Source organism: Roseofilum capinflatum BLCC-M114, from assembly GCF_030068505.1.
GTDB classification, from domain to species: Bacteria; Cyanobacteriota; Cyanobacteriia; order Cyanobacteriales; family Desertifilaceae; genus Roseofilum; species Roseofilum capinflatum.
This window is the reverse complement of sequence record NZ_JAQOSO010000011.1, coordinates 1-57,671: the sequence shown is the minus strand read 5'-3', so window position 1 is coordinate 57,671 and position 57,671 is coordinate 1. Positions and strand designations below refer to the sequence as shown.

Below are 57,671 nucleotides of genomic sequence, written 5' to 3'. Positions count from 1 at the left end.
TTTTGGCGAGGGTAATAGGCGTTCGATCTTGGTAGGACTGTATGAGATAGAGTCTAAACTAGAACAATTAGATCGAGAACGGCAGGATCTCAGATTGCAAGCTGATATCAGCGAAGAAGAACAACAACGAGTTCAACCAAGGCTGGAAGAGATCGAGCAAGAAATTCAACAGCTTGCAGAGGAATATAAGTTCCGCTTTGAAGACCTCAAAGCGCAAAGCCCTAAAATCGCAGATTTGCACCAAGTCACGATATCGAACTTACAGGAAATTCAAGCAAGCTTAGGTGCAGATACGACATTAGTTAATTATTTTGTGGGCATTCACCAGCTCTTTGCCGTGGTGGTGACTTCTACTGATTTGAAGGCGATCGCCATTCCTACCCCACTCAGGCAACTTGCTAAGACCATCAAGGCAATGAGTCAAGAGATGAAAAATAGTATATCGTCCCATCCGAAATTACTCCAAGACCTTGATGCAATTCTGATTGCTCCCCTACGACAACACTTGAAAACACCAAATATCGGCATTATTCCACACGGACTCCTACATTATGTACCCTTTGCCGCGCTTACAGATGGTCGTCGTTACCTCTGTGATGATTATGCGATTTTTATGCTCCCTAGTGCGAGTGTATTGCGATTGTTGCCTAAGCCTAGTGAGAAACAACGCACGGGTAAGCTACTCTTAATGGGCAATCCCACAATTGAAAATCGAAATTTATCTCGTTTAGAGGCATCAGAGGCGGAAGTAGAGGCGATCGCCGCCCAATGGAACAGCAACGCTTACACGGGCAAACAAGCGACAGAAACCCGCTTTTGGCAAGATGCACCAACGGCTGAAATTATTCACCTCGCAGCCCATGGTCAGTTTAATAGCCAACAACCCCTCTGGAGTACCATTCATTTAGCCCCATTTGTCGGCCAGGATGGAAATCTTCACGTCCACGAACTCTACAGACTCAACCTAGAAGCAGCGCGACTAGTTGTCCTCAGTGCTTGTGAAACCAAAGTCGAACAATTCTCCAACGAGCAAGAGGCTCAAACTGTGGGCGATGAAATCGTCGGACTCAATCGCAGCTTTCTCTTTGCGGGCGCACCGACGGTACTGGCAACACTTCGGGTTGTTGGGGACAGACTCACTAAAGAACTAATGCTTGTCTTCTACGATCGCCTCAAACAAGGAAACCCAAAAGCCCAAGCCCTGCGTCAAGCCATGCTGACACTGAAAGAGAAGAATGAACCTCCCTACAAATGGGGGATTTATATACTGACCGGAGATTGGCGAGAGTTATGATAAAGTTGGTATTCTTCTTCACTCGATACTATATATTTTAACCGGAGGTAACACCTAATGAAACGCTCGTTTATTGCTTTCGGACTATGCTTAACCACCCTGGGAGGATTTGAGCTTGGAGGCTTCACTGTAACCCCTATTGCTGTTGCTCAGACGGCTAGTGAAACAGCCTACCTTACCTCCGAAGCATCCCCGATCGACTGCTCGGACTTACCCGATGGCTTTAAAGAACTCAGACGAGAGTGGAGGAGAGAGTTAGAGTTTGACTTGGAGGGGGAGGGGATGAAAATCGCAGGGTTATTTACCTGTGAGCTGATACAACCCTTGGCGGGTCAAGTTGAGGTAGTTTTAGGTGGAGCGGTAATTGAACCGGATATGCGCGATGAAATTACTAGGGATGGGTCAGTGTTTTTAGAAGTCGCTGAGAATTGGTATGGAGTCGGTATAGAAAACCCGAAAGAACATACAGAATATATTGATGGAGTTGGCGATCGCGCAGTCCGAAGCGTTATGACCAGTCGAATTTTTACATTTCCGGTGACCGTGAATACGATCTTCTTTGAGCATAAAGAGCAAGTTTACTTCTTAGCTAATATGCATCTGTCCACAGCCAGGACTGACGTTGATGATATTGCTTTAGCCCAACAAATGGTAGAGCGGATTGATTCAGGTGTAGTCCAACTTGAGATCCCTGAACCTACCCCTCCTCATTCCCCTGTCACCTTCAACAATGCCCTAGTCAACCCATCCGATTTACCCAATGAATATAGCTCACTCAGAACTGATGTACTGGAAAAATTGCAGTCTTTCTTGAGTAACCTTGAAATCAAAGGACTGTTTGCCTATCAACTGATGGAACCGTTAAAAATGGATCTTTTGTTTGGCGGAACCATCATTAAACCCAATCTGCAAGAGTCGATGACCACCGATGTGTTCGACGTTCCCGATATGGTTGACAATATGTACGGACTCAAAATAAATAAAACGGGAGAAACACTAGAATTTCTCGATGGAGTAGGCAATCAGGCTGTCCGAAAGATGACTACACTAGAAGTTCTTCTCATGTCCATAGTAGTGGATGTGATTGTATTTGAATACGACGGTCAAATTTCTTTCTTAGTTAACACTTATATGAGTCGATTTCCAACTCAAATCAATACTGTTGCTCTCGCAAAACAAATGGTTGAGCGTCTTTGATCTTAGCCTATCGTACTGCCATTATTTTCTCTAGTACATCACTAAATTATACAAAGACTTGAAACCATTATGTCTTCAAGTCTTGATTTTCAATGCTTGCCAGCAGAGCGCTTTTCATGTCCGCGAAGCAGAAATTTAGAAGAGTGTACCTCATTACAGCGCGAAGCGCTGTATCATTTTCTTTGGTTTCAACTGTAGTGTGGGGATTAGAGGAGAAAAAGAGGTGAAATCAGAATGGTTCTGATTTCAGTCCCTCTTGCGTTTATGTCTTCGTGTCTCCACACTAACTAATTTAGTTTATTTAACAGTAAATGTCTTAAAAATTAAGATAAATTACGTTTTTTAAGATCGTTTTTTAGTCAAATTAATAATAGTATCAGATCGGAGCGCAAAAACTGACTCACTTTGACTCATTTTTGAGTGCCCTTTCCGCGATCGCCCCAATCGGTAAAGGGAGAATGTAAATTTATGTAACAATTTCGCCCAAAGCGCATAAAAATCGAGGTTAAAAACTGAGAACCCTATAGAGGGGTCATGCACTTCTCTAGTTGTTGCGATCGCAAAATAGGGTTATGGCAGATACACTCAAAGCTTCCAAAGCAGGACTAGACCTCGTTTACAGAGCCATTCGCCAAAAAGGATGGACAAAAACTCAAACCGCTCTCTGGTGGAATGATGCTCAAACCTCCCAAGCAACCTTACGCCGGTTTTGGCGCAGAATTCCCATCGATCGACAGGCCTTTCAACAGATTTGTCAGGTGGCAGGAGTGGACTGGGAGAGCGTAGCGGAAATTGACCCTTTGTCCGATTCACCAGAAGACGACAACAATCGAGACTTACTCAGGGAATTGAGCCTGATTGATTGCATTCTGATTCTACTGCTGCTGAGAACCTAACTCTGGCGATCGCGGCATACAATAGAATATCTGGATTAAAATATCTGGATTGGGTTCCTAGGAGGTTTTTCTCGTTGTGACAGATGCTTGTTCTCAAGATTCCGGCTCTGAAAACCGCCCTTCCCGTCCCGAACAATCAAAAAGATCGCCAAAATTTGGCGATCGCTTCAAAGCCTTGTCCTCCAAAGTTTCTCAGGCAATGGGCTTTGAATGGATGTACTTTCATCTCAATTACGCCGACTGTGTAGAACTCTATGCACCTGAACCCGTAGTTGCCGAGTATGTTAACGATCACCCCAGTTGGTTTACCCGATGCGCTCTCCCCATGAAAGCCATCCCCATCGGGGACAGTGGCTATGATTTACTTCTGGGGCGCTATGGGGCGCTTCAATTTGAAGTGGAAGTGAGAATAGGCCTCCAACTTATCCCCCGTGACGAAGCCGGAGTCTATCGCATCTCTAGCATTGATCTCCCTGACTATACTCCCCCAGGGTATGAAGTCAACTTTCATGGGCAATTTTACCTGGCTGAAGTTCCCTGCTGTCCGACTCCGGAATATCTCCAGGAACTGCAAAGTTATCTGATTCTTCCCTCACCCCTACCAGAAGTGATGACGCGCTGGGAATGGAGCCTAGACTTAACCGTAGGCGTGAAATTCCCCCACTTTATCCATCGCTTACCCCAATCTTTGATTCAAAGTACCAGCGATCGCCTCCTCCAGCAAATTGTCCGCGAAGTTTCCCGCCGTTTGGGTAAAAAAGTACAACAAGACTTTCATCAAACCCTGTCAATTAGGGAATAGGGAATGGGGAATGGGGAATGGGGAAAAGGCAAAAGGCAAAAGGCAAGCAAAAGGCAATCCTCCCCATCTTCCCCATCCTCCCCATCCTCCCCATCTCCCCTATTCCCCATTCCCAAACTACCCCAACCCTGCCATCCTCTGTCAAAATAGATTAAAACGCGACTATTGTTTGCTCTTCCGGCCATGGCCTACTGCTTAAACCCCAATTGTACTAAGCCCGAAAATCCACAGAATGCAGAGGTCTGTCAAACCTGTGGACAACCCCTAACTGAGCTACTTAGGGGACGATATCGGGTACTCAAACCTCTGGGACGGGGGGGAATGGGTCGTACCTATCTCGCCGTTGATGAAGACAAACTTCGCAGTTTCTGTGTCATCAAACAGTTTTCTCCCCAAATTCGAGCCACAGGGGAGCGACGAGAGAAATCGATGCAAAAGTCTACGGATTTGTTTTACCAAGAAGCCATGCGTTTGCATGAGTTAGGAGAACATCCGCAAATTCCCACCCTATTAGCCTATTTTGAACATCAGGAACAGTTGTATTTAGTACAACAGCTTATTCGCGGCCCCACTCTCTGGCAAGAATTAAAACATCAAGGGCCCTTCAGTGAAAAGCAAATTTGGAATTTACTGGAACAATTATTGCCAGTTCTGGAGTATATTCACGGTTATCATGTAGTGCATCGGGACATTAAACCCACCAATATTGTTCGCCGTAAACAAGACCAACAACTGGTATTAATTGATTTTGGCATTGCTAAACAATTAACGGCTACCGGCATGGCGAGGGTAGGGACAAAAATTGGCACAGAAGGCTATGCTCCCATGGAACAAATCCGTAGTGGTCGCGCTTATCCGGCCAGTGATTTGTATAGTTTAGGGGTGACTTGTATTCATTTGTTAACAGGGTTATCCCCGGATGAATTATTCGATCCGTTAACGGGGAATTGGTTATGGAGAGAGTGCTTAAAAGAACAAGGAACAGTAATTAGCGATCGCCTGGGACAAATTTTAGATAAACTGCTCAAAGATATTGTCAGCGATCGCTATCAGTCAGTCCAGGCCGTGATTGCCGATATGAAACCTGTGCCCAGTCCTCCGAGTGTGATCGTGCCCGAAGGGTATATGATTTGTCCGCCAGGGGTTCAAGATTGGCATTGTATCCATACCCTCAGTCACCATAATGGCAAAGTAGAAGCTTTAGCCATTCATCCCCAAGGTCATCTTTTAGTCAGCTCCAGTGAAGATAAAACCCTCTGTTTGTGGCGGATGAGCGGGCCAAAATTAGAAAAAGTCTCCCTATTGTCTACCTTAACCGGTCATGATGCCTCAGTCGGCTCCGTTGCCATTCATCCAGAAGGAGAATTATTAGTCAGTGGGAGTCACGACCGGAAAATTTTGTTTTGGCATTTACCCCCATCCCCTAATCGAGACCTGATGGAAACAGAACCGATTCTCGTTTTAAGCGATCATCGAGATTGGGTCAATGCTGTGGTGTTTAGTCCCAGTGGCAGTTTATTAGCCAGTGGCTCCAATGATAAAACGGTACGAGTGCGGCAGTTAGCGGTGACTCCGGATGGGGAATGGGAGCAATTACCCCTGTTAACCTTAACCGGTCATACTGATGCCGTAAATGCCTTGGCGTTTAGCGCTGATGGTCGCTGGTTAGCCAGTGGGGGAGAAGACCGAGTAGTGAAAGTTTGGGAGGTGGAAACCGGAAGCCTCCATTTGAGCTTACCTCGCCATGCCCAACGGATTAATGCTTTAGCGTTTAGTCCCCAGCAAGGGATTTTGGCCAGTGGCAGCGATGATGGTACAATTCGCGTCTGGGATGCTGTTAAAGGTCATCAAATCCGCACGTTAACTGAACATGGCGATTCCATTTTTGGTTTGGTGTTTAGTCCCGATGGTCAAACATTGTTTAGCAGTAGTCGCGATCGCACCATCAAAATTTGGGACTTACAGACCTGGAAAGCCGTATCCACCTTAGACGATCACTCCTGGTGGGTCAAGGCGATCGCCTTAAGCCAAGATGGCCAAACCTTAGTAACCGGTAGCGGTGATGCCACGATCAAGATTTGGCGATGGATTTGACACTCCCCGGTCTCAAAGCGAATTAACTATACTGGGGCAGCGCTTCGCACAACCCACCCAAATCAAAACCGCCCCAGGGTTTTTCTTCCCCAGGGCAGTTTGTGTGGATTTCAGATTGCTGAGATAGAGTGAATCCAAAATCCAAACCTGTTATCAGTCAGCTTTAGCGACTTCCAACACCTCATCCATAATCGTTCCGGACTGCTCCATCTTGCTGATATCCAAAATGGTCTTGAGAACAGAATCCGGATTCAAACTCATGGAATCAATGCCGAGTTCAACCAAGAAGCGGGCGAACTCTGGATAGTCACTGGGTGCTTGACCGCAAATACCAATCTTGCGATTGTGTTTCTTCGCAGCTTTGATGGCAATTTGTACCATCCGGCGAACCGCTTCATTGCGTTCGTCAAAGATGTGAGCAACCAACGAGGAGTCACGGTCTAATCCCAAAGTTAACTGGGTTAAGTCGTTAGAACCGATGGAGAAGCCATCAAAGACTTGGGCAAATTCGTCTGCATAGATGACGTTACTGGGCAATTCGCACATCACGTAAACTTGCAAACCATTTTCGCCGCGTTTCAAGCCATTGCTTTCCATTTCCGCCAATACTTTGCGACCTTCATCAGGGGTGCGGCAGAAGGGAATCATGGGAATGACGTTGGTTAAGCCCATTTCATCCCGAACCCGTTTCAGAGCTTTACACTCTAGGGCATAGGCTTCACGATAGTTGGGGTCGTAGTAGCGGGATGCACCACGCCAGCCAATCATCGGGTTTTCTTCCTTGGGTTCAAACTGACGACCGCCTAAGAGGTTGGCATATTCGTTACTCTTGAAGTCGGACATCCGTACAATCACTGGATTGGGATAGAAGGAAGCCGCAATCATGCTGATGCCATGGGCCAGTTTGTCTACGAAGAAGTCAGGTTTGTTGTCGTAGAGGGCGGTGAGTTTGGCGATTTCCCGTTTGGCTAACTCATCTTCGAGTTCGTTGAACTTCAGTAGGGCTAAGGGGTGAGCTTTAATGTGGTTGGCGATGATGAACTCTAAGCGAGCAAGTCCAACACCGTCACAGGGGATAGAGGATAAACCGAAGGCTTCATCAGGGTTGCCCACGTTCATCAAGATTTGGGTGCGAGTCTTGGGTAGGTTGTCGAGTTGGGTTTCGATGACTTCAAAGGGTACAAGACCTTTATAAACCCGTCCTTCTTCACCTTCGGCACAGGATACGGTGACCTCTTCACCAGTGGTGAGCAGTTGGGTGGCATCTCCACAACCAACGATCGCCGGAATACCCATTTCCCGTGCAATAATGGCTGCGTGACAAGTCCGACCGCCTTGGTTGGTGACAATGGCGCTGGCTCTCTTCATGATCGGTTCCCAGTCGGGGTCGGTCTTGTTGGTAACCAAGACTTCACCGGGTTGGAATTCGTCGATGCGGTGAACATCCATGATCACCCGTGCATTGCCTTGACCAATCATTTCACCTACGGCGCGACCGCGAACCTGGATGTCCGATGTGCCTTTGAGTTTGAAGTTCTTGAGGATACTACCGGATTTTTGAGATTGAACGGTTTCTGGACGGGCTTGAACGATGAACAGGTCGCCCGTGATGCCGTCTTTTGCCCATTCAATGTCCATGGGGGTGTAAGTGCCCCGAACTTCGGAGTAGTGGTCTTCAATAATACAAGCCCATTTAGCCAACTGAAGAATTTCGTCGTGGTTCAGGCAGTATTTGCCCCGCTCAGATTCGGGAACGGAAACGTTTTTGGTCAGTTTCGATCCGCCGAGGTCATAGACCATTTTCAGTTCTTTTGTACCCAGGCGTTTTTCCAGAATTGGACGGAAACCATCTTTGAGGGTGGGTTTGAAGACGAAGTATTCGTCCGGGTTGACGGCTCCTTGAACGACGTTTTCTCCTAAACCATAGGCGGCGGTAACCAGGGCTGCGTTTTTGAAGCCGGTTTCCGTGTCGATGGAGAACATAACGCCAGAGGAAGCGAGGTCAGAGCGCACCATTTTTTGTACGCCGACGGATAGAGCTACATCAAAGTGATCGAAGCCTTTGACGGTCCGATAGGAGATGGCGCGATCGGTGAAGATGGAAGCGAAGCACTTATGGCAAGCTTTGAGAACCGCATCTACACCATAGACGTTGAGGTAGGTTTCTTGTTGTCCGGCAAAACTGGCATCAGGCAAGTCTTCGGCAGTCGCGCTAGAGCGCACGGCTACGTCTGTGTCGTTGAGTTCTCCACTATCGCCTTTGCCGTACCACTCGCACATTCTTTCGTAGGCTTTGGCGATCGCCTGTTGCAGATCTTCTGGGAATGGGGTATCGAGAATCAGCGAGCGAGCTTTTTTACCCCGTTGCCGTAAGTTGGGCAGGTCTTCCACGTCCAGATCGGAGAACAATTCCCGCAGTTTGCTTTCTAAGCCTGCTGTTTTAATGAAGTAGCGATAAGCATGGGCAGTGGTGGCGAACCCATTGGGTACAATTACACCTTTGGGGTTCAATTGCTGGATCATTTCTCCTAGGGAAGCATTTTTTCCTCCGACTAGGGGGATATCGCTGATGCCAACTTGTTCAAACCAAAGAACGAACGCTTCATTTTTTTCCGCTTCACTGGTTATATTTCCTACGGCTAAGGTCTGAGTCATGGTTCAATACCCTCCATGGGTTTTCAATTGAATTCGATTTAGCCAGGCAGTACAGTACAGTCATACTTTTTAATGGAGTTTTGTTTCTGTATCCTGCCTTAGAGGTTAAGAGAGATTAAATTCTCTCTCGATTTGTATCAACTTCTGCAATTTTGGACTATCAACTAACAGTTATCGATCGCTTCAAACCTTGTTATATCAAGGCTTTGGCGTGAACCGTTGAGCAATTGCCCGTGATAGTGGCTTTGGATTCACTCTTCTTACAGGCTATTACTTTCTATTAAAATTACAAGATAGTTACGCCCTGAATCCTTACTTACCCAAAGGGAAAAAATAGGATGTGGTCAGGGATACAAACATCTTTAAATAAACATTAAGGTGAGTAATATTCGCGTATGAACTATCAACCTAACGCAGTAGAAGCAGATGTCTCTATCCCAGAGTCCCCCTGTTTTGTACCCAGTTGTCCCATTCAGTTTGTGCTGGACTTGATTAGTTCTAAATGGTCAGTGTTGATTTTGCGGGAACTGTTCCAAGGCGATCGCCGCACCCATGCTCTTCTGGATGCCTTACCCGGTATTAGCTCTAAAACTCTCACCCTGCGCTTGCGAGAACTGGAACAGCATGGGTTGATTAAGCGCACTGTCTACCCAGAAATTCCGCCCCATGTGGAATATGCCCTGACTGACAAAGGCCGAGAACTCAAACCGGTTTTACTGTCTCTGAAAGAATTGGGAGAGCGATGGTTAGAACAATCTTGTTCGTGCGATCGCATCAGTAACAGTTGATGAACCTCAGCGTTCAATTTCCCAAAGACTGCTGTGAGCGCTCACTCTTACAGCATTTTTTGGGTGTCAACATCAACTCAAAGCGGGAACTGAACCTGTACCCTGCTCCTTTCCCGATTGTCTAAAACCATAACTTCACGGTCGGAACCCACTCATGTACTGCTATACAATGGGATCTTGCCATGCCACCTAGAAGTGTTCTATGACCTCCGAAAAGCAACCTCTGACGATTAAGCAAATTGGGCTATTGTTCTTAACGGCGATCGCCCTGAGTCTAGTGACTCTCTTCTTGTACAACAGTTGGAGTCAACCCCAATTTCAAGGTCAGTTAGAACTCTATCAGACGAATCTACTGCTCAATGCCTCTACGTGGAAGGGTGAAACTCTAGATCCCCAAACCCAAGGAGTCTTACGCCAAACCCTGATCGGGGAGGAACCCATATCAACGGCGATCGCCCAATATGAAGACGCTCGCCAAGATAGCCAAAATACACTCCAGAAAACGGATCGGCAACTCACCGAGCTAACCCAGCAACCGATCGCCAATCCCACTCAACAGCAAACCCTACAACGGGCGATCGCCACAACCGAAGAGTCTTTAGAGAAAATCGATCTCAATTTAGGTCTGCTAAAAACCCAGGTAGATCGAGTTCCAGAAGCATTGCAACTGTGGCAAAAACTCGCCGACGATCCCCAATCAGCAAAGGGAGACACGGCGGAAGTTTTAATCCGGTTATGGCAAGATCCGCCCCAAAGTCTCCCAGATGCTCAATTAAGGCTAGAGCGGGAGTTATCGGGATGGTTCCGCTATCAGGGATTAACTCGACTCTATCAAGTCCAGGGTGAGGAATTAGCCTTAAAAGAGTTAGAGACTCAGCAACAGGCGATCGCCTTCCAAGCAATCCGCAAACTTCTAATTGTGGCTGGGGTGCAGTCAGTCGGCATATTCCTAGGAACCGCCTTATTAGCTTTCGTTGCCGTGCAATGGCTCATTCAACGCAAAGACTCTTGGTTATCCCAAAACCATATCGTTACTGAAGTGCCTTGGAATTGGGAAACCATTTTATTAGTCATCGTGGCAGGATTTTTCTTCATTGGCCAACTGATTTCCCCAGTTATTTTCCGAGAATTCTTAAGTCTGTTGTCCTTCACCCGTGGCAGTGGAGTTCGTGCCGATGCCGTAATTATTTTAATGTCCTATTTAATCAGTAGTGCCGGAGCATTAGGAGTATTATACTTAGCAGTTAACCCCTTTCGACCCCTACCGCAAAACTGGTTTAAATTTGAAATCCAACCATCAGGTATTGCTTGGGGAATAGGCGGGTTTCTGGTAGCCATTCCAGTCGTCTTACTGGTGTCATTAATTAATCAAACCCTATGGCAAGGACAAGGAGGAAGCAATCCCATTTTACCCCTAGCCCTACAAGGCAATGATTGGGTAGCGATCGCCTGTTTTGCCTTTACCGCTTCCGTTGCTGCACCCGTCTTTGAAGAAATTATGTTTCGCGGCTTCCTCCTCCCCTCCCTCACCCGCTATATTCCCGTGTGGTTGGCGATAACCGCGAGTGGATTAGTTTTTGCGATCGCCCACCTGAGTCTATCAGAAGTCATTCCCCTCACCACCTTGGGCATTATCATGGGAATCGTCTATACTCGTTCCGGTAACTTACTCGCCCCCATTCTCCTCCATAGCTTATGGAATGGAAACACCCTATTAAGTTTATTTCTCCTAGGAAGTAGTCTCTCTTAACCCATTACCCATTACCCTTCTACCGCGCAAAGCACCATATCGCCATGTCTCCTGAACTCATGCAAACCACCCTAAACGGTTACTTCACACAAATGAGTGCCATGAACCCCCAAGGGTGGGCCCAACTCTTTACCCCCGATGCCACAATTGCCGATCCCGTAGGCAAACCTCCAGTTATCGCCCATGAAAAAGCCACCGCTTTTTTCCAATTTTTAGCCCAATTTTATGACCGCCTAGAAATCACTCCCGAAACCCCATTTATTTCCGGTACAGGCGCAGCAGTCAAATGGCACATGAACGTTATTGCTAAAAACGGAAAAACCGCCCAAGCGGAAGGAATTAGCGTCTTTGAATTGAATGAAGCCGGTAAAATAACAGCCTTAGCCTCCTATTGGGATGAACCCGGACTCATTGCCCAACTCAAAGGCAGTTAAGTCGCTGCCACAAACTTGACATGCCCTCTCCCCATATCATGTCTGATTAAACCGTTTATAATTGCTCACCCTCGTAGGGTGGGCAAGAAAAGAGGGATATTTTGATTGATTACCTGGACTTGATATGAGGAGCGATCGCCGCACTACAATGAACAGAAGCGACACAGCCGAAGTGCGAAGGAGGACAATATGACTCAAAGCAGCGAAAAAATAATATTACCGCCTCCTTTCCCCGACCATACGCAACTGCCAGAGGAGGATGGTACTTTTGTGAAGAACTTTCAGGAGCATCCCCAGAGTATTCTACTCACAGACTCTCTGGGGCCGATTCTAGAGCAACGTCATCCCGATGGGCAATATGCGATCGGGCAAGATAGCGGTATTTATTGGCGAGAAACCGACCCACCCCAAGATGGAGCCGAAGCGCCAGACTGGTTTTATGTCCCCAATGTCCCCCCAGATCTTGACGGACAATATCGCCGTTCTTACGTGATCTGGCGAGAATTAATTGCCCCCTTAATTGCCATAGAATTGGCCAGTGGCAATGGGAACGAAGAGAGAGATACAACCGCTTTATCTCAACAGAATTTAGACGAAGGAAAACGACCGGGAAAATTTTGGGTGTATGAGAATATTATCCGCATTCCCTATTATGGGATTTATGTCATTCAAACGGGAGAATTAGAATTCTATAACCTAATAGGTGGCTCTTATCAACGGATGAGTCCCAATGAGCGAGGACATTATCCCATTGAGCGATTGGGCGTAGAGTTAGGTTTATGGCAAGGAAACTATCAGAATCAGCACCAACTTTGGTTGAGATGGTGGGATAGTGAAGGAAATTTATTGCTCACTGGATGGGAAAGAAGTGCCCTAGAACAGATGCGGACTGAACGAGCTGAGTCTCGCGCTCAAGAGGAAAGAGAACGCACTCAGGAAGCCGAGGATCGCGCTCAACAAGCTGAGGATCGCGAACAACAGGAACGAGAACGCGCTCAGGAAGCTGAGGATCGCGCTCAACAAGCTGAGGATCGCGAACAGCAGGAACGAGAACGGGCCCAACAAGTCCAGCAGGCAGCCGTTTCTCGCTTATTAGCCATGGGACTAAGTGCAGAAGAGGTGGCTGAAACTCTTAATTTAACGGTGGAACAAGTTAATTCCATGCAAAGTTAAGAACCTGTAGGGGTCAACGGCCGTTGACCCCTACAATGCCCAGAGCTAGTTCGATTTACGTTTACGAGAGAACATTGCTCCTAAACCAAGCAAACCGAAAAATGCCAGGCCGCCAACTGCACTGGGTTCGGGCACAGGTTTGGGTAAATCTTGATCTATTGCGGAAATCGTAGCCTCTATTCCTGTGGTGTCATACCAATAAGTCTTATTCGTGCCATAGCCAACAGCAAAATCGATCGTGTCACCGGCTTCCATCATTTGAGTTAAGTTAAAAGATTTGGTAGTAGAAGCTCCAAAGCCATTAATGAGATCGCTAAACAGTGACACGCCATTATGAAGCACATGAACATCAGTTGTTGTTGGCCCAATATGATCCAGACCAGAAAATGCTGCTGAGAGTGCATAGGTTTGAGTTTCTGGAGCAATCCAGCGCAGTATACTGTACTCTCCGTGATAACCAGGATGAAGGGCTAATTGATTAGGTTGGAGTGTGATCGATGGGTGAGAATTATTCACCTCTCCAGTTGGGTTATGTAAAACGCCACCATGATAAACCCAAAGACTTGGGTGTGTTTCATCATCAATCCAAGAATCAATAGTAGGAGTAAATTTGCTAGACTTGGTACTTAAATTGAAACTCGATCCAAGAGTTGATGACCAACCATATTGCCAAGAGTTATTCGGATTGTCAGTGATGGAGAAATCATCGGCAGCATTGAAGCGGGTGAAGGCTTGAGTGGGAGCGCTGAAGGCGGCCAGAGAAAGTACGGATGCCAGAGCAGTAGTCAGAGGTAGATGGAGTGAATTTTTCATGGTGTTGTCCTCATGGGTACGCAGAAGCAACATGGGCTTCTATATGGATCTCTGTTTTTTGAGGCGATTTTTATGCAAAATTGCGGATATTGTAATAAAAGTTTATATTTACCAGGTGAAACCAGATGGGTTGTTAGATAAATCCATTGGATAGAATGCTTTGATAGAGAGATTTTTGGGGATTTTTGGGGCAATTGGGAAACGTCAAGTTTTGTGAAGGGTAAGGAGCGATCGCCGCACTACAATGAAGAGAAGCGACACAGCCGAAGTGCGAAGGAGGATTGTTCTATGACTCAAAGTACGGAAAAAATCATCTTACCGCCTCCTTTCCCCGACCATACGCAACTGCCAGAGGAGGATGGTACTTTTGTGAAGAATTTTCAGGAGCATCCCCAGAGTATTCTACTCACAGACTCTCTGGGGCCGATTTTAGAACAACGGCATCCCGATGGGCAATATGCGATCGGGCAAGATAGCGGCATTTATTGGCGAGAAACCGACCCACCCCAAGATGGAGCCGAAGCGCCAGATTGGTTTTATGTTCCCAATGTCCCTCCGGATATCGATGGACAATATCGCCGTTCTTACGTGATCTGGCGAGAATTGATCGCCCCCTTAATTGCCATAGAATTGGCCAGTGGCAACGGGAACGAAGAGAGAGATACAACCGCTTTATCTCAACAGAATTTAGAGGAGAAAAAACGACCAGGAAAATTTTGGGTGTATGAGAATATTATCCGCATTCCCTATTATGGGATTTATGTCATTCAAACGGGAGAATTAGAATTCTATAACCTAATAGGTGGCTCTTATCAACGGATGAGTCCCAATGAGCGAGGACATTATCCCATTGAGCGATTGGGCGTAGAGTTAGGTTTATGGCAAGGAAACTATCAGAATCAGCACCAACTTTGGTTGAGATGGTGGGATAGGGAGGGTAATCTACTTCTAACGGGATGGGAAAGAAGTGCATTGGAGCAGATGCGGACTGAACGAGCTGAGTCTGTTGCTCAACAGGAGCGAGAACGCGCTCAGGAGGAACGAGAACGGGCCCAACAAGCCGAATCTCTTGCCCAACAAGAGCGAGAACGGGCCCAACAAGCCGAATCTCTTGCTCAAGAGGAACGAGAACGCGCTCAACAAGCCGAATCTCTTGCTCAAGAGGAACGAGAACGGGCCCAAAAAGTCCAGCAGGCAGCAGTGTCTCGCTTATTAACCATGGGACTGAGTGCAGAAGAAGTGGCTCAAACCCTTAATTTAACTGTGGAACAAGTTAATTCCATGGAAAGTTAAGCTCTTGTAGGGGTCAACGGCCGTTGACCCCTACTGATTACAATGAACAGAAGCGACGCAGCCGAAGTGCGAAGGAGGATTGTTCTATGACTCAAAGCAGCGAAAAAATTATCTTACCGCCTCCTTTCCCCGACCATACGCAACTGCCAGAGGAGGATGGTACATTTGTGAAAAACTTTCAGGAGCATCCCCAGAGTATTCTACTCACAGACTCTCTGGGGCCGATTTTAGAACAACGGCATCCCGATGGGCAATATGCGATCGGGCAAGATAGCGGCATTTATTGGCGAGAAACCGACCCACCCCAAGATGGAGCCGAAGCGCCAGATTGGTTTTATGTTCCCAATGTCCCTCCGGATATCGATGGACAATATCGCCGTTCTTACGTGATCTGGCGAGAATTGATCGCCCCCTTAATTGCCATAGAATTGGCCAGTGGCAACGGGAACGAAGAGAGAGATACAACCGCTTTATCTCAACAGAATTTAGAGGAGAAAAAACGACCAGGAAAATTTTGGGTGTATGAGAATATTATCCGCATTCCCTATTATGGGATTTATGTCATTCAAACGGGAGAATTAGAATTCTATAACCTAATAGGTGGCTCTTATCAACGGATGAGTCCCAATGAGCGAGGACATTATCCCATTGAGCGATTGGGCGTAGAGTTAGGTTTATGGCAAGGAAACTATCAGAATCAGCACCAACTTTGGTTGAGATGGTGGGATAGGGAGGGTAATCTACTTCTAACGGGATGGGAAAGAAGTGCATTGGAGCAGATGCGGACTGAACGAGCCGAGTCTCGCGCTCAGGAAGCTGAGTCTCGTGAACAACAGGAGCGAGAACGGGCCCAACAGGAACAAGAACGGGCCCAGCAAGCCGAATTTCTTGCCCAACAAGAACGAGAACGCGCTCAGGAAGCTGAGTCTCGTGAACAACAGGAGCGAGAACGGGCCGAGCAAGCTGAATCTCGCGCTCAACAAGTCCAGGAGGCAGCAGTGTCTCGCTTGTTAGCCATGGGACTGAGTGCAGAAGAGGTGGCTGAAACTCTTAATTTAACGGTGGAACAAGTTAATTCTATGCAAAGTTAAGATCTTGTAGGGGTCAAGGGCTGTTGACCCCTATGATGTTGATTTCAATGAATAGAAGGAAGTGAAGCGACTAAGCACAGGTGAAGAAATAGCGACAATTACTTATTGAAGTTCTCTAATTTGATCGAGATTCAAGAATTAGGATGGTTCTTAAAGAATTATTGCATTAGCGTCAAAGTAAACCGGTTGAGTTTTACGCTTAATCTTAGTCGAAATCCTACTACAATGGAGATAATCTATGAAGCTTGCTTACTGGATGTATGCTGGCCCGGCTCATATTGGCACTCTTCGTATTGCTAGTTCGTTTAAGAATGTCCATGCGATTATGCACGCTCCTCTGGGCGATGACTATTTTAATGTGATGCGATCGATGTTGGAGCGAGAGCGGGATTATACTCCAGTTACGGCTAGTGTCGTGGATCGGCATGTGTTGGCGAGAGGCTCTCAGGAAAAAGTTGTGAATAATATTGTTCGCAAGGATCAGGAAGAGCGTCCGGACTTGATTGTTCTGACTCCAACTTGTACTTCTAGCATTTTGCAAGAAGATTTAGAGAATTTTGTGGAACGAGCTACGCTGGATGCACAAGCGGATGTGATGCTGGCGGATGTGAACCATTATCGGGTGAATGAGTTGCAAGCGAGCGATCGCACTCTACAGCAAGTTGTGCAATTCTACATCAACAAAGCGAAAAAGCAGGGAACCCTACCGGAAGGCAAAACGGAGAAACCTTCGGTAAATATCCTGGGACTCACGACGCTAGGGTTCCATAACCAACATGATTGTACGGAATTAAAGCGCCTGATGGCGGATTTGGGAATTGAAGTGAATGAAGTGATTCCCGAAGGTGCATCGGTTCACAACCTGAAAAATTTAACCCGCGCTTGGTTTAATTTAGCACCCTATCGGGAAGTGGGGTTAATGACGGCTGAGTATCTACAAACTGAGTTTGGAATGCCCTATGTGGATATTACGCCCATGGGTGTGGTGGAAACTGCTCGCTGTATCCGCAAAATTCAGCAGGTTCTGAACGAGCAAGGGGCAGATGTGGACTATGAAGAGTTTATTGAACATCAAACCCTGTATGTTTCCCAAGCGGCTTGGTTTTCTCGCTCCATCGACTGTCAAAATTTAACGGGTAAAAAAGTGGTCGTGTTTGGGGATAATACCCATGCGGCGGCGATGACCAAGATTTTAGCACGGGAAATGGGCGTGCATGTGGTTTGGGCGGGAACCTATTGCAAATATGACCAAGATTGGTTCCGGGAACAGGTGAGCGAATATTGCGATGAGGTGATTATTAGCGAGGATAATGGGGAAATTGGGGATGCGATCGCCCGTGTGGAACCGGCTGCAATTTTTGGCACACAGATGGAACGGCATGTGGGTAAACGCTTAAATATTCCCTGTGGCGTTATTGCTGCTCCCATTCATATTCAGAATTTCCCCATTGGTTATAAACCGTTTATGGGCTATGAAGGAACCAATCAAATTGCCGATTTGGTGTACAATTCCTTTACCCTGGGCATGGAAGACCACTTACTGGAAATCTTTGGCGGTCATGATACGAAAGAAGCCATTCACAAGGGAATTTCGGCTGATTCCGATCTGAACTGGACAAAAGAGGCAAAAGCGGAACTGAATCGGGTTCCTGGCTTTGTGCGCGGTAAGGTGAAACGGAATACGGAGAAATTTGCCCGCGATCGCGGTTTGGACGAAATTACGATTGAAGTCATGTACGCTGCCAAAGAAGCCGTGGGTGCATAATAAAAGATGAGGAGGTAGTTATATCAAATCCGCTTGAATACCATAATTAAAAATGTAGGGAGCAAGATGCTCCCACTCCAATTAAAAATGTAGGGAGCAAGATGCTCCCACTCCAGTAATATCAAATAATTGAGGGAGTGCGGGCATCTTGCCCGCTAGTTTAACTCATTTTCATGTCCGCTTGCGGAAACCGGACTTGATATTAATCAATTACCCCCTCAGATTCTTCGCAATGACATACAATAGAATCAAGTCCACTGAAATACCCGCATTAAAAATCCAGGGAGCAAGATGCTCCCACTCCAGTCATATCAAAGAATTCGAGGAGTGCGGGTATCTTGCCCGCTTCTTGAATCCAATTAACCGGATTTGATATCAAATCCATTTATAGCGATTCTCTCTTTTATGAGGAATCGATTCAATTCCCCCTAAGATTACTCTTGAGGATCTAGGATAAAGGCCCAATATCAGCTAAATCCAAAATTTGGGGAATCAAATCTTCCCGCTTCACCGCCATCAGATGGACTCCATGGCAAATATTGCGAGCCAGTTTAATTTGTTCGGCGGCAATTTTCATCCCTTCTAAGAGGGGTTTTTCGGCATTGGCGAGGCGCTCAATTAAAGCATCGGGAATATGCACACCGGGCACACAGCGCTTAATAAATTTGGCATTTTTAGCCGATTTGAGTAAGAAAATTCCCGCTAAAACGGGTTTATCCGATCCCGAAGCCACTTGGGTCATAAACTTATCTAAGCGCTCAAAATCTGTGACCATTTGACTTTGGAAAAACTGAGCGCCTGCGTCTAACTTTCGTTTAAACCGGCGTTGCAACCCTGACCAACTGTCGAGTTGCGGGTCTACTGCTGCTCCGGCTAACAGGTTGAGGGGGCCATCAGGAAGGCGTTTTTGGTGAGCATCGAAACCTTGGTTGAGCAGGTCAATGACTTTCAATAGGCGCACTGATTCTAATTCAAAGACGGGGCGACCATCGGCATAATCTCCAGCCTTTGGGGGATCTCCGGTGAGAGCAAGGATATTGTGGATGCCTAACGCATGGGCCCCCATAAGATCGGCTTGCAATCCCATCCGGTTGCGATCGCGGCAAGCCATTTGACAAATGGGTTCAATCCCCTGTTGCAATAAAAGCACACTGGCTGCTAGGGGACACATGCGTAAAACAGCACGACTGCCATCTGTAATATTAACAGCATGAACCCGACCTTTAAGGTGGGTGGCCATTTCAATCATATGGCTGGTTTCACCGCCCTTGGGGGGCATGACTTCAGCCGTGACTAAAAATTCTCCTGAATGTAAGGCTTGACGAAAAGAATTAACCATAAGAAAAAAGTAATGTTATTTACAAGGGAGTAGAATAGCCGAGGGCTGTTTTGACTTCAGCTAGGGTAGAAGCAGCGATCGCCTCTGCCTTTTGCCGACCTTCGCGCAAAACTGATTCTAGATACGGGCGATCGCCCATAATTTCCTGATATCGGTCTTGAATGGGTTTAAGCGCTGCTATCATCGTTTCCGTCAACAAGGGCTTAAACTGTCCCCATCCCATATCTTGACATTCTGCCGCTACTGCCTCCTTCGTCTGTCCGGAGAGCAACATATAGAGACTCAAGAGATTATGACATTCCGGGCGCTCTAAATTATCAAACTCCAATCCCCGAACCGGATCGGTTTTACAGCGCTTAATCTTGCGGGCGATCGCCTCTGGAGGATCGAGCAAGCTAATCCGACTTTGTTCGCTCGGATCGGATTTTGACATCTTTTTCGTGCCATCCGTCAAACTCATCACCCGTGCCCCTTCCTTTCTAATCAAGGGATTGGGCAACTTCAACACCGTTTCTCCTTTGCCATAGAAATGATTAAACCGAGCAGCAATATCGCGAGTCAGTTCTAGATGCTGTTTTTGGTCTTCTCCTACCGGAACGCGATCGGCTTGATAGAGCAAAATATCCGCCGCCATCAGCACCGGATAATCTAACAACCCTGCGCCCACATTTTCGCCCTGTTTAACCGCTTTTTCCTTAAACTGAATCATATCCTCTAACCAGTTTAGGGGCGTAATACAGTTCAGCAACCAGGTTAATTCACTATGGGCCGGTACATGGGACTGAATAAAAATGGTGCTATGTTCTAAATCGATACCACAGGCCAAATAGAGAGCAGCAATGGTATAAGTATCGGCAGCTAGGGTTTCTGGCCTATGGGGAACAGTGATGGCATGGAGATCCACCACACAAAAATAATTTTCATATTCACTTTGTCCCTCAACCCAGTTCCGGATCGCACCTAAATAGTTACCGAGATGAAGGTTACCGGTGGGTTGAACACCAGAAAGAATGCGCTGTTTACTCATACTTTTAGGGTGGGCGGGAGAGATCAACGTTTAGCAAGTTAAACTAAGGGATACAGTCAAAAACCAGGGTTAGTGGCTCACGGGCCGAGAGAACGGCCAGCAGAGGTGGTTTTTGGGTATTAATTTTTATTACAATACACTAATGTGGAACCAATTGTTAAATTTCAAGGGTGAATTCCATCATGGACTCAAAACCAGACTCAAGACCTTGGGAAGGCGATCGCCTGCAACTGCAAGAATGCATTGAACTGGCCCATCAACTGGAAACTCACGAAAAAGCCAAAGAGGAATTTGGGCAATGGTGCGATCGCCTCGCCCAAGAAAATCCCCAAGCAGCCGCTTTGCTCGCCCTCCTCTGGGAAGAAACCATCCGCGCTAACCGTTCCGCCCTCTTTTGGGAAGAACTCACTAATGTGGAAAAAGAACTCTCCGATCGCATGACCCAACAAACCATCCAGCTCCAGCAAAATTATCTGCGTTTGGTGCAAGAGCAGTAGTTTAGGATGGGGAGACGGGGGGATGGGGGGATGGCCCATTACCAATTACCCATAGGTCAGGGAGTGTCAATATGCCCATTATTGCCCAGAACTTAAGCGGTGGATATCACCAAAAACCGATTATTGAACAGATTAACCTCAGTTTAGAAACTGGAGAATGGTTAAGCTTAGTCGGGGCCAATGGTTCAGGGAAATCCACCTTTCTGAAACTACTCAGTCGTTTACTCTCTCCCCAAGCAGGTGTTGTCTTATTAGATGGTCGCTCCATTCATGAGTTATCCCCGAATCAGGTGGCACGTCAGTTAGCGATTTTACCGCAACAATCCTCACCTCCCATGGGGCTAACCGTGTATCAGTTGGTCAGTTTAGGGCGTAATCCTTATTTGAAATGGTGGCAATGGGATTTAGAATCAGAAGACCGGCGATCGGTTGAAGAAGCCTTAGAAGAAACCGAGCTACAAGCGTACCGCGATCGCCCCGTCAGTGAACTCTCTGGGGGAGAGCGTCAACGAGCATTTCTAGCCTTAGCCTTAGCCCAAAATCCCCAGGTACTGCTCTTAGATGAACCCACTACCTATTTAGATATCCATTATCAACTGCAATTGTTAGACTTACTCAAGCGCCTAAATCAACAGCAAAACCTAACAATTATCACCGTTTTACATGAAATCAACTTAGCCGCTCGATACAGCGATCGCCTCGCCTTCCTCAAACAAGGTCAGTTATTCACCATCGGTTCCCCAGCAACCGTCTTAACCCCCGAAACCCTATCGGCTGTTTTTGGCGTACAAGTGGCCGTCATTGATACCCCCGTCGGTTTACAGATCTGCCCCCTCTTTGCCCATTAAAGTCATCATTCATAATCAACCTAGACTTTCTCACCTCAATCCATTACTATACAACTAAGCAATGATTTTTGAACTCAATCATGAAACCGATCAAACATCTCTCCATGGCCACTCTAGCAGTATGCCTAATTGTCCTCAGCTTCTGCACGCCCCAGACAGCCCTCGCCAATCCAGATCCAAGCCAACTCTCCCATGCGATTGAAGAAATTGAAAACTTAGATGCCATGCGCTCTGGGTTAGCCTCAACCCTCAAAGACATGCCCGAAACCATTACCCCCGAAACCTTCAAGCAAGTATGTAAACCCGTGGGCATGAAAGCCAAACAACTCAGCCAACAAAACGGATGGCAAGTCAAACAAATTGCCACCAAATATCGTAATCCAGCCCATGCTCCTGAGACCCCAGAAGCAGAAGCAGCCCTAACACTGCTCAATACTCATCCAGAAGTGAAAGGATTTTGGCAAACAGAAACGATCAATGGTCAATCAGGACAGCGCTACTATCGCCGGATTAACGTAGAAGCCACCTGTTTAGCCTGTCATGGAGCAAAAGAGGCACGGCCAGAATTTGTCAAACAAAAGTATCCCCAAGATTTAGCCTACGACTTTAAGGTTGGGGATCTTCGAGGCATGTACGCTGTCTTTATCCCTGATACTGTAGCTTCTGAATCCCAATGAACGTGACCCACCCTTCTACTGTTCAAGTCCCCCTTAAAACCAGAGATTCAGGGAGATCAAATCTACCTCATTTACCTCATCGCAGACGATGGTTGATTGCCGTTCTAGTCGCTCTGTTGCTCTTCCTCCTCCCCTCTACCCTCCTAGTTTCCCAACCTGCATCGGCTCTAATTCGCCGACAAGTCGAAGCTCCAGGACAAACCCTCTATCAATCTCGCCATAGCTTGCGAGATACTAAGGGTAAAACCTGGCAAGTCATTCTGTTTAAGCGGATCAAAGTCGGAGAATTAGCCAATGTTCAGTTACGCTTAGTGGGATTTCCCGATCAAACCGTGTTTCAACATCCCGCTCCTCTAAACCTGAAAGATAGCAAGGGTAATCAGTTGAGCGCTGCTGATGTTTTTGCAGATCAGGCTCCTGCCCCCAATGTGGGACAGTATGAGTTAACCGATATTCTAAAGTCGGTTTCCGCTTCGGGTTCCCTAGAGCTATCTTTGCCCGTGGACAATGGGGAAACTCAGATTTCAGTTCCGGCTGTGATTATTTTGGAATGGCAGTATTTAGCCCGTGAATATTAATGCCAGAAGTTCACCCTAGAAGAGGATCGTAGGTCTGCTGTACAATCAATAAGCAGCTTCAGACAGAGACAGGCATATGGTGATCGGGTATCGTCGATGGATAGGAGTGCTACTGGTGGTCATGGCGATCGCCTTATCCGCCTGTAGCACTACTGCGTTTCGCTCTTCTGCTTCTGAAGTACCGCAACTGGTGCAAGCCATTCTCAGCGATCTTAAAACCTTTAACTACGCCCTCAGTCAAGAGTCTCCCAACATTTTTGCACTCACCTACGAAGGACTCGTAGAAACGAATGGATTAACCGGAGCCATTGAACCCGGATTAGCTGAATCTTGGGAAATTTCCAATCAAGGGAAGCGTATTGTCTTTACCCTTCGGGACGGTTTGCAATGGTCAGACGGTCATCCCCTCACGGCTGATGATGTCCTGTTTAGCTACAACGATGTGTATCTCAATGATGCCATTCCCACCTCAGCCAGATTTGTGCTGATGGTTGGTGAAAGTCGCGCCCTACCCACCGTGAGAAAATTAGATGACCGACGAGTAGAATTTACTATTCCTGAAGCCTTTGCCCCCTTTTTACGCAGTACCGGTTTACCGATTTTACCCGCCCATGTATTAAAATCTACTATAGAGACCCAAGACTCCCAAGGTAATCCCATCTTTTTATCGACATGGGGAACAGACACCCCAGTAGAAGAAATTGTAGTTAATGGAGCCTATCAATTAAATCGATATAATACCACTCAACGGGTAATTTTTAAGCGTAATCCCTACTATTGGAAAACCAATGAACAGGGCGATCGCCTCCCCTATATCGATCGCATTATTTGGCAAATTGTAGAATCCACCGATACCAGTTTCCTCCAATTCCGTTCCGGGAGCTTAGATTTAGTCGATGTTTCGCCTGAATATTTTTCTCTGTTAAAGAAAGAAGAAGATCGAGGCCAATTCACCATCTATGGACGAGAACCCACTCTGAGTTCCGTATTTATTACATTTAATTTGAATAAAGCCAGTCGGGATGGCCAACCCTTGGTCGATCCAATCAAATCCCGATGGTTTAATGAAGTCAAGTTTCGGCAGGCGATCGCCTACGCCATAGACCGACAAACCATGGTCAACAATATCTATCGAGGATTAGGAGAACCCCAGTATTCTCATATTCCCGTACAAAGTCCCTACTACTTATCCCCCGAAGAAGGCTTAAAAATCTATAACTTTAATCAGGAAAAAGCCCAGTCTCTGTTACAAGAAGCCGGTTTTCAGTATAACAGCCAGGGACAATTAGAAGACGATCGAGGTAATCCCGTGCGCTTTACACTGCTCACCAATGCAGGAAATAAAACTAGGGAAGCATTAGGCGTACAAATTAAGCAAGATTTAAGCAAAATTGGTATTCAAGTCGATTTCCAACCGATTGCCTTTAGTACCCTAGTGGATAAACTCGGTAATACCCTAGATTGGGATGCCCATATTATCGGTTTTGGAGGAGGTGGTGTGGAACCGAATAGTAGCGCCAATATCTGGTCTCTCGATGGCCCCTTACATAGTTTTAATCAACAACCACAACCCGGACAACCGCCAATCCAAGGCTGGAAACCTGACCCTTGGGAGCAGAAAATTGCCGATCTCTATATTAAAGGAGCGCAAGAATTAGAGGAAAGCAAGCGTAAGCAAATTTATGCAGAAATTCAACAATTAGTCAAAGAAAACTTACCCTATATTTATTTGGTCAATCAACTATCGATGACTGCTGTGCGCGATCACATTCAACCGATTCAGTATTCTGCCCTCGGTGGTGCATTGTGGAATATCGATGAACTCCGGATTGTTGATGAGTAATGAGGGATCAGTAATGAGAAATGAAGAATTACATGCCCTTTTAGAAGCAGTTGCCGGGGGTGAAATGACCCCAGAATTGGCCCTCAATAAACTCAAATACTTTGATTTTGAACCCGTATCCGCAAGCAAACAGGAAGATGAATTTGCTCGCATTGACCATCATCGGGCCCTCAGAACCGGTTTTCCAGAAGTCATATGGGGGCCAGGAAAAACCCCCGATCAAATCGCCCAGATTATGAATACCATGCGTCAAGGGGAACGCATCGTCATGGCAACTCGCATTGAACCGGATGTGTATCATCAATTAGACGAGCGCGTACCCCATCTGATCTACTATCCCATGGCTCGGATCTGTGCGATCGGCAGTCCCCATATTCATCACCCCGGAACCATCGGTATTCTCTCAGCCGGAACCGCCGATTTAGCCGTTGCCGAAGAAGCCGCCATTACCGCCGAACTCTCAGGATTTCATGTTCAACGGCTTTGGGATGTCGGGGTCGCCGGTATTCATCGCCTCCTCAGTAATCGTGCCGTTTTAGACCAAGCCCATGTACTGATTGTAGTCGCCGGCATGGAAGGCGCTCTACCCAGTGTCGTCGCCGGTTTAGTCGGCTCCCCCGTCATTGCCGTACCCACCAGTATCGGTTATGGAGCCAGTTTTAACGGATTAGCCCCCCTGCTCACCATGCTCAACTCCTGTGCCGCAGGCATTGGAGTCGTTAATATCGATAACGGGTTTGGAGCCGCCATCTTAGCCGGTCAAATTCTCCGAACAGGCCAACGGTTAATCAGTAATAAGTAACGAGTAATACAGCACTTTGCTCTGTTATGGAATACAGGGTTGAACGCTCAAAACCTTTTGCAACAAGACTTTTGCCTTTTGCCTCTTGCCTTTTGCCTAGCGCGAAGCGCTGTAAGTAATGAGTAGGGTACTAACTTCCCAACATTTGCAACTGATATAAACTCGCATATAAACCCTTTTGAGCCAATAAAGATTCATGGGTTCCCGTTTCGATTAATGCACCTTGTTTCAACACAAAAATTCGGTCTACATTACGAATCGTCGATAAGCGATGGGCGATAATAATCGCCGTTCGATTGATTAAAAGCTGGTCGAGAGCTTCTTGAACTAACGCTTCCGTTCCCACATCTAAACTAGACGTTGCCTCATCCAACACCAAGATCTTCGGATTGCGAATCGCCACCCGTGCAAAAGCTAACAACTGTTTTTGTCCGCTCGATAAATTCGTGCCCCTTTCCCGTAACTGCGTATCATATCCTTGGGGCAACTCTTCAATAAAGCGGTTAATATTCGTCAATTTGGCCGCATCTTGAATTTGGGACAACGGATAGGATTCACCCAGAGCAATATTACTTTTCACATCCCCAGAAAATAGAAAACCATCCTGTAAAATCACCCCAATATGACGGCGCAGTTCTTGCTGGGGTAAATGGCGAATATCAACGCCATCCACTAAAATTCGCCCATAGGTGGGTTCATACAAACGACACAACAGACGAATCACCGAACTTTTTCCCGCTCCCGTTGGCCCCACCAGGGCAATTTTTTCCCCAGGGCGAATGGTGAAATCTAGATTTTTAATCACAAATTCATCATTTTTGTAGGCAAACCAAACATCCTCAAACCGAATTTCACCAATTTTACCCTCCGAAATATCTAAATCAGAAGCTTGTAAATTTTGACGTTTTTCTGATTCTGGATCTCGGATATCAATGGGCTGGTTGAGCAGTTCATTAATCCGTTCAATAGCAGTAAATCCTGATTGAAACATGGTGAATTTTTCTGCAAACCGGCGCAGAGGGTCGAAAAATCGGGGAGCAAAAAGAATAAATTCTGAGAGGATACCAAACGTCAGTTTATCTTGCAGAATAAGCATTCCGCCTAAACCGAGAACCCCTGCAACGGCAACTAGGGCAATCCATTCTAAGGTAGCAGAAACCGCAGAATCGTAGAAGATAGTCTTATCAATGGCTTCAATAAACCGTTGATTGTTCTTCCGAAACAGTTCTTGATTAAAACGCTCGCGGCGAAAGAGTTGGACAACATCAATACCAATAATATTCTCTTGGAATTGGGCATTGAGCTTAGATAACTCTTCCCTAGCCAGATAATTGGAGGTTCGATATTGCTGTTGAAAGTAAATAATCAGTAAAGTGACGGGAACCAGCAGGGCAATTAAGAGAAGGGCTAGTTGCCATTGTTGGCGAAACATGACCACGCCAATCACCACAATAGAGACAATATCATTAATAATCCCGATCGCCCCCGTGGAAAAGACCTCTCCCAGGGCTTCCACGTCATTGGTTAACCGGGTAATCAGGCTACCCACAGGGGTGCGATCGAAAAATTTCACCGCCAACGCAGTCACATGGTCAAATAAATCATTGCGTATATCTGCCGTTAACTGTTGCCCGACCTTTTGAATCATAAACCCTTGTAGCCCAGCAAACAGGAGCCGAAAGAGAATCGTGAAGAGAAGTAAACCGCCTAACAGATTAATACTGGCAGACACCGATAAGGAATCTAAAATATCCCAAGTGGGTTCACTCTTGAGTTTAGAAACCGCTTGCCCAACAATCAAAGGCTGAACCGCACCAGCCAAGGATAGGGGCAACAATAAAATTAAGGAGACCGTCAGTAATTTTCCATGGCGACGGGCATAGGGAACCAGGCGCATTAAAAGCTGCCAGTCATTCTGTTTACGGCGAGGGTTTTGTGCAGGAGAGGAGGAAGGCATAGATTATATGAATTAAAAATTAAAAATTTTCATGTCAGCGACAACAGAAAAAATCATATCAAATCCGGTAAAAGGGTATACAGCAGTTTTCGATGCTATGGGGTACATTTGAAGCGCCCTCAATCCGCCCTTAGACAACACTCAGATGGACTTTCTTACTCATTACTCATTACTTAACAGCGCAAAGCGCTGTAACTAGCGGGACAGATGTCCTCACTCCCTCAATCCTTTCATATTACTGGAGTGGGAGCATCTTGCTCCCTAGGTTTTTAATTAGAGTATTCAAACCTCCCCTCGAAGAGAGCTTTAGAGAGAGGGCAAGAAAATAGTATAACCCTTAGCTCAGGAAGGGACGAGCTAAAACAAATGCCGAAATCGACTTAGCATCGACTTGCTCCCCGTCTAAAATCGCTTGTTGTAAGTCTTCGGGAGTCATTAACACAGTCTCTATATCTTCATCTTCATCTTGCTGGGGAGGATTGGGTAAGGGTTCGAGATCTTGGGCTAAAAAAGCATAAATAATTTCATCAGAATAGCCAGGAGCAAGGAAAAATTGTCCGAGTTTACGCCATTGATGACTACGATAACCGGTTTCTTCTTCAATTTCCCGTTTAATGGTTTCGGCGGGATCTTCATGGGGTTCTACGGTTCCAGCCGGAAATTCGAGTAACCGTCCCTGTGCAGCAAAGCGATATTGACGCACAAGAACTAATTTTCCGTCTGGGGTGACGGGTACAGCTAGAGCGCCTCCGGGATGATGGATGCATTCCCAGTCGCCAACCACTCCATTGGGAAGGCGCAAGGTTGCTCCCTCGAAGCTGAATTTACGTCCTTGGTAGAAGAAGCGTTGTTTGAGTTTTTCGGCGGGTTCGGGTTGAAAGGGCATGGTTTGGCCTGTGGTTCGAGTCTGTTTCAAACCTTGCCACAGTCTTAGGCAAAAGGCAAAAGGCAAGGGGGGGATGTTCTCGGCCCTTACTCAGGACGTTCTTATGCTCATATGAAGCCTGGATTACGGGGTACTCGGATAGCTTGGAAGAATAGACTTCTGGTACAAGTCAGAGGATAGCGCATAGATGGGCAGGAGCATCAGCCATTGGTTTAACTTCGATCGCTCTATACCCTGCCCACCCTACAACTTGGGGGCTAAGATCTCAAAGGTCATCAAGCTCTTCACTCTTTATCCATCATACGGGAATGGGGAAATGGGGAGATGACTGATTAAGGTTCTGGTTTAGAATAAGGGGAATTTGGCTCACCCAGACAATGTAGCAGGTATCATGATGATCGCCTTAAGTGAAGAACAAACCCAAGTGTTAACGTTGCTAGTCAAACAAGGACGGTATGCTTCACTGCAAGAGGCCCTGGATGCGGCCTTAATACTTCTGGTTGATGAAACTGAATTAGAAGAACCAGAGAACAATTCCCAATACTTACAATGGTTAGAACACACTCGACAAAAGCTAGAAGAAGGATTGGAGCAGTCAAAACGAGGGGACGTATTAGATGGAGAAACCGTTATTGCTCAACTTCGACAGAAAGTCTTATCAGCTAGAGAGCAGGAACAATGAGCCGTTTAAGAATTACGGTTGGGGCAAGTCAGGATTTAGAAGAAATTTCTAATTATTTTTTGGAAAAGAGTGTAGATGCAGGCGATCGCTTTGTTGAGGGGTTCCATCGCAAATGCCAGCAATTGAGTAAGTTTCCCTATTCTGGACGTTCTTACGCTCATATGAAGCCCGGATTACGGGGTACTCCGTTGATGGGGTACATCATCTTCTATCGAGTGATGGAAGACGGTATTGAAATCGTGCGTGTGATTAGTGGTTATCGTAATTTGTCGGATAGCTTGGAAGAATAGATTTCGATCGCTCTATACCCTGCCCACCCTACAACTCACATTTCAAAGGATACGGGAGATCTGCCCTTCGACTCCGCTCAGGGCACAGGGAGACCGGAATTATGAGAATTATGTTAAATAATATCAAATTGTTACGAAATTTACAGTTTTTTGATTTTCTTTATAATTCTGAGCTAGTGTAGAGCTATAAGGTTGAATTAACACCATGCATAAGAGGTAAACTCTGATGATGAACACCTCAGTTAAGATGCCCCAGCCTCCAACTCCGGCCCATATTTGCCCTATGGATCGCACCTGTAGTTACTTACAGCAAGCCGGTTCTGAACTTAATATCGATCCGGGTATTCTGGTGGTTTTGGAAAATCCCCGTAAAGTCGTCACGGTTTCGATTCCCGTTAAGCTTGATACCGGAGTAGTAGAAGTTTTAGCCGGACACCGAGTCCAACATTGCGATGTTCTCGGCCCTTACAAAGGAGGAACGCGCTATCATCCCTCCGTCACCTTGCAGGAAGTCTCATCTTTGGCCATGCTGATGACCTGGAAATGTGCCTTACTGGGGATTCCCTACGGCGGAGCTAAAGGCGGTATTGCCATTGACCCGAATCAATATAGCGTGGGTGAGCTAGAGCGCATTACCCGCCGCTATACCAGCGAACTGATTAAGGATATTGGCCCGGCTGTTGATATTCCGGCTCCCGATATGGGGACTTCGGCGCGGGAAATGGCTTGGATGATGGATACCTATTCCATGAATGTCGGTCATGCGGTTCCCGGAATTGTCACGGGTAAACCCTTGTCTGTAGGCGGTTCCAAGGGACGACAACAGGCAACTGGTCGAGGGGTGATGATTGTGGTGCGGGAAGCTTTGGCGCAACAGGGGAAACCCTTGGCGGGTGCTTCTGTGGTCATTCAAGGCTTCGGTAATGTGGGTAGTGCGGCTGCTCTGTTACTCCATGAAGCAGGCGCTAAAGTGTTAGCAGTTTCTAATGTTTCCGGTGGCGTGTTTGCCGAAAATGGCTTAGATATTCCCGCTTTGTATCAGCATGTGGTTGAACATCATCAGCCGATGGGTAACTTCCCCGGTGGCGAACTCATTACTAATGAGGAACTGTTAACTTTGCCTTGTGATGTCTTAATTCCAGCAGCTCTGGAAAATCAGATTACGGAAGACAATGCGGCTCAGATTCAAGCGCAAATTGTGGCAGAAGCGGCAAATGGGCCGGTGACGCTGGTTGCAGATCAACTGTTGCAAAGTCGCGGTATTACGGTTTTACCGGATATTTTGGCTAATGCCGGTGGTGTGGTGGTCAGCTATCTGGAATGGGTACAAGGCCAGTCCTATGTATTTTGGGATGAGGAACGGGTAAACCAGGAGATGGAAGGCTTGATGGTACGGGCGTATCATCGGGTTTATGAAGAGTCTCAAAACCGGGGAATTCCGTTACGGTTGGCGGCGTATACGTTGGGTGTGGGTCGTGTGGCTCAGGCTTTGAGCGATCGCGGTTTATATCCGTAATTGAGTTTGGTTTTTCTGTTACAAATCAGCAACATTCTCTTGTCTCATTGACAATTTGTTTGCTAGAATTGAGATAATCCATTTTGAAATTGCTTTTTAACATTCAGGGATCAATTTTTAAGTCCCTTTTATCCCATTCTATTTTCAGGTAAAGATTCCCGGTAGAGGTGGCACTGCTTCCCACTCTCTACCCCCCTTAATTCATTTTTGGAATCTTTATCTCTTTGATTCAATTTACCTCTTTGATTCGATAGGCGAAGATCCCCCCAACCCCCCTTAAAAAGGGGGGCAGCGAAAGTCCCCCTTTTTAAGGGGAGGCAATAAAAGTCCCCCTTTTTAAGGGGAGGCAGCGAAAGTCCCCCTTTTTAAGGGGAGGCAGCGAAAGTCCCCCTTTTTAAGGGGGGGGCAATAAAAGTCCCCCTTTTTAAGGGGGATTTAGGGGGATCGATATGTGTCGCAGAGCAGAGCAACGTGCTGTAACTGTTGCCTGTTGCCTGTTGCCTTTTGCCTCTATTATTCCAGTTTTTGGAGAGATCAAAAAAATGTTAAAAACTGTTGCTTTAACAAATGCTTATACCCAAGAAGCTAAAGCCAAGGCTTTGGTATTGTGGAAACAAAATGCCTTGATCCTGTGGTTCGATCAAGTCGGTTTAAATGATATTGGTTTAGTTGGCGGTAAAAATGCGTCGTTAGGAGAACTGATCGGTCAGTTAACGCCCAAAGGGATTAATGTGCCCCAAGGATTTGCCATTACAGCTCATGCTTACCGTTATTTTATCTCGTCGGCGGGGTTAGAGCCGCAACTGCGGGAACTGTTGACGGATTTGGATGTGGAGAATGGGCCATTGTTGCGTCAGCGAGCAGCTAAGGCGCGATCGCTCATTCTCAATACTAAATTCCCGAAAGACATCGAAATGGCGATCGCCGTTGCCTATCAGCGCTTAGGAGAACTCTACGGCAAAGATCCCGATGTGGCAGTGCGCTCTTCAGCCACCGCAGAAGATTTACCCGATGCCAGTTTTGCCGGTCAACAGGACACCTATCTGAATATTTCTGGCTTAAATGAGGTCATTAAAGCGGTTCATCGCTGCTTTGCGTCCCTGTTCACCGATCGCGCCATTTCCTATCGCACCCATAAAGGCTTTGACCATTTTGAGGTCGCCCTCTCTGTAGGCGTGCAAAAAATGGTACGCTCTGACCTGGCGACTTCCGGGGTGATGTTTTCCATCGACCCAGAAACGGGATTTAAGAACACCGCTCTGATTACGGCTGCCTATGGGTTAGGAGAAACCGTGGTGCAAGGATCGGTAAACCCGGATGAATATCTGGTGTTTAAACCCACATTGCGCGAAGGGTTCAAGCCGATTTTGCAGAAACGTCTGGGTCGTAAGGCGATTAAAATGGTCTATCGTCAGGATGGCAACCATGCGACGAAAATTGTTCCGGTTCCGTGGATGCGTCAACAGCAGTTTGCCCTGACGGATGAGGAGATTCTCAAGTTAGGGGATTGGGCCGTGATGATTGAGGATCATTATTCCCAATTGCGGCAAACCTATACGCCGATGGACATTGAATGGGCCAAAGATGGGAAAACCGGGCAGTTGTTTATTGTGCAAGCGCGGCCGGAAACGGTGCAGTCCCAGAAGTCGAGCCAGGTGTTGCGCCATTATCAATTGAAAGAGGCGGGAGAGCTATTGGTGCAAGGTCGAGCAGTGGGAGAGGCGATCGCCTCCGGCCCCGCACGGGTGATTCTGGATGTGTCGCAAATCGATCAATTCCAGTCCGGGGAAGTGCTGGTTACCCATCGCACCGATCCCGATTGGGAGCCAATCATGAAGAAAGCGAGCGCGATCGTCACTAATACCGGGGGACGCACCTGCCACGCCGCCATTATTGCCAGAGAAATGGGGATTCCGGCCGTTGTCGGGTGTGAAAAAGCGACCGAGCGGTTGAGCAATGGTCAAGAAATTACCGTCTCCTGTGCCGAAGGGGAACAGGGCAATGTTTACGCTGGTTTGTTACCCTTTGAAGTGCAGGAAACGGTGTTAAATGATTTACCTCGAACTCGCACGCAGATTCTCATGAATGTGGGCAACCCAGAGGAGGCATTCCGGTTATCAGCCATACCCTGTGATGGAGTCGGTTTAGCTCGTCTAGAGTTCATTATTGCCAATCAAATCAAGACCCATCCCTTGGCGCTCCTTCACTTTGACGACCTCGAAGATGCGGATGTGAAGGTCGAGATTGAGGAACTTACAGCCCATTATCCCTATAAACCCGATTTCTTTGTGGATCGGTTAGCCTATGGTATGGGGGCGATCGCAGCCGCATTTTATCCCCATCCCGTCATTATCCGCCTTTCCGACTTCAAGAGCAACGAATACGCCAATCTTTTAGGCGGTCGTCAATTTGAACCGCAGGAAGAAAACCCCATGATTGGCTGGCGCGGAGCCTCCCGCTATTACGACCCCCAATATCGGGAAGCCTTTGCCCTAGAATGCCAAGCCTTAAAACGGGTTCGCGATGACATGGGATTAGTCAATGCTATCCCCATGATTCCCTTCTGTCGGACTCCAGAAGAAGGGCGCAAAGTGTTAGTAGAAATGGCGAAACATGGACTGAAACGGGGTAAACATGGCTTGCAAGTTTATGTGATGTGCGAGTTACCCAGCAACGTGATTTTAGCCTCTGAATTTGCCCAAGTCTTTGATGGTTTTTCCATTGGTTCCAACGATTTAACCCAACTGACATTAGGCTTAGACCGAGATTCCGGGTTAGTTGCGCCCTTATTTGACGAACGCAATGAAGCCGTTAAACGGATGGTAAAAATGGCCATTGAAACCGCAAAAGCCGAAGGTCGAAAAATCGGCATCTGCGGTCAAGCACCGAGTGATTATCCAGAGTTCGCCCGCTTTTTAGTCGAGTTAGGCATTGATTCAATCAGTTTGAATCCGGATTCAGTGTTGAAGACGATGTTGGACATTGCCGAACTGGAGCGCGGATAATTTCGCAGGTTTACCCATGGTGGGGGCGGGTTAATGCATTATTACCAATTTTTGTAGGGGCAGGTTTAACCCCAATCTAGAACACCCACCCATCAATTCCCTAAACCTTCCCCCACCCATGTCTAGAAACCCGGTTTCTTGAAGAAACCGGGTTTCTGGTCTTCGCCGGAATCAATCAATTGCCGGTATGGTTGGGATGGGCGGGTTTACGACATTGATATGATGTCCGGTGAATCAGTTGTCATTGCGACCGGAGGGAAGCAATCGCCAAGACTAGCGAGATGGCAGAGATTGCTTCACTTCACTGCGTTCCGTTCGCGCTTCGCGCAAGCTTCCCTAACGCAATGACTTAATTAGGGTTGATTAAGCGGACTTGATAGGATTGGTGTGTGTCCTAAAATGTGGATAAACCCGCCCCTACTTTTTCTTGTTCGATTCTATCAAATCAACATATTTTTGATACCATTCTGGATAATCATCTTTCACCCATTTGGGTAGCGTCTCTAAACTATCAGGATTATCACCTAATTGGCGGCCCAAGGGATCAAGAATATCCTCAATTTCCTTAACCAGATCAAAAATAAAGATATCGCAAGGATTTCCGTCTTTATCTACATTTGATTTTCTCACATTAAAATCCAAATCTAAAAAATCTTCAACGACACTATTGACATCATCTCCCATCCCTAATAAAAGAACTTTCAACTCAGTTTCATCATTCAGATCTTTGCAGGTTTTTTGTAGCAAAGAAGCAAACTCTTCTCGGTCATCCAGCTGTCTTTGACGTTGAATATACTCTTGCAAAGCTGCTTCAATTAGTTCCGTAGGTGTAGGATAGTTACTTAAATCGAGAGCTTCTTGCAGTAGTTTTGGATTAATTTCAATTAAAGTTCCTAGGTTATTCTTTTCCATCCGTTCATTTATACTTTTATTAACCCTAACCATATTATAGCAAACCTAAATGAGTTATGTAATGGCCGCCCCTCATCCCCCTACCCCCTTCTCCCGCAGGAGAAGGGGAAAAGTCCCTCTCTCGTGGGAGAGGGATTTAGGGAGAGGGCATTTCCACTTGCACAACTCATTGAGACTAGCTATAGCATTAAACCATAGGTCTCTCCTAACTCAATGGATTGATACTATGGTAAACTAAAATACTCGTGTGGCGATATACCTAGGGCAATTTTCAGAGCGATCGCCCCTAACCCCCCCCAATCAACCCCCATTCTCTGAGCTTATTCCCTATTCCCTAGCGCGAAGCGCTATAGATCCCCTTCAATCACAACCAACGCCTCCTAATTTGCCGATGTTTTGGGCGCACCTACGACGGCTATGCACTTCAGACCAGAGGTCTGGATACTCCAGATAGGGATTCATTCCAGGGAATGGGGAAGGCATGGGAATTTTATCTTATTTCTTCACGTATGATAAACGGCGTGATGGCCAATGATAGTCTTAAGCCCTGTAGGGGCGGGTTATACCCAAATCTAGAACACCCACAGGCCCCTACAGTTGAACTGGGTACTATACTAATTAGGTTTGCTATAGGTTTTCTTAAAATTCCCCATTTATAAGGCCTATCTTATCGGTAAATAGACAGGTAACGTCCCAAACCCATACCCAGTTTTAATTTTTAATTCTTAATTTGATCCACTCTTTCCAACCCGATCCCGTTTTCCCCGTCATCACCCACAAAATCGACCTCGCCCCATCACGCACCACCTTCTCCATCGGTTCCGGTTCCCGTCCCGACGGCACAGATAACGGTTTATACTCAATTCCCCGACTGCCAAACACAATTTGACCAATCACCTGAGCGCGGCGCATATGATCGTCTGAAGTAATTAGATAAACGCTGTCAATCCCCCTAGACTTAAACTCATCCACCAAAGTGGTGAAATTCGTCACCGTATCCACCGCTTCATAATCTAAATGGAGCCGCTCCAAACTAATCCCCGCTTCCATAAATAACCATTGAGCGTATTCAGGATTACTCCCCCCAGAAATCCAGATCTCTAAATGCCCATGTTGGCGAGCAAAATCAGCCGCGAACTGTTCCCGCACCACCGAACCCCCTAAGACTAAAATCGCGTCAGGTTGCTGGAAATGACTCTTAATGACTTTGTAACTCAACGAGAATATCGCTAACAACAGAGCTAATTTCCAAAACCACTTTTTCCTCTGACGACGGGGTTTAAACATAGACGGGGAAACTGAAACAGGGTTATTCATTGGGGCAGCTTTCTCGATTCCACTCAATTTAAACAGAACCGTATAAATCCTACCCATTGGGCAATGGAAGTGCAACCCTACGCGATCGCCATCTGTTGTTCGCTCCCCCTATCCCCCTATTCCCCCATCCCCCCATCCATCAGGATGAGCCTCCAGTTCACACCGATAATGATAATTGGTGCAGTACGCCACGATACAATAAACCCATAAACTTAAATCTTGCTTTAGTTTACGCTTGTCTGATTAAACGTCCTTTAATATTCTTAACTGTGAATCCAACCCTTTATCAACTCAATATCCGCCTGCGACTCCACGATCTTTCCCAAGAATTAAACCGTCCGACAACTCTAAACGACATCCCCGACAGTGAACTCGATCGCTGGGCACAACTCGGATTTGACTGGATTTATGCCCTAGGCATCTGGGAAACGGGAACCATCGGCCCGCAAGTGTCGCGCACCAACCCCGAATGGGTGAGGGAGTACAAAGAACTCCTACCCGATCTCACCGAGAGCGACATTTGTGGATCTTGTTTTGCCATCAAAGCCTATCAACTGCATCCCAACTTTGGAGAGGCCTCTGCACTGCAAGAATTTCGCGATCGCCTGCACCAACGAGGACTCAAACTCCTCCTCGATTTTGTCCCCAACCATACCGCCCCCGATCATCCCTGGGTACAAGAGCATCCCAACTTCTACATCCAAGGAACCCCAGAAGACCGGCAACAGGAACCCCAAAACTACATGGAAATTCCCCACCACGGGATTTTTGCCCATGGACGAGACCCCTACTTCTCTGGTTGGCCCGATACCCTACAACTCAACTATGGCAACCCAGCCCTATTAAGCGCCATGAAAACCGAATTACTCCACATTGCCCAACTCTGCGATGGAGTCCGGTGTGACATGGCCATGCTCATCTTGCCCGACATTTTTCGCCGCACCTGGGGCATTATCGCCCACTCCTTTTGGCCCCCAGCCATTCGGGAAGTGAAACAACAGCACCCCGACTTTACCTTCATGGCAGAAGTCTATTGGGGCTTAGAATGGACACTGCAACAGCAAGGCTTTGACTATACCTACGACAAACGTCTCTACGATCGCCTCCACAGCCAACGAGCTTCTCCCGTGCGCGAACATTTCAGCGCCTCCATCGACTATCAACAGCGCTCCGTCCGCTTCCTAGAAAATCATGATGAACCCCGCGCTGCCGGTACATTTCCCTTCGGTAGCCATCAAGCCGCCGCTCTGCTCACCTATCTCTGTCCAGGATTAAGATTTTTCCACCATGGGCAACTGCAAGGATGGACACAAAAAGTCTCCATCCATCTCTGTCGCAGTGGCAAACAAACCCCCAATCCTGCCTTAGAACGCTTCTACGAGCAACTGCTACAAACCTTATCTCATCCCGTACTACGTGAAGGCAACTGGCAACTCCTGGATTGCTTGCCAGCCTGGGAATATAACGGCACTTCAGCTAATTTTATTGCCTTTGGCTGGCACACAGAACCCCAAGAACGGGTGCTAGTAGTCGTCAATTATGCCCCCTATCCCGGACAATGTTATGTCCATCTTCCCTGGAATTGGCAACCCATTTCCTACACACTCCAAGATTTAATCAGTTCCGCCCATTATGAACGGCAAGGCCAGGAGTTATCCACCCAAGGACTCTATTTAGATATTCCCGCCTGGAAAGGTCATGTTTTTGCGATTTCGGCGATCGCCTAGACTCGATTCTCGTCAAAATTTAATAAGTCCTTGATTTCAACTTAATCCTGACTTAATCCCATTCTAGTATCTCTCTCAATAGGGTAAAATACGAATAAATCCCCCAACTCACCCAGCCCACCTCTTTACATCAGGTGAGATAGGGGGTTTCCTTTCCTGTGCTGACTTACCTCCTATTCATAATGCCTAAATCCAAAAAATCCACCCCCACCATTAATCTCGCAGATCCCCAATACTACTTTAATCGAGAACTCAGTTGGCTAGAATTTAACAAACGAGTATTACATGAAGCCTTTGATCCGAGAACTCCCTTATTAGAATGCTTGAAATTTCTCGGCATTTTTAGCAGCAATCTTGATGAATTCTTCATGGTTCGAGTTGCAGGATTGAAAAAACAAGTGGAAGCACAAGTTCATCGATTGACAGCCGATGGCCGTACCCCAGAACAACAACTGCTAGAAATTAGCCAACAATTGCATCCCACCGTACAAAAACAACATCAACATTTTCACCAAACTCTTAAGCCCAAGCTAATTGAAGAAGGAATTTATTTAGTTGATTATATCGATCTGACCCCAGAACAACGTCTCTATTATCAAGAGTATTTTGAAAAGCAAATTTTCCCCATTTTAACTCCTCTAGCTGTCGATCCCAGCCATCCGTTTCCCTATATTTCCAATCGCAGCCTCAATTTAGCCGTTCTTGTTAACGATCCAGAAACCAATGAAGATCATTTTGCCAGGGTCAAAGTGCCGAGAACATTGGCTCGGTTTTTAGAATTACCTTCTGAGTTATATAATCCTTCCGACGATCGCGCTAAAATTCGTTGGATGGGGGTTCCCTTAGAACAAATTATTGCCCATAATCTGGAACCATTATTCCCCGGCATGAACATCCAAGAGTATTATCCCTTCCGGATTACTCGCAATGCCGATCTATCCGTGCAAGAAGATGAAGCCGACGATTTGCTTTTAGCCATTGAACAAGAATTGCGTAAACGTCGCATTGGTGGGTTGGTCGTGCGTATGGAAATCATGGTGAATACGCCCCCTAAGATTCGTGAGATGTTAATCCGGGAAATGTTCTTAAAAGAAGAAGATGTTTATGAGGTGGAAGGATTAGTCGGTTTAGGAGATTTGATGAGCTTGATGGCTCTGCCTCTCCCCCATCTTAAAGATCCAGAATGGTCGCCTAGAATCCCTCATCATCTTCATACCTTACGAGAGCTACAAAGCGATCCATTTTCTCTGGAACAAGAAGAGGGTCAAAGCATTTTTGAGTTAATTCGCGAGCGGGATTTGTTTTTCCATCATCCCTATGAGTCTTTTAGTTCTACGGTACAACGGTTTATTACGGAAGCAGCCCACGATCCGAAAGTGGTGGCGATTAAAATGACGTTGTATCGAACGTCTGGAGATTCTCCCATTGTGAAGGCTTTGATTGCGGCGGCAGAAAATCGGAAGCAAGTGGTGGCCTTGGTGGAATTAAAGGCTCGATTTGATGAGGAGAATAATATTCAATGGGCCAGAACCTTGGAGAGTGCTGGGGTGCATGTGGTATATGGGTTGGTGGGATTGAAAACCCATACGAAGGTGGTGTTGGTGGTACGCCGAGATTCGGATCGGATGCGCCGTTATGTGCATATTGGTACGGGAAACTATAATCCAAAAACGGCTAAGTTATATACAGATTTGGGGATTTTGTCCTGTAGGGATGAGTTAGGGGCAGATTTGACGGATTTGTTTAATTTTTTGACCGGATATTCTCGACAACGGTCTTATCGCAAGTTATTGGTGGCTCCGGTGAATTTGCGATCGCGGATGATGGAGTTGATCGAGCGGGAAATCGAACATGCTCGCAATGGCCACCATGCTCGAATTGTGGCGAAAATGAACTCTCTGGTCGATCCTAAAATTATTGCAGCGCTCTATAAAGCGTCTCAGGCGGGTGTACAAATCGACCTAATTATACGGGGAATTTGTTGTTTGCGCCCCGGAATCCCAGGGGTGAGCGATCGCATTCGGGTGATTAGTATTGTCGGTCGCTTCTTAGAACATGCTCGGATCTTCTACTTCCACAACCAAGGCGCTGAAGAGTCCTATATTGGTAGTGCAGATTGGATGCCGCGCAACCTCGACCGACGGGTAGAAGCCATTACCCCTATCGACGATCCAGAGATCCAAAAAGATGTACAAGAAATTCTCGGCGTTATGCTTGCTGATAACCGCCATGCTTGGGAACTTCAGCCTGATGGGACTTATCTCCAACTCAGTCCTCCTGATAATGCTGAAGCTCAAAGTTCGCAAGATATTTTTATGCAAATGTCTGAAATTGGCCGAAAAGGGGCCTTACATGGCCTTTAAAACTTAAAAACTTAGGTCTCGGTTGCTTTCTGGTGACGAACCCCGTTAGATCCCTAGGATGACTTCAATTTTTTTTGACATCAAAAGTCCGTCTAATGGGGAGGAGAGTAACCACTCACTTCTTATCAATCAATGCTGTCAAATGACTAATGACGCGACCCCAGCCATCAAGGCCACAATCAAGACGATTACAGTCTTGTAGAGCTGTAGGGTTTGTAAGTCCAGAGAGGAAGATAAAGACGATTGGGGCATCGTCGATTCCGGTAGACTGTTTTCTTCAGAACTCTTTACAGAAGGTAGAGCGCGTTCATATTGTATGCCGCGATAACGGAAATTCATCGCTGTTGCCTCTTGAAACTCTAAAATAGTGATGGAATTTGAAAAGCTTAGGTGTTGCTTGAGCCTTTCCGAGCCAATCGGAAACTCGGTTTTAGAGCATCCGATCGTAACATTTTTAATAGGTCTTCAAATGAGTTTACCTTGGGGTCACCTGAATTTAAAGAACTATTAAAACTTATTTGTCCTATTATAGTTTATTTATGTATCTAGGGCAACTTTTTCAGTGAAATTTTCTAGGCTTTGCATAGTAGAAATGTGAAGTGTACAAGTAGGATTAAGGATGGAAGGATGTCAGACGCAGATGTGGTGGTCATTGGTAGTGGAATTGGGGGGTTAGTGGCGGGGGCCCTGCTGGCTTACTATGGCAAACGGGTAATTGTGTGTGAAAGTCATGGAGTAGCTGGAGGAGCGGCCCATGGGTTTGTCCGCCAAGGGTTTCGGTTTGATACGGGGCCGTCTTTTTATTGTGGCTTGGGCGATCGCCATTCCCTCAATCCTCTGTGCCAAGTGCTAAAGATTTTGGGCGAACCGGTGGAGGCGATCGCCTATAACCCCTTGGGCCATTATCATTTCCCGGATGCTACCTTACCTATATATTGTCAGAGCGATCGCTATCAAGAAGCCTTAGCCCAAATTACTCCCCAAGGAGCCAAGGAACTGCTCGCCTTTCAAAAACCGCTTCTGGATCTCTACAACGCGCTCAGTCAGATTCCCACAATTGCTCTACGCTCTGACTGGAAACTGCTCCCCATTTTAGCAACTCGGTATTTACCTGCCTTGTTGCAACTACTCCCCCATCTAGGCCTCATTAATGGTTCTGCGGGCCAGATCTTACAGAGTACCGTTCGAGATCCTTGGGTCAAACGGTTGATCGATCTTGAATGCTTTTTACTTTCTGGTCTCAAAGCTGAGGGAACCGTAGCACCTGAAGTGGCCTTTATGTTGGGGGAGCGCGATCGCTCCGTGGTAGATTATCCCCTTGGCGGTAGTGAAGCCATTATTAATGCCCTCGTGAGAGGATTAACCCGATGGGGTGGCCAACTGAGACTAGGGACTCATGTGGAAAAAATCCTGATCGAGCAAGGACGAGTAGCAGGGGTGCAGTTACGACGCAACGAAACACTAACTGCCCCCATTGTCATTTCTAATGCCACCCTTTGGGATACTTATACTCACCTCCTCTCCCCAGACGATCTGCCCAGTCACTATCGCCAGCAACAGTTATCCACGCCTGCGGTAGAGAGCTTTATGCACCTACATCTCGGCATTCGCGCTGATGGCTTAGAGGGGTTAACCGGCCATCATGTGGTCGTCCATTCTGAAGAGATTGATATTACCACCCCCGGCAATACCTGTATGATTTCCATTCCTTCTGTCTGGGATAAAAGTCTGGCCCCAGAAGGCCATCATTGTCTTCATGCCTATACCTTAGAACCCTTTGCCGGATGGAATCGAAATCAAGAGTATGGCGATCGCAAATTCGTCAAATCCCAACCCCTCTATCGAGCTGTAGAGCGAGTGATTCCCGATATCCGAGAGCGCATCGTTTTAGAGCTGGTGGGTACTCCCCTGACTCACTCCCACTATCTGCGTCGCTATCAGGGAACCTATGGGCCGGCGATCTCCCCCGGACAAGGAACCTGGCCCAGTTGCCATACGCCAATTCCGGGATTATACCGAGTCGGTGATAGTACCCTACCGGGAATTGGGGTTCCTGCGGTTGCGGCTTCGGGGATTTTATGTGCAAATACCCTAGTTCCTCCCAAAATTGTTCTAGAATTACTCAATCAACATCAGTAAATTCACGTTATATTCCATAAACAATATTTCTAGAGCGATCTGACTCCCGTAGGGGGTGATACCCTTATCCCCATTTTTCTTTTCTCGTAAGATACTGACCAGTAGGAGCGTATTTAATCTATGAAATCCTAGCGCTCAACGATGAATCCTCATGTGAAAATCAGTATAAAAAATGAGAAAAGCTATGACGAAAACATTAATGAGCCAAAACTACGCCCAAAAAGCCGAGCGCTGTGTGGAAGAAGGGAACTATGTAGAGGCGATCGGTCATTTTGACCGCGCTCTGATCTTCGATCCGCAAAACATCGACCTTTGGATTCAGCGAGGATGCGCTTGTACCCATCTCCACCACTATCAAAAAGCCCTCTGGAGTTTTGAAGAAGCTTTGAGTCTCAATCCTCAAGACTCAACCCTGCAACTGTTTCGGGGCGTATGTCTCCATCATTTGCAACAATACAACCAAGCTTATCAAAGTTATAACCAAGTCCTGGGCAAAACTTCCAATCACCCCTTCACTTGGGTGCGCCAAAAAATCAATCAACTGTTCGCCACTGGGGATGAGCAGATCTCTCTGTTTTCCTAAACTGGCTTAAACAGGCTAATTTATAGAGAATTCTGGCTCCCACATTGCCATCCCACTGATCTCCAGTATCACCTGGAGCAACTTCGCAGACATCAAATCCAATAATGGTTTTGCCTGCTTGAACCAAAGATCGCATTAAATAAATGGCTTCATTAAACTCTAATCCCCCTGGTACAGGTGTGCCCGTATGGGGGCAATAAGTAGGATTCAAGCCGTCAATATCAAAGCTAATATAAACCCGATCCGGTAAATGAGAGATGATTTTCCGGCATTGAGTTGCCCAAGGAATACCTTGATAGGCGTTAGCTTTGAGCTGCCAATCATCAAAGGCAACAATGCGGCGATCGCCCCCTACCCGCTCCATTTCTGCCTCGCATACATCCCGAATGCCCACCTGAACCAAGCGACTAACCTGGGGAATCTTCAGAGCATTATCCATAATTGAAGCATGAGAATAAATAAATCCCTCATAGGCTTGACGGAGATCGGCATGGGCATCAATTTGTAAAATGCCATAGTCTTGATACTGCTGACCCAGAGCCTGCATTAATCCCAGAGGCGCACTATGATCGCCTCCGACAACTGCCACGAGCTTCCCTTGCTCTAGATAGTTTTGGCTTTGGGTATAAACCCAATCATTGAGATCCGCAGAGGCTTGATTAACCTGAGCTAAGGAGGGAGCGATCGCCGGATCGTCACTTTTCCCCCCTGCTTCCAGATGCTCAATAATCTGCTTGGCGATCGCCCGCATTCGGCCATTTTCGGCTAAAATCTCCCCATCAATCCCTAGAGTCCCCAACGGAATCTTCCAAGCCTTCGGCACATCAAAATCATACCAATCCAACTGTACCGAAGCCTCTAAAATCGCTTGTGGCCCCTGGGCCGCTCCTTCTCCATAAGAAGTCGTCACATCCCAAGGAACCGGCAAAAACACAACTTCCGCCTCCTCCAGCGAATAGGGTAAACCAAAGAAACACCCATTCGGCACACTAATCCCATTCGGATCGCAATATTCCCAATCAACACCTTTAGAGGACATCCCTAACCCCCACTTTTCCTGTCATTACCTATGTCTGATTCCCCATTCCCCATTCCCCATTCCCCATTCCCCATTCCCTATTCCCTATACAATCATCGTCCTAACCTCTGAGAAATCAACCGAAACACAGACATAATCAACCCTAAACCCGCTCCCACACAAATGGGAACAATTAAAAGTACATCTAAAGGCTGGCTTCCCCGAAGCGGGGGTACAAATAACAAGATCCCCCAAGAAATCACAGCTAAAATCGCCAAATCCACCCGTTCAATCCAACGGCGAAATTGGGCATAAACCAATCCTCCCATCACCGCCCCCCAAAGGCCCATACTAATCCCATTTACCCCCAATAGATTGGTGAACCCCAAGGCCAAAACCACCGACTCAAATCCCGTAAACGTAGAGATCATCAACAATTCTGGAGTCGAAAAACTAGAAGTCATTGCCATCGGTTTCGCCGGAGTTGGGGGCGGAGTTGCGACCGCAGGAGACCCAGAAGGCTGAAGAGTCGTTGATGGACTCATCCCTTGAACGGACTGGGGACGCAGGTTCTCTAAAACCTCATTGGCACTGGCAAACCGTTGATAGGGAGACAGAGCCAGCATTTTATCTAAAACTGAAGCTAAGGGTTCAGATAAATCAATTTCCGATCGCCACTTCCAGCGATTATTATAAGAATCATATAATTCCTGAGAACTCTTCTGGGTTAACAGAGTCAAGCAACTCACCGCCAGAGCATACAAATCTGTAGAGGGGTAAACTTCTCCCCCCGCCATTTGTTCTGGAGGTGCAAACCCTTGGGAATAGATCTCCGTAGAGCGGCCGCCTGAGCCTTGGCTAACCTGCTTAACCGCACCAAAATCGAGCAACACCAATCGCCCCTTCTTATCCCGCATAATATTCGAGGGTTTAATATCCCGATGGATGGCATGGCGATCGTGAACAAATTGCAAAACCGGTAAAATTTGGCGCAATAGAGACAGGATATCTTGCTCCGAAAAAGGGCCCGTATATTCCAACTCTTCCTCTAAATTTTGTCCATCAATCCATTCCTGAACCAGATAAAAAAACTGGTTTTCCGCCTCTTGAGCCGAAGACGGAACCAACAAGGGAAAAAAAGCATAAAGCCGAGGAATTTGGGGATGTTCGTTCCCCAACTCCTCCAGCACCAAAGCCTCCTGCTCAAAATGCTGTTGAGCGATCGCCAATTGTTGGGGAGATAATTGCCCTGCTGGTTGAAACTGTTTGACCACACAAGAGCGCAACGTCGGCGTATAGCGATCGACCGCCAAATAAGCCGCACCAAACCCCCCTTGACCCAATAACCGTTGGGGTAAATAGCGGCCAGCCAAAATTAAAGGCATTCCACAACAAGTGCAATATTTCTGGGAAGTCGTTTTCAGTTTTTCAGGGTGATCCAGCTCAGGCAATCGGTTGAGCGGACGCTGACATTTTGGGCGTGTGCAATGAATATCCATAGGCCAGAGGGCAAAAGATTGAGAACTGACAAAAGACCCCAGTTAATCCTCCAAGGATGCCGACGATTCTGGATCGGGCCCCTGAGTGGCATTGAGATCGATCCCAACATCCGTGGGGGGAGTTAACCCTACTTTACCTTGGGTCGTGAAAGCCGGTAGGATTTCCGTCCGAAACGCTTCAGCCGCTTTAGAGCGATAGCGATTGGGATTGACAATCACCGACAGAGTACGGCGAATAGACACCCCTTCAATGTAAGAGCGATGGAGTAGATTAATTTGTAATTCCTTTTCAATGGCCGAAACCGAAACAAAAGCCGCTCCTAAATTGGCTTGTACCGCATTTTTAATCGCTTCAATCGAATTGAGTTCCATTTCCACTTTCAGGCGATTGGTTTCAATCCCACACCGGGTTAAAACTTGGTCAATCACCTTACGAATGGTGGATTGGGAATCCAGAGCAATAAATTGCAGTTCATAAAGATCGTCTTTTTGAATGGTACTCTGGGCAGCTAGGGGATGGGAAGGGGCTAAAATCAGGGCTAACTCATCTTCAGCATAGGAAGAGATTTCTAAGACTTCTTGCAGCTCCGTAGGAACTTCACCACCAATAATGGCTAAATCAATTTGGCCATTGGAGACGCTCCAACAAGTTCGGCGGGTAGAATGGACATGCAGTTGCACGGCCACATCCGGATATTTTTCCCGAAAAGCACCAATCATCCCCGGCAAAAGATAGGTTCCTGTGGTTTGAGAGGCTCCAACAATGAGGGTTCCTCCTTGGAGATTTTGCAAATCTTCGATCGCCCGACAGGTTTCTTGACACAGGGAAAGAATCTTTTCACCATACTGAAGCAGTAAATGACCCGCTTCCGTCAGTTGGGCCCGTCTTCCTCCCCGATCGAAAAGGGGAACATCTAATTGTTTCTCTAAGTTCTGGACTTGCAGACTCACGGCCGGTTGGGAGACATAGAGACTGTCGGCGGCTCGTTTAAAGCTGCCCTCAAGGGCGATCGCCTTGAGAATGCGTAATTGATCCAACGTGAATGGAAGGTCAGACATGAGTGATCAACCTAAAATGGGATATCGGAGAGTTCAGTGGACTGACGAACAAGAAAGACCCTAGGGAACGTAAGACGTAAGACCGTATAATTGGGTAAAATTAAGACCGAACTCATAATTGACCCATAGCAGACCTATACCCTTGATGTCTAGACTTGAACTGTCCTAACTCAAAACCTCTCCCCCCTACCGTTGTGACATGAAGTCCCAAAATAAATAGATTAAAGACCCATGGCCCCATAATCAGGAGACGAAAGATCAGCATCTACTTATGAAACGGGAGGTAATTGAGGATTTTCTGAATTTACCAGGAATTGCGGGAGTCGCCCTAATCGATCGGCGATCGCGTCCCTATTTTTGTGGCGTAGATAGTAGCCTCAATTTTCAGCAAAAAGAGGCCCTAGCTCAAGGCTTGAGACAGGTGGTCGAAACCACTCCAGAAGGGTTTGAGTCCTTTGAGTTTCAGTTTGCCCAAAACCAGGTGTTTATTTATAAACTGCCCGACGGCGTGATTTTATTGGTGCTGACGACCCTGGATTTGGTCTATAGCCATTATGCCGATGCCCTCAATCACCTGAAAACGGAATTAGTGGCCGATAGTGCTACGGCGATCGCCACCTTTCGACTCTTGGCCGGTAGTTTAACTCTCTCGAACGAAACTTACTGGAAAGATTCTGCCCCCTCTCCTGCCCCCGCACCTGCACCTGCACCTGCACCCGCACCCGCACCTGCACCTGCACCTGCACCCTCTGTCCCAGAGGCCACTTCCCAGGTTACCCTAAAAGAATTGCTCGAAGCCCTCAATCAACTGAGTCTTTATACCACTCAGTATTTGGGTAAAGCCGTGATTACCAACTATTGGAAATCCACCCGTCCCGATGTGGAATGGTTGCAGAGCTTTGAAGTCAGTCGCACTGCTGAATTGACCTTTACCAGTGCCACAGCCCTGAGCCAAGCGGTAACCCCTGAACAATTATCCTGGATTCAGTCTTGGGTGGCAGCCTTTATCAGTCGGTGCATAAAAGTGATCCGAGATTTTCCTGCTTTAGTAGAAAAATCGCTCAAACCCGAATATAAACAGTTACTCTTACCCTAAGCAACTTTGGAGACTAAAAGATTATGGTGAAAACAGTCAGACTTGAACCGATCGCCCAAGAAACGGAAGTAGAAACCAACGGGAATCTGTTATCAGTCCTGATGAATAAGGATTTAGATGTCCTCAAAGAATGTGGAGGACGAGGCATGTGTGCCACCTGCCATGTGTATATAAAAGATGGGATGGACTCCCTAACCCCCATGAACCGTAGGGAGCAGCGAACCCTAGAAGTGATTACCTCCTGTAAGCCCAATTCCCGCCTCGCCTGTCAATCACGGGTACTGACCGATGGAGTAGTGGTAGAATTACCTCCAGGGATGTACGTGCGATCGCTACAAGACATTGAAGCCCTAATTGGCAGACGAGCCGATCAAGATATGCTCCATCCAGTAACCGGGGAAGTCCTCGTTGAAGCGGGTAAACTGGTTACCCGATCTACCCTCAAACAACTTGAAGAGACCAAATTTGAGATTGGAGCCTACTTAACCCAAACCAAAGATGCCTAGACGATGCTTAAGACGATGCTTAAGACTACTATTGAGAAGCTATGCTGACCCAAACTAAAAACCTCTATCAAGAAACCGATGGCCGCTATGCCACAGATGAAGAGCTGCAATTTTTTCACGATTATATTCAGTCGTTTCCCTTGCGCTTAACCACCTATAACAAAATTCGCACCTCAGAAGCCCTAATTGTCCAGCAAGTCCAATCCCAAATTCGCGCCAAAGCGCCCCAGGTATTAATGCGGGGCGATCAGGATTTGAGCGCTAAATGGAAACAAGATACGCTTCGTATCCTGCGTCACTCAGCTCTAGCGCTGTTAATTGACGATCGAGAAGGATTACGCGATCGCCTGCTTCTCTGGTTTCAAACCATCATGAGAGCCTTTGACGCTCAAGATAGCTGTGATGTGACATACTCTATCATGCAAAAAGTCGTCGAATCCCTCTTAACGACCGAGGAAGCAGCCCTGCTGCGTCCCATCCTCGAATATAACCGGCAAATCCTCTGTCAAGTCTCTACTATAGAAGAATCGCCCTTGTAAGAGCAAAATTTGCTTGACTTTCATTACAAGTTTGCAGTGGATTCGTCAGTAACCGATACAATAAAAGCGAACAGGTTAACCCATCCGGGTCAAAGCTTCAGCCCCTCTACCTAGAGGGCCACCCAACGTCACAGGTCTGAACACTTATGGCAAACGCAACCCAAACTCAACATTTACTCAATAGCAAAAATCCCAAAAAACACAACCACTACGGCTTCCAGGATTTTTTCCAATTCGATCCAGAGCGTGGAACCGTCTTAGACTGGAATGGAGCCCAAAATGTCCTCACCAGTGAAGATTTTATTATTGGGTTAGTGGAAGGTCTCGAAGAAGAAGTCGGAGAGGCTTCGGCAGCCATCATGTATACCATTGGTGTGGAATGGGGACAAAAGGATGCTTTTTTCTTTGAAAAATGGTTTGAAAAAGAGTTCGATCGCAGCATCCGTCAAGCCAACTTAATGTTTCTACTAGAAACCTGGTGGTGGCCCTTCACCTCCCAAGGATGGGGACGCTGGGAAGTGGATATGGGCGATCGCAAACAAGGCTTTATGTTTATCAACCTCTTTGATTCTGCCGTCGCTCGTACCCTGGGCGATGTCGGTAAACCCGTCTGTCATATCTATGCCGGTCTATTTGCTGGCTTTTTTACCGAATTGGTCAAAAAACAACTCAGTTGTATTGAAATTCAATGCTACTCCATGGGGGAAACCTATTGTAAATTCCTGATTGGCGGTAAAGATCGCATTGATGCCGCCTCATTCTGGTTCAATGAAGGAGCAACAGCTCGTGATATTGAAAAACGGTTGCGTTCAGGAGAGCGGTTAGCATGAGTCCTAGTTCCCAAACCCCATCTAAACCCAAGGCAAAAAAAAGCCAGGGCAAACCCCAAACCTGGCAACGGACTTCAGTCCACAACTTTTTTAGCCAAATTAATTGGGAACACGATCCCGAACCGATCCAGCAATTTAAACAGGCTAGTAAGCAAGCCAGTGTAGAGGGCCCCAAACGCACCGAGACCCTATCCTGGACTTTAAGTGTGAACCAGTTCTTTACCTGTATTGACTGGGACGGTCAAGGAGCGATCGCTCCCAGTGACCCCCTACCTCCAGAACCTGAGTCTGCATCGACTCAATCTGAAAAAGATGTCACCTTAGAAGACTTTTCCAGTCTCTTTTAATCCATCCTTAGTTTGATCCATGGGCTTATGAATACCGACCTAGAAGCACTTTTTGCTGAAGCAGAAAATCGTTACCTGAAACCCGAAGAACTCAAAGGTTTAACCCAGTATGTTGAGTCCTTACCTCAACGTCTAGAAACCTATTGTCAAATTCGGGAACAAGAAGTAGAAATAATGCAAGCTGTGGCCGATCAACTGCCTCGGCACTTTCCCGATCCCTCCACTGAAGATCTGGAGCGATCGGTTAAAAACGCCATGCTCATGTTACGCTATTGTGCTATGGCCATGTTGATTAATAATGATACCCTAGTTAAGGAGCGATTTGTAGATTGGCTCTCCCAAAGCATTGCCATGTACGAAACTCAAGACTTAGATAAAGTCTTGTACAAATTGCTCAATCAACAATTAATGAAAACCTTAAAACCCGATCAAATTAAGTTAATCAAATCTCCTCTAATTTTGGCTCAAACTCAATTACTCAACAGTAATAGCTAACCCTCAATAGCATCAACCATGATTTCTGTTTCTGACTTAGTAACCAATAACCGTATTCCTAGTAATTACTTTGCCTCCGATGTTTATGTGCGAAGTGATTTAGAATTAGGATTGTTAGAAAATCGCCGAGGCGATCGCCTATTGGCTATGCCAGAACCCTTAATCCAAGCCATATATTCCGGCTTAGATAAAGAAACAGGGCAAGCCTCAAAATTAGTCTTATATAACTGCGGTCGCTGGTGGGGAAAAAACTTTTATGCTCGGTTTGCAGAAGAAGTGTCTGAATACTACGAAAAATCCTTAGCAGATATGAGTATGTTAGACTTTTTGCAATCCTTCAAACAATGCTGGAAAACTCACGGCTGGGGTAAAATTGAGCTGGATCAAAGTTATATTTCCCAAGGATTTTTAGTGGTCAAAACTTGGAATGCTCCCTTCGCAGCCCATAGCCCTAAACTAGGAGTTCCGGTTTGTTTCCTAGATGCAGGAGTCTTTAGTGCTTTCTTTAGTCAATTGAGTGGCAAAGATCTCTATTGTGTACAGAGTGCTTGTGAATCTCTAGGGGCTGAGTGTAACCACTTTATTCTAGGCTTGGAAAAGCGTTTGAGCCAAGTTGAAGACCTGGTTGGAGAAAAGACCCATGCAGAGATTATGCAACAGTTAACCACAGCTTAAGCCAATTATTATCCCATGACTGTCCCTCAAATTCCCAAAACGAAATATCTGGTTTTAGGATTGATTGGCCAAGGACAGTTTGGGCGTGTATTTTGTGGGTGTCATCGTCAAACGGGCAAGTTGGTTGCCCTGAAAGATTTAGATAAACATCGATTTCCGACCCATCTATTCCTGCGGGAATTGCGGTTCTTGTTGCAACTTTCCCATCCCAATATTGTCAGTTGTCGTGCCCTAGAACATTCTCGACAAGGGCGCTATTTGGTCATGGACTATTGTGAGGGGGGAACGTTGCGAAATTGGATGGATCGCCAGGAAAAGTTTCCCTTGGGGCTGTCGATTCAATTAATTAAAGATGTCTTGAAAGGGATGGAACATGCCAATAGTCGAGGGATTATCCACCGGGATTTGAAACCGGAAAATATTTTGTTAACCCTTAAATCAAGCGGTTGGATCGCTCGCATATCTGATTTTGGCATTGCACGGTTAATCCAGGAAAGTCAAGAGGCTTCAGATAATACGGGATCGCCAGCTTATATGGCTCCAGAGCGCTTTTATGGGCAATATTCCCTTCAATCGGATATCTATGCGGTGGGGGTGATCTTTTATGAGTTGGTGGTGGGCGATCGCCCCTTTTCTGGACAACCCCAGCAGTTAATGAATTATCATCTCAATGAACGGGTGATGCTTCCAGAAACAGTCCATCCAGCCCTACAAAAGATTATTCTTAAAGCGTTGGAGAAATTACCCGCCCGTCGCTACAAAAGCGCTCGGCATATGCTGGCAGACCTCGATCGCCTTTCAGAGTTAATCGACTTGTCCTCATCAACGAGCCTAATTAGTGTCCTCCCCCATCCACCGAGTCGTCCCCTCACGACTGAACCAGTGACAACTCATGCATTGCCAGGAGCGATCGCCGCTTTAGGGGTGTCTTCAAACTCTAACCTCCATGAATCCTGCCCTCCAGTGACTTGTATTTATTGGGCACTCTCAGACATGATTCAATGCCAACACTATCAAGAAGACTCTAGGTTTGATGTCTTAGCAGAAGTGGGGAGAGTCAGTTTACCAGAGGCTATTCGTGAACTCAAAGTCACTTCCCAAGGGAGTTTTGCTTTCACCGATCAATGTATTTACTCTATCAGTCCTTATTTGTCGGATTCATCCCTACTGTCAGCTCAGTTAATCGCCCATCTTCCCATTCCCTTTAAGGCGGATGTCCATCCCCAAGGGGATTGGGTGGCTGCGGTGACAGAGGAGAATCAATTATGGACTTGGCATCGATCGACACAACCGGCCGATCTCAATGGCGATCGCCCCCATTGGTTAGGTCGTCCTCCAGTGGCAGTGAGGGAGGGAGTTCATCAACTCCAAATTCTCGACGATCGCCATGGGATATTTTGGCGAGTAGAGACGGGAAAAACTTGGATGGAAGTGTTTACTCGTCGAGGCAATACCCTGGGACAATGGAAATTGTTCTTAGAAGTCGATCGAATTATTCCCAGTAGTATTGCTTATCGAGTGTTGGTGATTCCGAAGTGCGATACTCACGGGCCGCTGTTGATGGATTTGAAGCCCTTTCGGATGCGGCCGATTCCGATAAAAGTCCAGTTACCGGTCTGTGTGGCGATCGCCTCTTGGGGCTATGTCATTGGCGATCGTCGCGGTCATTTAATGTTGTTAGATGAGTATGGGCAAGTGGTGGGCCGCATTTTAGGGCCCTGTTCACCAGTGGCGATCGCCATGATTTCTAAAACCATGTTATTGGTAGCCACCAATGTGAATGAGGAAGGAGAGTTGCATTTAGTGGATCTCACCCAATTTGATATCGACTTTATCTTTTAAGTCCTGGGAATGGTTGAAAGGTTTAGGTTCCGAGCGATCGCTCAAACGCTGCGTAGCGATCGCGCACATCCTGAGTATCATTAATCGCCCAACCTTCCCATTCCACCCAAGCATGGGCAGCAAATTCCCCCTCCTTCTGCTGTACCCCAATCTGTAATTGGCTCTCAATTCCCTGGTGACGTAACAAACTCCAGAGAACGAGAGATTGTTGTAAGCATTTCGCCCAAGGTTGGCAATATTTAGCCGCTAATCGTACAGCCTGATTTACTTGTAGTACGCGATAGACCAGATCATCCCCAGTTTTGCCACTCTCTCGTAACGGAAAAAATTGGCATAAACGAGCTTGAGTCCACTTAAACCCCCACCATTTCAGGGAGAGCGTCACCATCGGTAACCAGAGCAGAGCCTGCAACACTAGCAATTTCACTACGCCATCTAGACTCCAGAAACTGGATAATTTACGCCTTCCTAACTTCAACCCGTTCATCTTTCTAGTCCCTAACCTAAACTCTATTCTTGTCCGCTCTCTTGCTGCAATAGCGTCTCTAGCATAGGAACGACAGCAGGTAAGTGATTTTCAATCGTATTCCAGACTAACCTTTGGTTGACCCGAAAGTATTCGTGAGTCATCACATTTCTCATATCCCCCATTAAACGCCAGGGAATTTCAGGATAGCGAGACTTGATGCTATCGTTAACGTTGATTGAAGCCTCACCAATGATCACAAAATTATAAAGAATCCCATGTAAAACAAGATCCTCCATATCTTCAAACTGCTCATAACTCATTCCCGCAGTGGCTTGTTGAATGCGATCGCTTGCCTCTAAAATATCTTGTATCCGTAGCTGCCATGATCTAGAAGGCACGAATCACCTCCTGAAGAACCGGTTCTCGTAAATGTTCTCGCAAGGAATCTTCTGTACCTAAGTCGATATCACAACCAAATAAATCTTCTAGATAGTGTTGTACCCGAAATAAGTCAAACAAACTCGCTTGTATAGAAAACTCTACAAGAAAGTCAATATCGCTATCGGGACGTGCTTCGTCTCTCGCGACGGAGCCAAATAAATCGAGAGACTTGACTCCTAAAGCTTCTAGTTCTTGCCGATGATTGGCTAAGGTGGCCAGTACCTGTTCTTTGTTCATCGTCAGTGAGAGTGTGGTTACATTTATTGTTTTAGCACAATCTTTGCTTCGCGCTCGGCAAAACCGATACAATCAAGAGAAACTCTTTGCCCCCAAGCCAAACCAATTTTTAATTTTTAATTTTTAATTTTTAATTGATCCTATGAGCCAAGCTCCCTCCAGTTTAAGCGCGATCGCCATTCGTCGGCATATCGGAACCCTGATGCTCACCATCGCGGTGATTGTCGTTGGGTTCTTTGCCCTCAGTCAGCTCCCGGTTGACCTGCTTCCCGCGATTACCTATCCCCGGATTGGGGTGCGCGTTGATACTCCGGGACTCGCGCCGCAGGTAGCGGTAGATGAAGTAACCCGACCCCTAGAAGAGGGACTTTCTGCCACTGAAGGGGTGGTACAAGTATTTTCAGAAACCCGTGAAGGGCGGGTTTCCCTGAACCTCTATTTTAATCCCGGTAGTGATATTGACCAAGCTCTGAATGATGCGACAGCGACCCTGAATCGCACGATTAACCAACTGCCGGACGACCTGGAACCGCCGCGAATCTTTAAGTTTGACCCTTCCCAACTGCCGGTGTATGAATTTGCGCTCACCTCTGAGCGATTGCAAGGAGTAGATTTGCGGGTGTTTGGGGATCAGGAATTGGCGCGGGAACTGACGGTTGTCCCTGGGGTGGCTTCGGTGGATGTGTCGGGAGGACTGCAAGAAGAAGTACAGGTGAATCTCGACCTGAAACGGATGACGAGTTTAGGCTTAACGATTGATGATGTTTTAGATAATTTACGCGATCGCAACTTAGACAGTTCCGGAGGACGGCTGAGAAACATCCCCACGGAGAGCCTCACCCGTACCATTGGTCGCTTTGAAAATACCCAGGATATCCTCGATTTGGTCTTTGAGGTGGACGGTTCCTCCTCCTCTCGCCAGGTGTATTTGCGGGACTTTGCCCAAGTGATTGATGGCACAGAACGGCAACAGGTCTTGGTGTCCCTGAATGGCATTCCGGCGGTTAAAGTGAGCGTGCAAAAACAGCCGGAAGCCAATACGGTGCAAGTGGTAGACGCGGTAAAAGCCAGGATTGAGGAAATGCGCTCTGGGGGGATTATTCCCGATGATATGATTTTGACCCCTACGTTGGATGAATCCCGATTTATTCGCCAATCGATTCGCAATGTGATGATTGCGGGATTAACGGGATCGGGTCTAGCGGCGATCGCCGTTCTCCTCTTCCTGGGTTCCCTGCGGCAAACCCTGATCGTCATCCTGGCTATTCCCCTGGCAACTCTCACGGCTGTGATTCTGATGTTCGCCTTTGGTCTCTCCCTCAATGTGTTCAGTTTGGGAGGACTCGCTTTGGGGGTGGGGATTGTGGTGGATAACTCGATTGTGATGCTGGAAAACATGGTCAGCCAACATCAGGCTCTTCGACTCCGCTCAGAAACCAGCCTGCAACAGCGCTCAGAACGTCCCCTTCGACTCCGCTCAGGGGACGTTCTGAGGGGAGTCGAAGGGGACACCTTAGAACTCCCCACCTCCCCCTATCTGGAAGCGCAAAAAGCCGCCACTCAACTCGAATCTGCCCTCTTAGCATCCACCTCCACGAACTTGGTGGCCGTTTTGCCTTTTGTGCTGATTGGGGGCTTCTTCTCCCTGCTGTTTAATGAACTGATCCTGACCATCAGCTTTTCTGTGGCAGCTTCGATGATTGTGGCCTTAACCGTTGTTCCCATGCTCACCTCCCGATTATTGCGCGTGCGGCGATCGAGCGGCTTAGACCAGATGGGGCCCTTACGCTGGTTTAATCGGCAGTTCCTGTTGATTACAGGGGGCTATGGACGGATTTTAAGGGGGGTGATTCGGCTGCGAATTGTGGCGATCGCCTTAGCCGTCTTGATTCTCGGTGTGGGTAGCGTGCGTCTCGCTGCTGACATTCCCCAGGAACTGCTCCCCCAAATCAATACGGGACAAGCCCGTTTATTCGCCCAATTTCCCCCTGGAACCAACCTAGAAACCAACCAGAAAGTGATGGAAGCGGTGGATGGCATTTTGCTGGATCAACCGGAAACCGAGTATGCGTTTACCACCACGGGGGGATTTTTGTTTGCTAACCTCACCATTGCCAACTTGCTGCGCTCTAGTAGCACCATTACCCTGGAACCGGGCAGCAGTATGCAGACGTTTATGGCCAATGTTCAACGTCAACTCAATGACCTGAATTTGGTCAATATTCGGCTGCGCTTATTCCCCGATTCTGTGCGCGGCTTAATCTTGAATAATTCCCCGGTTCGCGGCGATATTGATTTAGCCATTTCTGCGGCCCTGGGCCCCGATGGCATTGAAGATCCAAGTATTCTGGCTGGGGCGGGTCGTCAAGTGATGCAAGCCTTAGATGAAAACGTGACTTTAGCCCAATTTCGCCCAGATGCTGACCCCTCGCAACTAGAAGTACAAATCCGTCCCGACTGGGAAAGAATGGCGGATTTTGGCATCACGGCACAGGAGTTGGGGGAAACTTTGGAAACGGCCATATCGGGAACGGTTCCCACGGAGCTGCAACGGGGGAATCGGCTGGTGGATATCCGGGTACAGTTGGATGGTCAGGCTCTACAGAGCGTCGAAGAGCTGCGACAAATGCCTTTATTTTCACAAAACAATGGTTCGACTCCGCTCACCAGCCCCCGCCCAATTCGTCTACAAGATATCGCCCGTTTGGATAAGGGAACTGCACCGGCAGAGATTCAGCGCATTAATGGGCGATCGGTTTTTTTGATTACGGGAAGTTTGAGTCAGGGGGCGAGTTTAAGTGAAGCTCTGGCCCAAGTGGATGCGGCTTTAGAGAACTTGGAACTGCCTCCAGGGGCGCGGGTTCTGCCGTCGGTGGCAGCCGAGTCGAATCAACAATTGCAAGAGGCGATCGCCGTTTTGGGCAGTTTAGCCGCGTTTCTGGTGTTTGTGGTCATGGCGGTTCAGTATAATTCTTTGATTGACCCCTTGGTGATTATGCTCACGGTTCCCCTGGCTCTAGCGGGGGGGATTTTAGGCTTGTATATCACGGAAACGGCGATCGGGGCTACGGTCTTGGTCGGTGGGGTTTTATTGGTGGGCATTGTCGTCAATAACGCGATTATCATGGTCGAATTAGCCAATCAAATTCGCGCCGAATCTGGACTCGATTATCGCAGCGCTATTTTAAGAGCCGCTCCCCAACGACTGCGCCCCATTCTCATGACCACAATTACCACAGTTTTAGGCTTATTTCCTTTAGCCGTCGGTTCAGGAGAAGGGGGAGAATTCTTACAACCATTAGGCGTAGTTGTCTTTTCCGGTTTATCGTTGGCAACTCTGTTAACCTTGTTTATGATTCCCTGTTTCTATGTGCTGCTGCACGAAGACATCGGGGAGAAATTGCTGAGATTACCGAAAAAGTAAATGGTTTTTCCCATACTAATGGAGCGCTTTATAGTCAATTGGATTAAGGTTGAGACACGACGATACACACACAACCTGTCTAGAATACCCGTATCTGTAGGGGCGAGCGGCCGCTCGCCCCTACAAAAATGTCTCACTGTTATTTGAATTGACTATAATCG

The 57,671-nt window shown here is 47.0% G+C and carries 50 protein-coding genes and 1 pseudogene (1 of these 51 running past the window's edge); 35 read left to right on the top strand and 16 right to left on the bottom strand.

Going from position 1 to position 57,671, the window contains the following annotated elements; genetic code table 11:
* From PMG25_RS03030 to PMG25_RS03010, 5 genes are all read left to right on the top strand, one after another.
* Nucleotides 1–1,294 carry the 3' portion of a CHAT domain-containing protein gene (locus PMG25_RS03030; protein ID WP_283765436.1) on the top strand. 629 nt of this gene lie to the left of the window's left edge, so 1,294 of the gene's 1,923 nt are visible here — the last part of the coding sequence; its start codon lies beyond the left edge, outside the window; the stop codon is at nucleotides 1,292–1,294.
* Between the two features lie 57 nt (nucleotides 1,295–1,351).
* Entirely contained in the window at nucleotides 1,352–2,491 is a 1,140-nt protein-coding gene (locus PMG25_RS03025) for a hypothetical protein (protein ID WP_283765435.1), read from the top strand.
* Between the two features lie 572 nt (nucleotides 2,492–3,063).
* Complete coding sequence (locus PMG25_RS03020; RefSeq protein ID WP_283765434.1) at nucleotides 3,064–3,387, top strand: hypothetical protein; 324 nt, start codon at nucleotides 3,064–3,066, stop codon at nucleotides 3,385–3,387.
* Nucleotides 3,388–3,463: 76 nt separating this feature from the next.
* Nucleotides 3,464–4,189, top strand: coding sequence for a DUF1997 domain-containing protein (locus PMG25_RS03015; RefSeq protein ID WP_283765433.1), 726 nt, complete (start codon nucleotides 3,464–3,466; stop codon nucleotides 4,187–4,189).
* A gap of 183 nt (nucleotides 4,190–4,372) precedes the next feature.
* On the top strand, nucleotides 4,373–6,283 hold the full coding sequence (locus PMG25_RS03010) for a serine/threonine-protein kinase (protein ID WP_283765432.1): 1,911 nt from the start codon (nucleotides 4,373–4,375) through the stop codon (nucleotides 6,281–6,283).
* Between the two features lie 153 nt (nucleotides 6,284–6,436).
* On the opposite strand, the gene ppsA (PMG25_RS03005) is transcribed toward PMG25_RS03010, so the two are convergent.
* Nucleotides 6,437–8,938 carry a phosphoenolpyruvate synthase gene (gene ppsA / locus PMG25_RS03005; protein WP_283765431.1) on the bottom strand — a complete coding sequence of 834 codons (2,502 nt, stop codon included), beginning with the start codon at nucleotides 8,936–8,938 and terminating at the stop codon, nucleotides 6,437–6,439.
* 395 nt (nucleotides 8,939–9,333) lie between these two features.
* Between ppsA (PMG25_RS03005) and PMG25_RS03000 the strand changes: the two genes are divergently transcribed.
* The 4 genes from PMG25_RS03000 (at nucleotide 9,334) to PMG25_RS02985 (ending at nucleotide 13,083) form a co-directional block, all read left to right on the top strand.
* Nucleotides 9,334–9,726: a winged helix-turn-helix transcriptional regulator gene (locus PMG25_RS03000; RefSeq protein ID WP_283765430.1), complete on the top strand. Its 393-nt coding sequence runs from the start codon at nucleotides 9,334–9,336 to the stop codon at nucleotides 9,724–9,726.
* 202 nt (nucleotides 9,727–9,928) lie between these two features.
* The gene (locus tag PMG25_RS02995; RefSeq protein ID WP_283765429.1) at nucleotides 9,929–11,476 is read left to right on the top strand and encodes a type II CAAX endopeptidase family protein; all 1,548 of its coding nucleotides are present in this window, start codon (nucleotides 9,929–9,931) and stop codon (nucleotides 11,474–11,476) included.
* A gap of 44 nt (nucleotides 11,477–11,520) precedes the next feature.
* Nucleotides 11,521–11,910 carry a nuclear transport factor 2 family protein gene (locus PMG25_RS02990; protein WP_283765428.1) on the top strand — a complete coding sequence of 130 codons (390 nt, stop codon included), beginning with the start codon at nucleotides 11,521–11,523 and terminating at the stop codon, nucleotides 11,908–11,910.
* A 189-nt stretch (nucleotides 11,911–12,099) separates the two neighbouring features.
* Complete coding sequence (locus PMG25_RS02985) at nucleotides 12,100–13,083, top strand: Uma2 family endonuclease (protein WP_283765427.1); 984 nt, start codon at nucleotides 12,100–12,102, stop codon at nucleotides 13,081–13,083.
* Between the two features lie 45 nt (nucleotides 13,084–13,128).
* Here the strand turns inward: PMG25_RS02985 and PMG25_RS02980 are convergent, their stop codons facing one another.
* Nucleotides 13,129–13,896 carry a PEP-CTERM sorting domain-containing protein gene (locus PMG25_RS02980; protein WP_283765426.1) on the bottom strand — a complete coding sequence of 256 codons (768 nt, stop codon included), beginning with the start codon at nucleotides 13,894–13,896 and terminating at the stop codon, nucleotides 13,129–13,131.
* A gap of 288 nt (nucleotides 13,897–14,184) precedes the next feature.
* Between PMG25_RS02980 and PMG25_RS02975 the strand changes: the two genes are divergently transcribed.
* The 3 genes from PMG25_RS02975 (at nucleotide 14,185) to bchB (ending at nucleotide 18,045) form a co-directional block, all read left to right on the top strand.
* Nucleotides 14,185–15,189 carry a Uma2 family endonuclease gene (locus PMG25_RS02975; RefSeq protein ID WP_283765425.1) on the top strand — a complete coding sequence of 335 codons (1,005 nt, stop codon included), beginning with the start codon at nucleotides 14,185–14,187 and terminating at the stop codon, nucleotides 15,187–15,189.
* Between the two features lie 86 nt (nucleotides 15,190–15,275).
* Nucleotides 15,276–16,280 (top strand): Uma2 family endonuclease, encoded by a 1,005-nt coding sequence (locus PMG25_RS02970; RefSeq protein WP_283765424.1) that lies wholly within the window; start codon nucleotides 15,276–15,278, stop codon nucleotides 16,278–16,280.
* A gap of 238 nt (nucleotides 16,281–16,518) precedes the next feature.
* On the top strand, nucleotides 16,519–18,045 hold the full coding sequence (gene bchB, locus PMG25_RS02965) for a ferredoxin:protochlorophyllide reductase (ATP-dependent) subunit B (protein WP_283765423.1): 1,527 nt from the start codon (nucleotides 16,519–16,521) through the stop codon (nucleotides 18,043–18,045).
* A 448-nt stretch (nucleotides 18,046–18,493) separates the two neighbouring features.
* On the opposite strand, the gene PMG25_RS02960 is transcribed toward bchB, so the two are convergent.
* Entirely contained in the window at nucleotides 18,494–19,384 is an 891-nt protein-coding gene (locus tag PMG25_RS02960) for a methylenetetrahydrofolate reductase (protein WP_283765422.1), read from the bottom strand.
* A 19-nt stretch (nucleotides 19,385–19,403) separates the two neighbouring features.
* Nucleotides 19,404–20,411, bottom strand: coding sequence for a tryptophan--tRNA ligase (trpS, locus tag PMG25_RS02955; RefSeq protein ID WP_283765421.1), 1,008 nt, complete (start codon nucleotides 20,409–20,411; stop codon nucleotides 19,404–19,406).
* A gap of 182 nt (nucleotides 20,412–20,593) precedes the next feature.
* Here trpS and PMG25_RS02950 point away from each other — a divergent pair, with 182 nt between their 5' ends.
* The 6 genes from PMG25_RS02950 (at nucleotide 20,594) to larB (ending at nucleotide 25,656) form a co-directional block, all read left to right on the top strand.
* Entirely contained in the window at nucleotides 20,594–20,908 is a 315-nt protein-coding gene (locus PMG25_RS02950; RefSeq protein ID WP_283765420.1) for a hypothetical protein, read from the top strand.
* Between the two features lie 71 nt (nucleotides 20,909–20,979).
* Entirely contained in the window at nucleotides 20,980–21,756 is a 777-nt protein-coding gene (locus PMG25_RS02945) for an ABC transporter ATP-binding protein (protein ID WP_283765419.1), read from the top strand.
* Nucleotides 21,757–21,836: 80 nt separating this feature from the next.
* Nucleotides 21,837–22,433 carry a Tll0287-like domain-containing protein gene (locus PMG25_RS02940; RefSeq protein ID WP_283765418.1) on the top strand — a complete coding sequence of 199 codons (597 nt, stop codon included), beginning with the start codon at nucleotides 21,837–21,839 and terminating at the stop codon, nucleotides 22,431–22,433.
* A gap of 92 nt (nucleotides 22,434–22,525) precedes the next feature.
* Nucleotides 22,526–23,011 carry a DUF3122 domain-containing protein gene (locus tag PMG25_RS02935; RefSeq protein WP_283765417.1) on the top strand — a complete coding sequence of 162 codons (486 nt, stop codon included), beginning with the start codon at nucleotides 22,526–22,528 and terminating at the stop codon, nucleotides 23,009–23,011.
* A 76-nt stretch (nucleotides 23,012–23,087) separates the two neighbouring features.
* Nucleotides 23,088–24,854 carry an ABC transporter substrate-binding protein gene (locus PMG25_RS02930; RefSeq protein ID WP_283765416.1) on the top strand — a complete coding sequence of 589 codons (1,767 nt, stop codon included), beginning with the start codon at nucleotides 23,088–23,090 and terminating at the stop codon, nucleotides 24,852–24,854.
* Nucleotides 24,855–24,867: 13 nt separating this feature from the next.
* Nucleotides 24,868–25,656: a nickel pincer cofactor biosynthesis protein LarB gene (larB, locus tag PMG25_RS02925; protein WP_283765415.1), complete on the top strand. Its 789-nt coding sequence runs from the start codon at nucleotides 24,868–24,870 to the stop codon at nucleotides 25,654–25,656.
* A gap of 130 nt (nucleotides 25,657–25,786) precedes the next feature.
* On the opposite strand, the gene PMG25_RS02920 is transcribed toward larB, so the two are convergent.
* Entirely contained in the window at nucleotides 25,787–27,613 is a 1,827-nt protein-coding gene (locus tag PMG25_RS02920) for an ABC transporter ATP-binding protein (RefSeq protein ID WP_283765414.1), read from the bottom strand.
* Between the two features lie 337 nt (nucleotides 27,614–27,950).
* Nucleotides 27,951–28,499 carry an NUDIX hydrolase gene (locus PMG25_RS02915; RefSeq protein WP_283765413.1) on the bottom strand — a complete coding sequence of 183 codons (549 nt, stop codon included), beginning with the start codon at nucleotides 28,497–28,499 and terminating at the stop codon, nucleotides 27,951–27,953.
* Between the two features lie 361 nt (nucleotides 28,500–28,860).
* On the opposite strand from PMG25_RS02915, the gene PMG25_RS02910 reads away from it, so the two are divergent.
* The 4 genes from PMG25_RS02910 to ppsA (PMG25_RS02895) all read left to right on the top strand — a co-directional run bounded on the left by PMG25_RS02910 (nucleotide 28,861) and on the right by ppsA (PMG25_RS02895) (nucleotide 33,992).
* Nucleotides 28,861–29,181, top strand: a complete 321-nt coding sequence (locus PMG25_RS02910; protein WP_283765412.1) for a hypothetical protein — start codon at nucleotides 28,861–28,863, stop codon at nucleotides 29,179–29,181.
* Nucleotides 29,178–29,471, top strand: coding sequence for a type II toxin-antitoxin system RelE/ParE family toxin (locus PMG25_RS02905; RefSeq protein WP_283765411.1), 294 nt, complete (start codon nucleotides 29,178–29,180; stop codon nucleotides 29,469–29,471). Before PMG25_RS02910 ends, PMG25_RS02905 begins: the two co-directional genes overlap by 4 nt.
* 226 nt (nucleotides 29,472–29,697) lie before the next feature.
* Complete coding sequence (locus PMG25_RS02900; protein ID WP_283765410.1) at nucleotides 29,698–30,987, top strand: Glu/Leu/Phe/Val family dehydrogenase; 1,290 nt, start codon at nucleotides 29,698–29,700, stop codon at nucleotides 30,985–30,987.
* A 542-nt stretch (nucleotides 30,988–31,529) separates the two neighbouring features.
* Complete coding sequence (ppsA, locus tag PMG25_RS02895) at nucleotides 31,530–33,992, top strand: phosphoenolpyruvate synthase (protein WP_283765409.1); 2,463 nt, start codon at nucleotides 31,530–31,532, stop codon at nucleotides 33,990–33,992.
* A 417-nt stretch (nucleotides 33,993–34,409) separates the two neighbouring features.
* Here the strand turns inward: ppsA (PMG25_RS02895) and PMG25_RS02890 are convergent, their stop codons facing one another.
* The 3 genes and pseudogenes from PMG25_RS02890 to PMG25_RS02880 form a co-directional block, all read right to left on the bottom strand.
* The gene (locus PMG25_RS02890) at nucleotides 34,410–34,904 is read right to left on the bottom strand and encodes a type II toxin-antitoxin system VapB family antitoxin (RefSeq protein WP_283765408.1); all 495 of its coding nucleotides are present in this window, start codon (nucleotides 34,902–34,904) and stop codon (nucleotides 34,410–34,412) included.
* 411 nt (nucleotides 34,905–35,315) lie between these two features.
* A pseudogene (locus PMG25_RS24375) lies at nucleotides 35,316–35,387 on the bottom strand (DUF4058 family protein); the annotation flags it as partial.
* 228 nt (nucleotides 35,388–35,615) lie between these two features.
* Nucleotides 35,616–36,191: a YdcF family protein gene (locus PMG25_RS02880; protein WP_283765406.1), complete on the bottom strand. Its 576-nt coding sequence runs from the start codon at nucleotides 36,189–36,191 to the stop codon at nucleotides 35,616–35,618.
* 86 nt (nucleotides 36,192–36,277) lie between these two features.
* On the opposite strand from PMG25_RS02880, the gene PMG25_RS02875 reads away from it, so the two are divergent.
* Together PMG25_RS02875 and ppk1 are read left to right on the top strand one after the other, a co-directional pair.
* Entirely contained in the window at nucleotides 36,278–37,948 is a 1,671-nt protein-coding gene (locus PMG25_RS02875) for an alpha-amylase family glycosyl hydrolase (RefSeq protein WP_283765405.1), read from the top strand.
* A 182-nt stretch (nucleotides 37,949–38,130) separates the two neighbouring features.
* Entirely contained in the window at nucleotides 38,131–40,311 is a 2,181-nt protein-coding gene (gene ppk1, locus PMG25_RS02870) for a polyphosphate kinase 1 (RefSeq protein ID WP_283765404.1), read from the top strand.
* Between the two features lie 138 nt (nucleotides 40,312–40,449).
* Here the strand turns inward: ppk1 and PMG25_RS02865 are convergent, their stop codons facing one another.
* Nucleotides 40,450–40,650 carry a hypothetical protein gene (locus tag PMG25_RS02865; protein WP_283765403.1) on the bottom strand — a complete coding sequence of 67 codons (201 nt, stop codon included), beginning with the start codon at nucleotides 40,648–40,650 and terminating at the stop codon, nucleotides 40,450–40,452.
* Between the two features lie 288 nt (nucleotides 40,651–40,938).
* Between PMG25_RS02865 and PMG25_RS02860 the strand changes: the two genes are divergently transcribed.
* Nucleotides 40,939–42,450 (top strand): phytoene desaturase family protein, encoded by a 1,512-nt coding sequence (locus tag PMG25_RS02860; protein WP_283765402.1) that lies wholly within the window; start codon nucleotides 40,939–40,941, stop codon nucleotides 42,448–42,450.
* 184 nt (nucleotides 42,451–42,634) lie between these two features.
* On the top strand, nucleotides 42,635–43,033 hold the full coding sequence (locus tag PMG25_RS02855; RefSeq protein ID WP_283765401.1) for a tetratricopeptide repeat protein: 399 nt from the start codon (nucleotides 42,635–42,637) through the stop codon (nucleotides 43,031–43,033).
* On the opposite strand, the gene PMG25_RS02850 is transcribed toward PMG25_RS02855, so the two are convergent.
* The 3 genes from PMG25_RS02850 to PMG25_RS02840 form a co-directional block, all read right to left on the bottom strand.
* Entirely contained in the window at nucleotides 42,984–44,072 is a 1,089-nt protein-coding gene (locus PMG25_RS02850) for an agmatinase family protein (RefSeq protein WP_283765400.1), read from the bottom strand. The genes PMG25_RS02855 and PMG25_RS02850 overlap by 50 nt on opposite strands.
* Nucleotides 44,073–44,164: 92 nt before the next feature.
* Nucleotides 44,165–45,550, bottom strand: a complete 1,386-nt coding sequence (locus PMG25_RS02845) for a serine/threonine-protein kinase (protein WP_283765399.1) — start codon at nucleotides 45,548–45,550, stop codon at nucleotides 44,165–44,167.
* Between the two features lie 42 nt (nucleotides 45,551–45,592).
* The gene (locus PMG25_RS02840) at nucleotides 45,593–46,609 is read right to left on the bottom strand and encodes a LysR family transcriptional regulator (RefSeq protein ID WP_283765398.1); all 1,017 of its coding nucleotides are present in this window, start codon (nucleotides 46,607–46,609) and stop codon (nucleotides 45,593–45,595) included.
* Between the two features lie 271 nt (nucleotides 46,610–46,880).
* On the opposite strand from PMG25_RS02840, the gene PMG25_RS02835 reads away from it, so the two are divergent.
* The 8 genes from PMG25_RS02835 (at nucleotide 46,881) to PMG25_RS02800 (ending at nucleotide 52,939) form a co-directional block, all read left to right on the top strand.
* Nucleotides 46,881–47,705, top strand: coding sequence for a hypothetical protein (locus PMG25_RS02835; RefSeq protein ID WP_283765397.1), 825 nt, complete (start codon nucleotides 46,881–46,883; stop codon nucleotides 47,703–47,705).
* A 23-nt stretch (nucleotides 47,706–47,728) separates the two neighbouring features.
* Nucleotides 47,729–48,211 (top strand): 2Fe-2S iron-sulfur cluster-binding protein, encoded by a 483-nt coding sequence (locus PMG25_RS02830; RefSeq protein WP_283765396.1) that lies wholly within the window; start codon nucleotides 47,729–47,731, stop codon nucleotides 48,209–48,211.
* A gap of 41 nt (nucleotides 48,212–48,252) precedes the next feature.
* Nucleotides 48,253–48,750, top strand: coding sequence for a globin family protein (locus tag PMG25_RS02825; protein WP_283765395.1), 498 nt, complete (start codon nucleotides 48,253–48,255; stop codon nucleotides 48,748–48,750).
* A 146-nt stretch (nucleotides 48,751–48,896) separates the two neighbouring features.
* Nucleotides 48,897–49,580: a V4R domain-containing protein gene (locus PMG25_RS02820; RefSeq protein WP_283765394.1), complete on the top strand. Its 684-nt coding sequence runs from the start codon at nucleotides 48,897–48,899 to the stop codon at nucleotides 49,578–49,580.
* Nucleotides 49,577–49,927, top strand: a complete 351-nt coding sequence (locus PMG25_RS02815; protein WP_283765393.1) for a hypothetical protein — start codon at nucleotides 49,577–49,579, stop codon at nucleotides 49,925–49,927. The genes PMG25_RS02820 and PMG25_RS02815 overlap by 4 nt, the downstream gene beginning before the upstream one ends.
* 27 nt (nucleotides 49,928–49,954) lie before the next feature.
* Nucleotides 49,955–50,422 carry a globin family protein gene (locus PMG25_RS02810; RefSeq protein WP_283765392.1) on the top strand — a complete coding sequence of 156 codons (468 nt, stop codon included), beginning with the start codon at nucleotides 49,955–49,957 and terminating at the stop codon, nucleotides 50,420–50,422.
* A gap of 18 nt (nucleotides 50,423–50,440) precedes the next feature.
* Nucleotides 50,441–51,097, top strand: a complete 657-nt coding sequence (locus PMG25_RS02805; RefSeq protein ID WP_283765391.1) for a V4R domain-containing protein — start codon at nucleotides 50,441–50,443, stop codon at nucleotides 51,095–51,097.
* 15 nt (nucleotides 51,098–51,112) lie between these two features.
* Nucleotides 51,113–52,939 carry a serine/threonine-protein kinase gene (locus tag PMG25_RS02800; protein ID WP_283765390.1) on the top strand — a complete coding sequence of 609 codons (1,827 nt, stop codon included), beginning with the start codon at nucleotides 51,113–51,115 and terminating at the stop codon, nucleotides 52,937–52,939.
* 22 nt (nucleotides 52,940–52,961) lie between these two features.
* On the opposite strand, the gene PMG25_RS02795 is transcribed toward PMG25_RS02800, so the two are convergent.
* The 3 genes from PMG25_RS02795 to PMG25_RS02785 are packed head-to-tail and all read right to left on the bottom strand — an operon-like array spanning nucleotide 52,962 to nucleotide 54,086.
* Entirely contained in the window at nucleotides 52,962–53,426 is a 465-nt protein-coding gene (locus tag PMG25_RS02795; RefSeq protein ID WP_283765389.1) for a lasso peptide biosynthesis B2 protein, read from the bottom strand.
* Between the two features lie 23 nt (nucleotides 53,427–53,449).
* Entirely contained in the window at nucleotides 53,450–53,806 is a 357-nt protein-coding gene (locus PMG25_RS02790; RefSeq protein WP_283765388.1) for a HepT-like ribonuclease domain-containing protein, read from the bottom strand.
* Nucleotides 53,796–54,086, bottom strand: coding sequence for a nucleotidyltransferase family protein (locus PMG25_RS02785; RefSeq protein WP_283765387.1), 291 nt, complete (start codon nucleotides 54,084–54,086; stop codon nucleotides 53,796–53,798). Before PMG25_RS02785 ends, PMG25_RS02790 begins: the two co-directional genes overlap by 11 nt.
* Before the next feature lie 142 nt (nucleotides 54,087–54,228).
* Here PMG25_RS02785 and PMG25_RS02780 point away from each other — a divergent pair, with 142 nt between their 5' ends.
* Nucleotides 54,229–57,510, top strand: coding sequence for an efflux RND transporter permease subunit (locus PMG25_RS02780; RefSeq protein WP_283765386.1), 3,282 nt, complete (start codon nucleotides 54,229–54,231; stop codon nucleotides 57,508–57,510).
* Nucleotides 57,511–57,671: the final 161 nt, after the last annotated feature.

Excerpts from the sequence above, each read along its gene's own strand:
- PMG25_RS03025 (WP_283765435.1), top strand. The coding sequence starts at position 1,352 with ATGAAACGCTCGTTTATTGCTTTCGGACTATGCTTAACCACCCTGGGA.
- PMG25_RS03020 (WP_283765434.1), top strand. The coding sequence starts at position 3,064 with ATGGCAGATACACTCAAAGCTTCCAAAGCAGGACTAGACCTCGTTTAC.
- PMG25_RS03010 (WP_283765432.1), top strand. The coding sequence starts at position 4,373 with ATGGCCTACTGCTTAAACCCCAATTGTACTAAGCCCGAAAATCCACAG.
- ppsA (WP_283765431.1), bottom strand. The coding sequence starts at position 8,938 with ATGACTCAGACCTTAGCCGTAGGAAATATAACCAGTGAAGCGGAAAAA.
- PMG25_RS03000 (WP_283765430.1), top strand. The coding sequence starts at position 9,334 with ATGAACTATCAACCTAACGCAGTAGAAGCAGATGTCTCTATCCCAGAG.
- PMG25_RS02995 (WP_283765429.1), top strand. The coding sequence starts at position 9,929 with ATGACCTCCGAAAAGCAACCTCTGACGATTAAGCAAATTGGGCTATTG.
- PMG25_RS02990 (WP_283765428.1), top strand. The coding sequence starts at position 11,521 with ATGTCTCCTGAACTCATGCAAACCACCCTAAACGGTTACTTCACACAA.
- PMG25_RS02985 (WP_283765427.1), top strand. The coding sequence starts at position 12,100 with ATGACTCAAAGCAGCGAAAAAATAATATTACCGCCTCCTTTCCCCGAC.
- PMG25_RS02980 (WP_283765426.1), bottom strand. The coding sequence starts at position 13,896 with ATGAAAAATTCACTCCATCTACCTCTGACTACTGCTCTGGCATCCGTA.
- PMG25_RS02975 (WP_283765425.1), top strand. The coding sequence starts at position 14,185 with ATGACTCAAAGTACGGAAAAAATCATCTTACCGCCTCCTTTCCCCGAC.
- PMG25_RS02970 (WP_283765424.1), top strand. The coding sequence starts at position 15,276 with ATGACTCAAAGCAGCGAAAAAATTATCTTACCGCCTCCTTTCCCCGAC.
- bchB (WP_283765423.1), top strand. The coding sequence starts at position 16,519 with ATGAAGCTTGCTTACTGGATGTATGCTGGCCCGGCTCATATTGGCACT.
- PMG25_RS02960 (WP_283765422.1), bottom strand. The coding sequence starts at position 19,384 with ATGGTTAATTCTTTTCGTCAAGCCTTACATTCAGGAGAATTTTTAGTC.
- trpS (WP_283765421.1), bottom strand. The coding sequence starts at position 20,411 with ATGAGTAAACAGCGCATTCTTTCTGGTGTTCAACCCACCGGTAACCTT.
- PMG25_RS02950 (WP_283765420.1), top strand. The coding sequence starts at position 20,594 with ATGGACTCAAAACCAGACTCAAGACCTTGGGAAGGCGATCGCCTGCAA.
- PMG25_RS02945 (WP_283765419.1), top strand. The coding sequence starts at position 20,980 with ATGCCCATTATTGCCCAGAACTTAAGCGGTGGATATCACCAAAAACCG.
- PMG25_RS02940 (WP_283765418.1), top strand. The coding sequence starts at position 21,837 with ATGAAACCGATCAAACATCTCTCCATGGCCACTCTAGCAGTATGCCTA.
- PMG25_RS02930 (WP_283765416.1), top strand. The coding sequence starts at position 23,088 with ATGGTGATCGGGTATCGTCGATGGATAGGAGTGCTACTGGTGGTCATG.
- larB (WP_283765415.1), top strand. The coding sequence starts at position 24,868 with ATGAGAAATGAAGAATTACATGCCCTTTTAGAAGCAGTTGCCGGGGGT.
- PMG25_RS02920 (WP_283765414.1), bottom strand. The coding sequence starts at position 27,613 with ATGCCTTCCTCCTCTCCTGCACAAAACCCTCGCCGTAAACAGAATGAC.
- PMG25_RS02915 (WP_283765413.1), bottom strand. The coding sequence starts at position 28,499 with ATGCCCTTTCAACCCGAACCCGCCGAAAAACTCAAACAACGCTTCTTC.
- PMG25_RS02905 (WP_283765411.1), top strand. The coding sequence starts at position 29,178 with ATGAGCCGTTTAAGAATTACGGTTGGGGCAAGTCAGGATTTAGAAGAA.
- PMG25_RS02900 (WP_283765410.1), top strand. The coding sequence starts at position 29,698 with ATGATGAACACCTCAGTTAAGATGCCCCAGCCTCCAACTCCGGCCCAT.
- ppsA (WP_283765409.1), top strand. The coding sequence starts at position 31,530 with ATGTTAAAAACTGTTGCTTTAACAAATGCTTATACCCAAGAAGCTAAA.
- PMG25_RS02890 (WP_283765408.1), bottom strand. The coding sequence starts at position 34,904 with ATGGAAAAGAATAACCTAGGAACTTTAATTGAAATTAATCCAAAACTA.
- PMG25_RS02880 (WP_283765406.1), bottom strand. The coding sequence starts at position 36,191 with ATGTTTAAACCCCGTCGTCAGAGGAAAAAGTGGTTTTGGAAATTAGCT.
- ppk1 (WP_283765404.1), top strand. The coding sequence starts at position 38,131 with ATGCCTAAATCCAAAAAATCCACCCCCACCATTAATCTCGCAGATCCC.
- PMG25_RS02865 (WP_283765403.1), bottom strand. The coding sequence starts at position 40,650 with ATGAATTTCCGTTATCGCGGCATACAATATGAACGCGCTCTACCTTCT.
- PMG25_RS02860 (WP_283765402.1), top strand. The coding sequence starts at position 40,939 with ATGTCAGACGCAGATGTGGTGGTCATTGGTAGTGGAATTGGGGGGTTA.
- PMG25_RS02855 (WP_283765401.1), top strand. The coding sequence starts at position 42,635 with ATGACGAAAACATTAATGAGCCAAAACTACGCCCAAAAAGCCGAGCGC.
- PMG25_RS02850 (WP_283765400.1), bottom strand. The coding sequence starts at position 44,072 with ATGTCCTCTAAAGGTGTTGATTGGGAATATTGCGATCCGAATGGGATT.
- PMG25_RS02845 (WP_283765399.1), bottom strand. The coding sequence starts at position 45,550 with ATGGATATTCATTGCACACGCCCAAAATGTCAGCGTCCGCTCAACCGA.
- PMG25_RS02840 (WP_283765398.1), bottom strand. The coding sequence starts at position 46,609 with ATGTCTGACCTTCCATTCACGTTGGATCAATTACGCATTCTCAAGGCG.
- PMG25_RS02835 (WP_283765397.1), top strand. The coding sequence starts at position 46,881 with ATGAAACGGGAGGTAATTGAGGATTTTCTGAATTTACCAGGAATTGCG.
- PMG25_RS02830 (WP_283765396.1), top strand. The coding sequence starts at position 47,729 with ATGGTGAAAACAGTCAGACTTGAACCGATCGCCCAAGAAACGGAAGTA.
- PMG25_RS02825 (WP_283765395.1), top strand. The coding sequence starts at position 48,253 with ATGCTGACCCAAACTAAAAACCTCTATCAAGAAACCGATGGCCGCTAT.
- PMG25_RS02820 (WP_283765394.1), top strand. The coding sequence starts at position 48,897 with ATGGCAAACGCAACCCAAACTCAACATTTACTCAATAGCAAAAATCCC.
- PMG25_RS02815 (WP_283765393.1), top strand. The coding sequence starts at position 49,577 with ATGAGTCCTAGTTCCCAAACCCCATCTAAACCCAAGGCAAAAAAAAGC.
- PMG25_RS02810 (WP_283765392.1), top strand. The coding sequence starts at position 49,955 with ATGAATACCGACCTAGAAGCACTTTTTGCTGAAGCAGAAAATCGTTAC.
- PMG25_RS02805 (WP_283765391.1), top strand. The coding sequence starts at position 50,441 with ATGATTTCTGTTTCTGACTTAGTAACCAATAACCGTATTCCTAGTAAT.
- PMG25_RS02800 (WP_283765390.1), top strand. The coding sequence starts at position 51,113 with ATGACTGTCCCTCAAATTCCCAAAACGAAATATCTGGTTTTAGGATTG.
- PMG25_RS02795 (WP_283765389.1), bottom strand. The coding sequence starts at position 53,426 with ATGAACGGGTTGAAGTTAGGAAGGCGTAAATTATCCAGTTTCTGGAGT.
- PMG25_RS02785 (WP_283765387.1), bottom strand. The coding sequence starts at position 54,086 with ATGAACAAAGAACAGGTACTGGCCACCTTAGCCAATCATCGGCAAGAA.
- PMG25_RS02780 (WP_283765386.1), top strand. The coding sequence starts at position 54,229 with ATGAGCCAAGCTCCCTCCAGTTTAAGCGCGATCGCCATTCGTCGGCAT.